Source organism: Albidovulum sediminicola (assembly GCF_025751575.1).
Taxonomy (GTDB): Bacteria; Pseudomonadota; Alphaproteobacteria; order Rhodobacterales; family Rhodobacteraceae; genus Albidovulum; species Albidovulum sediminicola.
The window spans coordinates 166212-222997 of the sequence record NZ_JAOWLA010000004.1 but is presented as its reverse complement, the minus strand read 5'-3'; the positions used below and the strand labels follow the sequence as shown (position 1 = coordinate 222997).

Sequence of the window (56786 nt, the reverse complement as noted above, 5' to 3'; positions counted from 1 at the left end):
ACCGCGCGGCTGAAAGGCGTGTCCTTCCGCAACGTCGTCGTGAAGCACGCACTCCGAAATGCGCTGATCGCCCCCTTCACGGTGATCATGTTGCAGTTTCCCTGGCTCCTGAACGGGGTCGTGATCACCGAGACGCTCTTCAACTACAAGGGCTTTGGCTGGACGCTCGTCTCAGCCGCAGGAAACAACGACATCCAGCTTCTTCTGGGCTGCTCTGTCGTCGCCGTGTTCGTGGTTCTGGTGACGCAGCTGATTTCTGACATCGGCTATGTCTTCCTCAACCCGCGCATCCGCATTTCGTAAGGAGGAACAGGCATGGAACCCTTGAGCTGGACCGGCTCCCTGTCCGTCCTCAACCCGGTCGTGACAGGCGTCGCGGCGCTTCTGGCGCTGGCCGTGGTCGCGCAAATGGTGCTGTCGCTCTTTGCCCCCGAACAATCCGTCAAGGCCAATCCCGACGGCACGCTGGTGGCGCGCGGCGGCCTTTTCGGAGGATCGGAGAAGGCCGTCAAATGGCTGTTCCTGGCGCTTGTCTTGCTGGGGCTGGCCTATGTCGTCGCGGGTGTCCTGACGCCCATGGGGACGGCAGGGATCATCGGCGCGGTGTGCAAGAAGCTGACGCCCGTCTGGGGCTCGATCATCGTGCTCTTTGTCCTGTCGTTCCGCTTCAAGCGGCGGCTTGGCCTTTACGGCAAGCTTTTCGACTCCTCGATCGGGATGATCGGCTTCGGCATCGTCATGTTCTGGGTCTTCACCGCGATCTTCTCGGACATCGTGGCGACGCATGACGTGCTCAGCCAGATCAGCGGGATGAAGAACAAGGTCCCCGGCACGCCCACGCCGGATGGCGCGGGCTGGTATCTGCTGGGCGGCGACCACCTGGGCCGTGACGTGTTTTCCCGCGTGATCGCGGGCAGCCGCATCGTGATCGTGATCGCGCCCTTCGCGACCGTCTTCGCCTTCATGGTCGGGATCACGCTGGGCCTGCCCGCGGGCTACTACGGCGGCAAGCTCGACACCGGGCTGTCGTTTCTGGCGAACCTGATCCTCGCCTTTCCGGTCATCCTGTTCTTCTACCTGTTGGTCACGCCGGAGATCGTCCAGACCGGGATGCCGCAGTACCTTGGCGTGGTGCTGTTCCTGTTCCCGATCGTCTTCCTGATGGTGCTCGTGAATTCCCGCTTCTACGTGGTGCCCACGCGTCGCAACGTGATGGTGGGCCTGATCGCGGTCGTCGGCGGCTACTTCTACCTGTCCTTCGTGGGCGAGGCCGGAACCCGCGTCGCGGTCCTTCCGCAGTCGCTCGACCTGATCCACATGCCGGGCAACATGCTGATCGTCTTCGTGTCGGTCGTCTTCGTGAACTCGCCCACCGTCTTCCGTATCGTCCGCGGGATCGTGCTCGACATCAAGACGCGCGATTACGTCGCGGCCGGTCAGACCCGGGGCGAGCGTCCCTGGTACATCATGATCTGGGAGATCCTGCCCAACGCGCGCGGGCCGCTGATTGTCGATTTCTGCCTTCGGATCGGCTACACCACGATCCTTCTTGGCACCTTGGGCTTCTTCGGCCTTGGCCTGAGCCCCGAAAGCCCGGACTGGGGATCGACCATCAACGCGGGCCGCAAGCTGATGACCATCGCGCAGCATCCCGCGATCGTGCCCGCACTCGCGCTGATGAGCCTCGTGCTGGGTCTGAACCTGCTGGCCGACGGTCTGCGGGAAGAAAGCCTGAAGGATTAAGGGGAACGCCATGACCAAGTGGGATTACGACGGCCCGATCCTCGAGATCGAGAACCTCTCGATCAGCTTCTTCACCCGGCTGCGGGAAATCCCGGCGGTGATGGACTTTTCCTGCGTGGTGCAACCCGGCGAGGCGATGGGCCTGGTGGGCGAATCCGGTTGCGGCAAGTCCACCGTGGCGCTGGCGGTCATGCGCGACCTGGGCAAGAACGGCCGCATCGTCGGTGGCTCGATCAAGTTCAAGGGCCGCGACCTGACCACCATGACCGAGGAGGAACTGCGCGACATCCGTGGTTCCGAGATCGCCATGATCTACCAGGAACCGATGGCCTCGCTGAACCCCGCCATGCGGATCGGCCAGCAGTTGATGGAAGTGCCGATGATCCATGAGGGCGTGAGCAAGGAAGAAGCCTATGCCCGCGCGCTCGAGGTCGTGAGCGACGTGCGCCTGCCCGACCCGGAGCGCATCCTGAAGTCCTTCCCGCACCAGCTTTCGGGCGGCCAGCAGCAGCGCATCGTCATCGCCATGGCGTTGATGTCGAAACCGGCGCTCCTGATCCTCGATGAACCGACCACCGCGCTCGACGTGACGGTGGAGGCCGCGGTGGTGGACCTGGTCAAGGACCTGGGCAAGAAATACGGCACCTCGATGCTGTTCATCAGCCACAACCTCGGCCTCGTGCTTGAGGTCTGCGACCGGCTCTGCGTGATGTATTCCGGCGAGGCAGTCGAAACCGGCGCCATCGCGGATGTCTTCAACAAGATGCAACATCCCTATACGCAGGCGCTGTTCCGGTCGATCCCGCTTCCGGGCGCGGACAAGAACGCCCGCCCGCTGATCGCGATTCCGGGGAACTTCCCCCTGCCCCATGAACGGCCCAAGGGCTGCAACTTCGGCCCGCGCTGCAACTATTTCGCCGATGGCCGCTGCAACGCGGGCGATATCTCCATGGTCCCGGTCGAGGGCCACGATCGCCACGACACGCGCTGCATCCGGGTGGATGAGATCGACTGGAACGCCAAGCCCGTCGCCGCCAAGCAGCATGACAAGACCGAGCCCGGCCGCGTCGTCCTCAAGATGGAAGACCTGCGCAAGTATTACGAGATTTCCGCCTCCAGCCTGTTCGGCGGCGGCGACAAGCGCGTGGTGAAGGCCAACGAAACACTGAGCTTCGAGGCCCGCGAGGGTGAGACGCTGGCCATCGTCGGCGAATCCGGCTGCGGCAAATCGACCTTCGCGAAGGTGCTGATGGGGCTGGAAACGGCCACCTCCGGCAAGATCATGCTTTACGACAACGAGATTCAGGACAAGCCGATCGAAACCCGGTCCACCGAGACGGTGTCGGGCGTGCAGATGGTGTTCCAGAACCCGTTCGACACACTCAACCCCTCCATGACCGTGGGCCGGCAGATCATCCGCGCGCTGGAGATCTTTGGCGTGGGCGACAGCGACGCGGCGCGTCGCGACCGCATGCTGGAGCTTCTGGACCTCGTGAAGCTGCCGCGGGCCTTCGCGGAGCGGATGCCCCGCCAGTTGTCGGGCGGGCAGAAGCAGCGTGTGGGGATCGCGCGGGCCTTTGCGGGCGGTGCGAAGATCGTCGTGGCGGACGAACCCGTTTCGGCGCTCGACGTGTCGGTCCAGGCGGCTGTCACGGATCTGCTGATGGAGATCCAGCGCGAAAACCGCACGACACTGCTGTTCATCAGCCATGACCTGTCGATCGTGCGCTACCTCTCGGACCGGGTGATGGTCATGTATCTTGGCCATGTGGTGGAGCTCGGCTCCACCGACCAGGTCTTCTCTCCGCCCTACCACCCCTATACCGAGGCTCTTCTGTCGGCGGTTCCCATCGCCGACACCCATGTGGAGAAGAAGCACATCGTGCTGGAGGGGGAGATCCCATCGGCCGTGAACCCGCCGCCGGGCTGCCCGTTCCAGACGCGCTGCCGCTGGAAGTCGAAGGTCCCGGGCGGGCTTTGCGATCGCGAGGTGCCGCCGGTTCAGGTCCTTGCGGGCGGGCACCAGATCAAGTGCCACCTGTCTGCGGAAGAGTTCGCCTCGATGGAGCCGGTGATCAAGATCGCCGCCGAGTAAGTCTCTCTGGCGGCGCCCCGACGTGGGCGCCGCAGTGTCCCCCGCTCAGCGCGACACCCCCGCCAGCAGACCACGGACCAGATAGCGTTGCAGGGCAAAGAACACGCAAAGCGGTGCGGCGATCGACACGAAGGCGCCGGCCGCCAACAGTTGCCAGTCCCCGCCGTGCGATCCCAGCAGGTTGAGGAGCCGCCCGGTCAGGACCAGCGTGTCGTCCTGTGGACCAAGAAAGACCAGCGCCACCAGAAGGTCGTTCCAGGTCCAGATGAACTGGAATACCGCGAACCCCGCGAGCGCCGGAAGCGTAAGCGGAAGCACGACCCGGCTGAAGATCACGAAATCGCCCGCGCCATCCATGCGGGCGGCCTCGATCATTGCCCCCGGCAGGGCACTCATGGCGTTGCGCAGGATGAAGATCGCCAGTGGCAGGCCGAAGCCAGTATGTGCAAGCCAAAGGCCGACGTAGCTTTTTGCTTCAAAACCAAATGCCTGTCCCGCAGAGTTGTAAAGCGTCAGCAGCGGGATGAGTGCCATTTGCAGGGGCACCGCCATCAGCACCACCACCGCCGAGACCAGCAGAGCGCGGCCCGGAAAGCGCATCCACGCCAGTGCATAGGCGGCGAAGCAGGCGATCACAGCGGGGATGACGGTCGAGGGGATCGCGACGGCGGCGGAGTTCAGAAACGACCGGCCCAGCCCCTCGGCGCCAAGCACGGTGACGTAGTTCCCAAGCGTGAGGCGCGGGCTAAGGCGGGCGCCGTAATAGATGCGCCGCCCACCCGCGTGCCCGCTTCTGTCTGAAACTGAGAATGCGCCATCCGCCGACACCGTCACTGTCCCCCCGCCGGAGAAACGGGCGACCTCCCCCGGAGCGAAGGCGACAGGGGCGCGGGGGGTGATGCCGAACCCGGTCACCCGCCCATCACCCGCAAGGACGCTACCGGTCAGTGTTGCGCCCAACAGCACGCCGGTCTCCTCCCCCCTGTCGGGCAGCCGGAAAGCGCGGGTTTCCTCAACGGGGGAAAATGCCGTCCACCAGCCCGACGCCGCGATCTGGTCCTTGTCGCGGAACGATGTCACGAAAAGGCCGACGACGGGCAGCGTACAGATCAGGACGAAAAGGGCAACGGCCAGATCTACCGCCCGACCGCGCATCTAACGCCCCTGGCCTTGTCCTCGCGCCCGGCAGAGCGTCCAGAAGACGACCGGCGCGACCAGCCCGATGAGCACCAGCGCTATCACGGCACCCTGCCCCAGGTGCCCGCCGCCCCGGAACATTCGGTCGAACATCAAATTTGCCAGAACCCCCGTATTCCATTGGCCGTTCGTCATGGCCAGAACGATGTCGAAGACCTTGAGCACCGCGAGCGTGATCGCGATCCAGACAACCGCGATCGTCCCCCGGATCTGCGGCACAACGATCCAGGCGAAGATCTGGAGGCCATTCGCACCGTCGAGCCGGGCGGCCTCCACCGTGTCCTTCCCGATCCCCCGCAGGGCCGCCGCGAGGATCACCATGGCGAAACCCGTTTGGACCCAGATCACGATCGCCATCAGGAAGAAGCTGTTCCAGAACGGCAAGGCGATCCAGGCCCTCGGTGTGCCCCCGAACGCGACGACCAGCGCGTTCAGGAGACCGGTCTGCGCAGCACCCTCGGGCCGGAAGTCGTAGACGAACCGCCAGACCACCGCGGCGCCGACGAAGGAAATCGCAACCGGCATCAGGATCAGGGTTCGCGCCGCCCCGCCCCAGCGCAGGCGCTCCGTCAGCGCGGCGGCCAGGAGCCCGAGCGCGGTCGAGGTCGCAGGCACGACGAGCAGCCACAGCAGGTTGTTCGCAAGCGCCCGCCGAACCCCGGGGTCGTGGAAGGCCCACGCGAAATTCGCGGCGCCGACGAAATCCTGGCCCGCGCGGTCGTGGAGCGCGAACCAGAGCGTGGCGAGGGCCGGATAGACCAGATAAAGCGCGAGCAGACCGAGCGCCGGCGCCAGAAACAGCCAAGGCGATAGCGCCGTCATGCGAACGCCAACCGCAACACGGTGCGTGCCGCCCGCGATTGGCGCCGCCCGGGCCTGCGTCAGGCCGACCCTTTGGCTATTCGCCATTGTCCCATTCCGCCTGTATGGCCCGGGCGACCTCGGCCGCGGGTTTGCCGCCGACATAATCGATCATCCCGGTCCAGAAGGCGCCGGTCCCAATCCACCCCGGCATCAGGTCGGAACCGTCGAAGCGGAAGGTGGTGGCGTTCAGCAGGATCTCGCCCTGCCGGCGGAGCGTCTCATTGGCATAGGCGCCGGGATTGGCGCCCTTGAACCCCGTCAGGAACCCCGTTTGCGCCATCCAGAGCTCATGTGCGATCGGGGTCTTTAACCAGTCGATGAAGGCGCGCGCGGCGCGCCCGTCCCGTGTGATCGTGGCCAGTGTCCCCGAACCCAGAACCGGCCTGCCAAGATCCGTGTCGGCATAGGGCGGAAAGTAAAAGAAATCGGCGTCCCGGCCCAGTTCGACCCCCTCCGGAAAGAACGAGGCGATGAAGGAGGCTTGGTGCATCAGGTAACACTTGGGCGGCACCGCAAATAGGCCCGCCGCACTGTCACGGAAATCGGTCGTTGCCACAGCGGTGGCGCCGCCATCGACGAAGGCGTGGTCACGGGCAAACCATCCGAAGTCCTCAATCGCCGCAACGATCGCGGGATCGTCGAAGCGCAGGGCGTTGGTGACCCAGCGGTCGTAAACCTCGACCGGCTGCGTGCGCAGCACCATCTCCTCGACCCAATCGGTCGCGGGCCAGCCTGTCGCGCCGCCCGATCCGAGGCCGATGCACCAGGGGGAAGCGCCCTCTGCCGCGATGCGCTCGGTGAGCGACTTGAGGTCCTCCATCGTTTCGGGCACCACATAGCCCGCATCGGCGAAGTTGTCGGGCACATACCAGACCAGCGACTTCAGATCACTGCGATAGGGGAGCGCGTAAAGCGCCGTGATCCCGTCCGGCCCCGTGGCAGAGCCAAGCCCGACCCAGCTTTCGCCCGCCGCGTAGTTTTCGCGCAGCCAGCCCGCGGTCTCCGCGCCAAGCGGCGAGAGGAAGCCCCGCGCGGCAAGTTCCCGGATAAGACCGGGCTGCGGCAGGATGGCGATATCGGGGGGCGATCCTGCCTGGGTGTCGATGACGATCTGCTGCTCATAGTTCTCGGAAGAGGCGTAGACTGCCTCCACTCCGGTCGCCGCGCGAAAGTAGGCCAGAACATTCTCGAAAAGCGCGCGGTCCTGCCCCCGCCACGGGCCGAAGATGGAAAGGCGTTCACCCTCAAGCCTGTGGCTTGCGGCGAACGCCTCATATCCCGCCCAATCGAAGCGCGCGTCCTCGTCCGGCGCGAAAATCAGGTTCTCCGCCACTGCTGGCGCGCTCATGGCCGCCATAAGCGCCACGGCGCAGGTCAGTCGTGTCATCATGCTTGGTCCCGGGCCCCTTGTCGCCACCGCGCCAAGACTTGCGCCGCGATTGGTGAACAAAGCGTTAACCACGCAGGCCTGCGCCCTGCGGCCGGGGTCCGGCAGCGGATCGGGTCAAGAAAGGCGCGCAGCGTCCTGGCAGAGCGGCATGAGCGCTTGCGGCCCACCCCGAAGGCGTCCTATCACGCTTGCAGATGCGTTGGACCGGGACCCCCGATGACGATTGCCCCCTTGATCCTCGCCGATGTCGGCGGCACCAATACGCGCGTAGCGCTGGCCCACGGTGGGCAGGTCGATCACGGCTCGATCCGGCGCTATCCGAATGCCGGGCGCCCGGGGCTGGAGCCGATCCTGAAGGAATATCTGGCGGAGATGGGCGTCGCGCACTGTGCCGGGGCCTGCGTCGCGGCCGCGGGGCCGGTCGAGGGCGGGCGCGCCGAGATGACAAACCTGTCCTGGATCATCGAGGGCGCCGGTGTTGCCGCAGCAACCGGTGCCGGGACGGTCGCGATCCTGAACGACCTTCAGGCGCAGGGCCATGCGCTGGGGCATCTCGCGCCCGGCGCGCTCCGATCCGTGCTTCGGGGGGAAGAGGCACCGGGGCAGACGCAGCTGGTCATCGGCGTCGGCACCGGTTTCAACGCGGCCCCTGTCTATGACACAGCCATCGGACGGCTGGTCGCGGCCTCTGAAAGCGGTCATGTGGGCCTGCCTGTGACGACGGCCGCCGACCTGCGGCTGGCGGGCCACGTCGGGCGCAAGCACGGCTTCGCGGGCATCGAGGAGGTGCTTTCGGGTCGCGGCCTGGAGCAGACCTTCGCCTGGGTGGCGGAGGAAGCGGGCAGCCCCCAGACCCGCAGCGCGTCCGAAATCATGGCCGGGATCGCGGCGGGCGACCCGCTGACCGAGGCCGCTGGGCGCGCCTTCGTGCGCATGCTGGGGATGGTCGCTGGAAACCTCGCGCTGACCTTCCTTCCTTTCGGCGGCATCTACCTGATTGGCGGCGTGGCGCGCGCCTTCGCCCCCTACCTCGCCCCCTTCGGGTTCGAAGCCGCCTTCCACGACAAGGGCCGGTTCTCAGGCTTCATGAGCCGTTTTCCGGTCAGCGTCGTCGAGGACGACTACGCCGCGCTGACCGGCTGCGCCGAGCATCTGGCGCATCTGATGGGGACGAGGGCCTAGCCCTCTCCGCGCAGGCGGCGGACGAGCCGCAGGGTCGATCCGTCCTTGCCCGCGCCGTCGCTTTCGCCCTTCAGCACAGGCTCCAGCGCCAGAGCAAGCTCCTTGCCCAGTTCCACGCCCCACTGGTCGAAGGAATTGATGCCAAGGATCACCCCCTCCACGAACACCCGGTGTTCATAAAGCGCGATGATCTGTCCCAGCACGAAGGGCGTCAGCTTCGGATAGACCAGCATGGTCGAGGGACGGTCGCCCGGGAAGACGCGGTGGCGCGCCTGACGTTCCAGTTCATCGCCGCTCAGACCCTTGGCCGCCATGATCGCGCGCGCCTGATCCAGCGAGCGCCCGCGCAAGAGCGCCTCGGCCTGGGCAAGGCAGTTCGCGGCCAGAAGCCGGTGTTGATGGGCGAGATCCGGTTCATGTCCCTGGGCGCCCAGAAGGAACTCACACGGGATTACCCGCGTGCCCTGGTGGATCAGCTGGTAGAACGCATGCTGGCCGTTCGTCCCCGGTTCGCCCCAGACGACGGGGCCGGAATTTTCGACCAGATCCGTGCCATCCATCGCGACCCGCTTGCCATTGCTCTCCATCTCCAACTGCTGAAGATAGGCGGGCAGCCGCGACAGGCGCTGTTCGTAGGGCAGGACGGCGCGGGACGCATGCCCGCAGATCTGGTTGTGCCAGATCCCGACCAGCGCCAGCATCACCGGCATGTTCTGCCCAAAAGGCGCGCTGCGGAAATGCGCGTCCATCGCCGCTCCGCCCTTCAGGAACTCCCTGAACCGTTCCGGCCCGATCGCGATCATCAGCGCAAGGCCCACCGGCCCCCACATCGAATAGCGCCCGCCGACCCAGTCCTCGAACCCGAAGACCCGACCGCCGTCGATACCGAAGGCGCTGGTACGGTCCAGCGCCGAGGAGACCGCCGCGAACTGCCGCCCCGTGTCGCTGACCTTCGAGGCCATCCAGCGCCGTGCGGCTTCCGCGTTGGTCATCGTCTCGATCGTCGTGAAGGTCTTGGAGGCGATGATGATCATCGTCGTTTCGGGGTCGAGCGGCGCCAGCACGTCATGCACATGCGCCCCGTCCACGTTCGACACGAAGTGAAGCCGGGGCCCGTCGCAATAGGGCGCGAGCGCCAGACAGGCCATCGCGGGGCCAAGGTCCGATCCTCCGATGCCGATGTTGACGACGTCGGTGATCCGCCCCCCCTGGCCACGCGCGCGGCCCGTGCGCAGGTCGCGGGCGAAAGCCTCCATCCGCCCCAAGGTCTCCCGCACGGGGGGCATGACATCCTGCCCGTCCACGATGACCGAGGCGTCCAGATTGCGCAGCGCGGTGTGCAGAACCGCCCGGCCCTCGGTCTCGTTGATCCGCGCACCGGAAAACATCGCCTCGCGCCGCGCGGCGACGTCGGCCCCTTCGGCCAACGCGATCAGAAGCGCGCGCCCGGACACGTCAATGTTCGTCTTGGAGTAATCGAAGAGGAGACCATCCGCATCCACCGAGAACGCCCCTGCGCGGGCGGGATCGTCGAACAGGGTCAGGATCGCGCGGTCGCGAACCTCGGCATGGTGGTGGCGCAGAGTGTCCCATCGATTCATGAGTGTTCCTTTCAGGGGGCCCAATGGACGGTCGCGGCATCGAGGACCGCGCGTACCGGCGCCTCTTCCGGCGGCAGGCTTTGTGCGCGCAAGAGCGCCTCGCGCTTCTCGGCGCCGGTGATCAGGATATGGGTGCACATCGCATCCGCCAGCACACGCGCCGAGAGCGTCACCCGAGGCTCCGCCGCGCCCGGCGCGCGCATCGGCACGAGGATCGGCGCGTCATCGGCCAGCGCGTCCTCCAGCCGGTCCGCACCGGGGAAGAGCGAGGCCGTGTGCATGTCCGCCCCCATGCCCAGAAGCAGGACCGAGATCGGCAGGCTGGGCTCGATCTCGGCCGCCAGCGTCTCGACCACATGCTCGGGCGAAGGCGCGTCGGCATAGAGCGGCAGCAAACGCGCCGCGGCGGCGCGGCCGGTCAGCAGCCGCTGCCGCAGAAGCCGGGCGTTTGACCGCTCACTTGTTTCGGGAACCCAGCGTTCATCGCTGGGAAAGACGGTGACCCGGTCCCAATCGAGCTTCACCGCGGAAAGAATATCGAAGACGGGCCCCGGCGTCGTGCCGCCAGCCGCGCAGAAGGAGGCCCAGTCGTTCTGTCGCAGCGCCGCCGAAAGCTCGCTTGCCAGAAGGTCGGCGACATCGAACATCATCAGTTCGCTGTCGGGATATTCGACGAGCTTCATTCGCGTATCTCCCGCCATCTTCGACCGTCGCGATGCAGAAGCATTAGCGCATCCTCCGGCCCCGAGGAACCCGGATCGTAGCCCCGGGGCTTGTCACCGCGCGCCTCCCATCCGGCAATGATCGGGTCGGTCCAGGCCCAGGCGGCCTCGACCTCATCCCCCCGCATGAAGAGCGTCTGATTGCCGCGGATCACATCCATGATCAGCCGCTCGTATGCATCCGGAATGTCGGTCCCGTCCTCGCCAAGCGCCTCGGCGAAGGACATGTCGAGCGGCACTTCGGTCAGGCGCATCCCGCCCGGCCCCGGCTCCTTGATCATGACCGACAGCGTCATGCCCTCATTCGGCTGCAACCGGATCGAGAGCACGTTTTCGCGCCAGCCCTCCTCCTCGCCGAAGATCGAATGGGGCACCTCCTTGAAGACGATGGCGATCTCAGAGGCCCGTGCGCGCAGCTTCTTGCCCGTGCGCAGGTAGAAGGGTGTCCCCTTCCAGCGCCAGTTGGCGATGTCCACCTTCAGCGCGATGTAGCTTTCGGTCCGGCTGTCCGGGTTTTCCGCATCCTCGCAATAAGACCCCGCCGTACCCTTGCCCGTGCCCCGATACTGGCCACGCACGATATCGTCGGGGCGCACGGGCTCAAGCGCGTGAATGACTTTCAGCTTCTCGTCCCGCACGGCGTCGGGATCGAAGCGGTAGGGTGCCTCCATCGCGATCAGGCAGAGCAGCTGCATCAGGTGGTTCTGGACCATGTCCCGCATGGCGCCGGACTTGTCGTAATAGGCGCCCCGCCCGCCCACACCCACGGTCTCGGCTACGGTGATCTGAACGTGGTCGATGTGACGGGCATTCCAGAGCGGCTCGAACAGGATATTGGCGAAGCGTACCGCCATCAGGTTCTGCACCGTTTCCTTACCCAGGTAGTGGTCGATGCGGTAGATCTGATGCTCTGTGAAATGCAGCGCCAGTGTCGCGTTGAGCTTCTGGGCGCTTTCAAGGTCGCGTCCGAAGGGTTTCTCGACCACGATGCGGCTTTCTGGCGAGGCAATCCCATGCTGGTGCAGCCGTTCGGCAAGCGCGCCGAAAAGCGCGGGCGCAACCGAGAAGTAGAAGGCCCGCACGACATCGTCCCGCATGAGCCCGGCCAGCGCAGCCCAGCCAACCTCGCCCTTGGCGTCGATCGCGACATAGTGCAGCCGCTCAAGGAACTGCGCGACCGCCTCCGTCTGCTTGGCGGCCTTGCCGCCGAATTCCATGATCGCGTCCTTCACGAAGGCGCGAAAACCCGTATCGTCGATCTCGGCCCGCGCGGCGCCGATAATGCGCGCGTCCTCGGGGATCTGACCCGCAAGGAAGCGGCGAAACAGGCCCGGCAATATCTTGCGCCGCGCCAGATCGCCGGTTCCGCCAAACACCACGAGATCGAAGCAATCGACCGGAATAACGCGCGAGACCATGACTTGCCTCCTCTCGACCGTTAGCGCTAACGGCCGGTTGAATACCCGCAACGCCGTACAAAGTCTAGCATTCCCTTGGGCGGTCGCAAACAGCGCTGACGGAAAGGTTCCGCTGTTGCGCGGCGCGCGCATTCAAAGACCGCCGGCCGGCAGGACAAAGCTTTGCCCGCTTGACGAAGCCGCGCGGCTGACATACCTGTCAACACGTTGCGGGTGTAGCTCAATGGTAGAGCAGAAGCTTCCCAAGCTTACGACGAGGGTTCGATTCCCTTCACCCGCTCCACGCCTGTGAAGTCCAGTTCAACTGCAACGACCACGGGGAGAGACCACCATGAAGAAAACCATTTTGACCGCCACCTTCCTGGCTGCGATGGCTGCGCCTGCGTTTGCGTCGCAATGCCCCGCGCTCATGGCTGAAATCGACGCCGCGATGGCGACGACGACGGCCGATGACGCGACCAAGGCCCAGGTGATGGAGCTTTACGAGAAGGGCAAGGCCGAGCACGAGAGCGGCGATCATGCCGCCTCGGAGGCGACGCTGGCCGAAGCGAAAGCGCTGCTCGGGCTCTGATCGCCCGCACCACGACGCCTGCCCACCGCGGGAGCTTTCCTTCCGCGACGAGAGTGCTTAGTCATGCCGAGAATCCCACGCAAAGGAGCAAGGCATGGCCGGGACCATCGAACGGATTGAAACCGAAACGCGGATGTCGAGCGCTGTCGTTCACGACGGCATCGTTTATCTTGCAGGCGTCGTCGGCGAAAACGGCGGCGACGTAACCCAGCAGACGAAGGACGCGCTGGCCGAGGTCGAGCGCCTTCTGGCGCTGGCAGGGTCCGACAAGACCCGCATCCTGCGTGCGCAGATCTGGATGGCCGACATGGCCGACTTCCCGGCCATGAACGCGGTCTGGGACGCTTGGGTCGCGCCCGGTCATGCCCCGGCGCGCGCCACCGGCGAATCGAAGCTCGCCACGCCCGACTACGGGGTCGAGATCATCATCACCGCCGCGCAGGGCTGATCCCCGCGCGGCGCAGGCCTCAGAGCGCCTCGGCCATCAGGCAGAGGATCTCGAACATCAGCGAGGCGCCGAGCCAGGCCGTGTTGCCCGATGGATCGAAGGGCGGCGAGACCTCTACCAGGTCCGCCCCCACGATCTTCAGCCCGCGCGCCTGGCGCAAGACCTCGATCGCCTCGAAGGCGCTCGGCCCGCCCCATTCGGGCGTGCCGGTGCCCGGCGCGATCGAAGGATCGACGAAGTCGATATCGTAGGACAGATAGGCGGGCTCAGTCCCCACGATCTCCCGCGCCTCTGCCATCACGTCGGCGACGCCACGGGCGTGGAACTCCTCGATCCGGACGATGCGGATGCCGTTCGCCTTGGCGAAATCGGTATCGACATTGTCATAGGTCGTGCCCCGGATGCCGATCTGGATCATCCGCTTGGGGTCCAGAAGCCCCTCCTCCACGCCGTTGCGGAACGGATTGCCGTGGGTCAGGGTCTTGCCCCCGAAATAGGCAGGGTAGAGGTCGGTATGGCTGTCGAAATGCAGAAGGCCCAGCGGCGCGTCGCGCGCGATGCCGCGCAGGACCGGCAGCGTGCAAAGGTGATCGCCCCCGCCAGACAGCGGCCGGATGCCCCGCGCCTTCAGCCCGGCAAAGAACGTCTCGAACCGCTGGAGCGTGTCGGGCCCGTCCACCGGGTTCGGACCCACATCCCCCAGGTCGGCGCAGCGCGCCAGTTCGAAGGGCCGCACCCCCGTCGCGCCGTTCTGCGCCCGAATCATGGTCGAGGCATCGCGCAGCGCCCGGGGCCCGTGGCGCGCGCCCGGACGGTTGGACACGCTCCCGTCCCAGGGCAGGCCAACAAGCCCGATCTGCACGTCGCCCGCGCGCGGATGGTCGAGCGGAACATTGGGAAGCCGCATGAAGGTCGGTATGCCGGCAAAGCGCGGCAGGTCCATACCGGAAACGGGTCTGAAGAACGTGTCGGACATCTGATACTCCCTTATCGAGGTGGGAGCTTAGACGGTTACGATGAAAGGTAAAGCCACGCTCAGGCGTCGAGCTCGGCGTCCCAATAGAGGAAGTCCATCCAGCTTTGGTGGAGATGGTTGGGCGGGAAGCGGCGGCCGACCTGCTGCATCTCCTCGGCGGTGGGCTGGCGCGGCGGGCGGCACAGCGACAGGCCCGATTGCCGCAAAAGCTTGTTGGCTTTCCTCAGGTTGCAGGGCGAACAGGCCGCCACGACATTCTCCCAACTGGTGATGCCGCCGCGCGATCGGGGCAAGACATGGTCGAATGTCAGCTCCCCCTTCGCGCCGCAGTACTGGCAACAGAACTCGTCCCGGAGAAAAAGATTGAAGCGCGTGAAGGCCACGCGCTTCTGGGGTCGGACGTATTCCTTCAGGACCACAACCGACGGTATTCGGAACGCCGCGCGCTGAGAGCGCACGACCTCCTCATATTCCGCGAGGATGATGACGCGATCCAGGAAGACCGCCTTGATCGCCTCCTGCCAGGGCCAGAGCGACAGCGGGTAGTAAGACAAGGGGCGGTAATCCGCGTTCAGGACCAGCGCCGGGTGGTGCCTGAGTACCGCAGGCTCACGGACGAAGCTCGTCCTGAAATCTTCCTGATGCGACTTGTCGAGCATTCCGGACTCCGTCTCGGCCCTGCCTGCCGTTCGGCCAACCGGGGCGGGAGCGCCCGCCCCTGCTTATCCACAACTATATATGGCGTCAAAAGCCATGCAAGCCCCGTCATCTGCGTCGCTTGCACGGAAAGTCATATCGGAGAAGAATGACAGCGCAATGACAGCGCCAAGCCCCATCGGAACCCTCGAATCCGCGCTATATGCTGAAGATCTCGGCGCGGCCGAAACCTTCTATGCCGAAATCCTGGGCTTGCGCGTCATCGCGCGGCAGCCGGATCGGCATGTCTTCTTCGCCGTGGGTGAGTCGCTCTTGCTCGTCTTCGACCCGCGCGCCACCGCCGCAGGGGCACCACCGGGCGCACGGCTTCCGGTTCCGGGCCACGGCGCAAGCGGCCCTGGCCACTATTGTTTCAAGGTAGATGCGGCCGCCTTGGACCGTTGGCGCGACCACCTTGAGGCGCATGACATCGCGATCGAGGCGGATTTCGCCTGGCCCAATGGTGCGCGGTCGATCTATGTCAGGGATCCGGCCGGAAACTCGGTCGAGTTCGCGCCAGCGTCTCTCTGGTTCTGATCCGTCAGCGGCGGGCGCGGGCCTTCACGCGGACAGGCTCGGGACGGCCTGCGGGGATCGCGAGCGCGGCGAGGAAAAGCGTGGCGGCGATCAGCGCGACAAGGGCCATCAAGGCAACTCCCATGACTTCGTTACCATCAAGTTAAGCGATCTACCGGCGGCTTCAAGCCCCCGGCAACCGATCCTTGAGAAAGGCGAGCGCGACCGACAACCCGTCAGGCGCGATGCCATGGCCCGTGCCCTTCATGACGTGACCGTAGGTTTCGAAACCCGCATCGGTCAGCGCACGTCCGGCGATGCCCATGTCCTCGAACGGGACCATCGGGTCCTGGTCGCCATGAACCAGAAGGACCGGCGGCTTTGAGAGCGCCTCGGCCGCGATCCGCTCCGGCTCCAGAAGCCGGCCGGAGAAGGCGACGATCCCGGCCACGGGTTCGGCCCGGCGCGGCAGGACGTGCAGCGCCATCATCGTCCCTTGCGAAAAACCGACGACCGCCAGTTGGTCGGGGCGCATCCCCTCCTCCGCGAGGCGCGCGTCTAGGAAGGCGTTGAGGTCATCGATGGACTGCGCGCGCCCGGCCAGCGCCTCGGCCTCGGACGAACCGTCGAGCCAGGGGATCGGGAACCATTGGCGCCCGAAGGGATTATTGCGGCACGGCTCCGGCGCGTCCGGCGCGATGAAGACCGTGTTGGGCATGTGGGGCGCAAGCGGGTCGGCCAGCCCCAGAAGGTCGCTGCCATCCGCCCCGTAGCCATGCAGGAAGACCACGAGCGCTCTCGGCTGTCCCGACTTCGCCCCCTTGCGACCGAACTTCATTTCGCGCGTCACCTCGTGCCCTCCCGGCTTTTGACATGCCGGTAGTAGGCCCAGAGCGCGCGCGCTGCAACCGCCCGCCAGGGCGACCAGGCCTCGGCCATGGCCCGCAACGCCTTTTCGCTTGGCCGCTCGGGCAGGTTGAACAGGTGGCGCGCGGCTTCCTGAAGCGCCAGGTCGCCGGGCGCGAAGACATCTGCGCGCCCGAGCGAGAACATCGCATAGATCTCCGCCGTCCAGCGCCCGATACCGGGCAAGGCCACGAGGGCAGAGATGACCTCGTCCGCCGGAAGCGCGCGCAGGGCGTCGTAGTCGATCCCGGCCCGCGACAGGACCCCTGCATAGCGAACCTTCTGCCGGGACAACCCACAGGCGCGCAAGGCATCGTCATCCGCCCTCGCCATCGCGGCTTCCTCGGTCAGGCCCGCGGCTTCCAGCCGCGCCCAGATCGCATTGGCCGAGGCGACCGAGACCTGCTGCGACACGATCGCGTCGAGGAGCGAGGCGAAACCGTCCGGCCTGAGCCTCAGCGGCAGCGGACCCGTGACCGAAAGGGCCGGTCCGAAAGCCGGCTCGCGCGCCGCCAGCCAGGCCGCGCCCTCGGCCAGACACTGCGGCCCGATGATGATCCGTTCGTTCATGCACAGCCCCTTTCGCCCGCCAAGGGAAGCGAATCCGCTTGCGGGACGCAAGGCCCCACACTACGCATTCGCCATGACCGATATGACCATCCCCCTGGCACCGGACGGCCGCACCCGCCGGAATATGCTGGTTCTGATCCTGGCACAGGCGATCCTTGGCGCCCAGATGCCGATGATCTTCACCATCGCGGGCCTTGCGGGGCAGTCGCTGAGCCCGAACCCCTGCTGGGCGACGCTTCCGATCACGATGATCGTGATGGGCTCGATGCTGAGCTCGACGCCGGTGTCGGCGCTGATGCAACGGCACGGGCGTCGCGCCGGCTTCTGGCTGGGCACGGCGGGCGGAATGGCGGGGGCGATCGTCGCCGGCGCGGGGCTTTACACCTCTTCGTTCCTGCTGTTCCTGGCCGGGTCGCTTCTGACCGGGCTCTATATGTCGGCGCAGGGCTTCTACCGCTTCGCGGCCGCCGACACGGCGAGCGAGGACTTTCGGCCCAAGGCCATTTCCTGGGTGATGGCGGGCGGGCTCGCCTCTGCCCTCGTCGGGCCGCAGCTGGTCAAGTTGACAGCAGATGCGCTGGTTGTGGGCTACCTTGGGACCTATGTCGCCGTGGTGGGCCTGAACCTTTTCGGGATGCTGCTGTTCCTCGCCCTCGATATCCCCACACCGCCACAGCCCCGGGGCCAGGGGCAAGTCGGGCGTTCGCGTCGGCAGATGCTGCGCGACCCCGTGATCCTGGTTGCCATCATCTGCGCGATGGTCAGCTATGCCCTGATGAACCTTGTGATGACCTCCACCCCCCTCGCGGTGGTGGGGTGCGGATTTGGAACCAACAGCGCCGCCGATGTGGTCAGCGCCCATGTTCTGGCGATGTATATCCCCGCGTTCTTCACCGGCCACCTGATCGCGCGCTTCGGTGTGAAACCGATCATCGGCATCGGGTTGTTCATCCTGGCCATGGCAGGTGCCGTGGCGCTTTCGGGGCTTGAGCTTTCGCACTTCTTCCTGGCGCTCGTGCTCTTGGGGGTCGGCTGGAACTTCGGCTTCATCGGGGCGACCACGCTGCTGACGACCACGCATTCGACCCAGGAAAAGGGCCGCCTGCAGGGGTTGAACGACCTGATGGTATTCGGCGGCGTCACCATGGCGTCGCTCTCATCGGGGGCGCTGATGAACTGTTCAGGTTCGGGGGTGGCGGCGGGCTGGCAGGCCGTCAACATCGCCATGGTGCCGTTCCTGGTGCTGGCGGGGGGATCGCTGATCTGGCTCGCGCTGCGGCCCCGCGATCTGTAACGGCCAAGGCCGGGGGTTTCACACCCCCGGACCCCCGTGGAGTATTTCCGCCAGACTGAAGAGGCGGAGATTACCAGCGCCCGCTGAGGGCCCTGAGCGCCAGGGTCGCGCGACGGCGGGCTTCAGACGTGGCCAAGCGGCCTTCGCCCACCGAAGCAGGATCGCGGGCCGCGCGCGCCAGAAGCGCATCGGCCTGCCAGCCCGTCAGCAGCGCCGGGACCGCCCGGGGCGGAACCAGGGCGCGGCGGGCGCGCGCTTTCGCGATGCCCTCACGCCCCATTTGCGCGAGATCGGCAACGGCGCGGGCGCGCCCATCGGGCAAGGGCCGGCGTCCGGCAGCCTCAAGCGCGGGGATGGCGCGCAGCCAGTTGGCCAGCCCCGCGCCCCAGGCGAAATCGCGCACCACCGCCTCGGCCGATGCGGGGGCGCCCAGAAGCCGGGCGGCCGCCCACATGACGTTGCCAGAGGTCGCGTCCAGATAGGCCGCGAGGTCCTCCGGCCCAGCGAAGGGATCGGGCCAGGCGTCGCGCCGCCGGGCTTCGGCGCCGCCCAGGATCAGGGACCGCAGAGCGGGATCGTCGCGCAGGACGGGGGCGATCGCAGCCAGGGCGGGCAGAGCCTCGCTCCCCGCCTCGATCGCGTCGATCCACCATTGCAGCCGCATCTCTGCCACCATCGGCTCGGCCGAGGCCCAGGGCGCGCGGGCGATCTCAAGGTTCAGCGCGTAAAGCGGCCAGAGGCGCGCGCGCGCGGCGGGTGGTGCGGCCATCGTCGCCGCAAAGCGATCCGGGTCGCCCTGTTCCACGGCGGCGGCAAGGGCCCCAAGGTTCATTCCGGCGCCACCACGCACAGCAGATAGGCGATGTGATCGGGTGCGGCGCGCCAGCGGGCGAATTCGGCCTCCGCCGCGTCCAGGACCGCTGCCAGATCCGGGCCCGCGCCGATCCTGAGTCGGGCCGCCCGCGCCATCAGCGGAAGATAGTAGTTCAGCCAGGCCCGACCGGTGATCACCCGTGTCGCGCGGGTCGCGAATCCGGCCCCCGCAATGCGGCGGCGCAGTTCCGCTTCGGTGCCCACCCCAGGATAGTCCGCCCAGAAGGCCGCGACCTCCGCCGAGGGCGGCGAGGAGAGGAAAACCGGCTCGGAGAAGACAATGGCGCCGCCCGGGGCCAGCGCCCCCCGCCAAAGCGGCAGCGCGGTCTCAAGCCCCAGGAAATAAAGCGAGCCCGCGCACCAGATCAGGTCGGCCGGACCCGTGATATCGCGCATATCGCCTTCGCGCGTGTTCACGCGCGGGCCGAAACACTCAAGGCGCGCGCGCGCCTCCTCGATGAAATGGGTGGTCAGGTCCACCGCCTCGATCTGTGCAAGCGGCAGCGCCTCCGCCAGGGTTTCGGTGTCGGCGCCCGGCCCGCAGCCCGCGTCGATGACGCGCGCGGGTTCGCCTACGACAGACAGGGCCCAAAGCACGTCCGACGCATCGCCCGGCCCCTGACGGGGAATGGCGCGGTGCAGTTCGAAGAACGCCTCGTCGGTCATGACGCCGCCGCGCCGTCGCGCACCAGCTTCCAGGTGATCGCGTCCAGCAGCGCCTCGAAGCTCGCGTCCACGATGTTCGGACTGACGCCGACGGTCGACCAGCGCCGCCCGGCGCTGTCCTCGCTGTCGATGATGACGCGGGTGACCGCCTCGGTCCCGCCTTGGGTGATGCGGACCTTGAAATCGACCAGCCGCAGGTCGTCAATACAGGCCTGATAGGGTCCCAGGTCCTTGGCCAGCGCCTTCGAGAGCGCGTTGACCGGGCCGCGATCGCTGCCCGTCTCATCCATGCTTTCGCTGACGGAAAGCATTTTTTCGCCGCCGATCTTCACGACCACCACGGCCTCGGACAGGGTGATCATGCGGTCGTACTTGTTCTTGCGGCGCTCGACAGTCACGCGGTAGCGCTTGACCTCGAAGAAGCGGGGCAGGATGCCAAGTTCCCGCCGCGCCAGAAGCTCGAACGAGGCCTGCGCGCCGTCGTAGGAATAACCCTGATCCTCGCGCGTCTTGACGGCATCCAGGATCCGGGCGAGCGCCGGGTCCTTCGGCCCGACCTCGATCCCCGCCGCGGCAAGACGCGCACGCAGGTTCGACTGCCCGGCCTGGTTCGACATCGGGATCACCCGCTCGTTGCCCACAGCGGCGGGGTCGATATGTTCATAGGTCGAGGGGTCCTTGAGGATCGCGCTCGCATGCAGACCGGCCTTGTGCGCGAAGGCCGACGCCCCGACATAGGGGGCGGAGCGCAGCGGCACCCGGTTCAGGATGTCGTCTAGAAGACGGGAGGCCTTGGTCAGCCCACGCAGCGCGCCCTCGCCCACGCCGATGTCATAGCGGCTACGGTAAGGGTCCTTGAGCAGAAGCGTCGGAATCAACGTGGTCAGGTTCGCGTTCCCGCAGCGTTCGCCGAGGCCGTTCAGCGTGCCCTGGATCTGGCGCGCACCCGCATCGACCGCCGCGAGGCTCGCGGCCACCGCGTTCCCGGTGTCGTCGTGGCAATGGATGCCCAGCCGGTCGCCGGGGACGCCCGCCGCGATGACCTCGCCGGTGATGCGCCCGACCTCGGCGGGCAGCGTGCCGCCATTGGTGTCGCACAGGACGATCCAGCGCGCCCCGGCCTCCGCCGCCGCGCGCAGGCAGTCGAGCGCATAGGCCGGGTTGGCCTTGTAGCCGTCAAAGAAATGCTCGGCGTCGAAAAGCGCCTCGCGGCCGCTCGCGACACAATGCGCGATCGAGGCGCCGATGCTTTCGAGGTTCTCCTCAAGCGTGATGCCAAGCGCGGTGGTGACGTGGAAGTCATGAGCCTTGCCGACCAGGCAGACCGCCGGGGTGCCCGCGTTCAGAACCGCGGCCAGAACGTCGTCGTTTTCCGCCGAACGCCCCGCGCGCTTGGTCATCCCGAAGGCCGTGAAGGCCGCGCGGGTCTGCGGGCGGCTCTCGAAGAAGTCGCTGTCGGTGGGGTTGGCGCCGGGCCAGCCGCCCTCAATGTAATCGACCCCCATGGCGTCGAGCGCCTGCGCGATCTGCCGCTTCTCCGCGACCGAGAACTGCACGCCCTGCGTCTGCTGCCCGTCCCGCAGTGTCGTGTCGTAGAGGTAGAGGCGCTCACGGGTCATTTGAGCGCCTCTAGCTTGGCGGGGTCTGCATGCTCCGTGGGCGTAATCTCTACCCCGGCTTTACTAATCTTCACCTCGTATCCGGCAGCAATCACTGCATCGCGAATACGGTCAGAGGTTGCATAATCCTTCGCTTCCCGCGCCTGCACGATCTTTGCGGCGATCGGGTCCAGAACCTTGTTGTAAATTGTAAGAGGCACGAACATGACGTGTTGTTTCTTGTAGTCCCAGGCAACCTCAGGCGTCAGCAATCCAACGAGTTCTGCCGAGGCTTTCAACGCCCCATGATCCCCTTGTCTGAAAAGCCGCCTCAACTCCGTGAGTACGCCATGTGTGTTGAGGTCGTTGCTCAAAGCCAAGAGCGTGTCCACGGTAACCTCTGAGGCGTCGACGGTGTCGGTAACAGTCCGCCATTGCGCAAGCTCTGTCTCCGCCTGCCGAGCCTTCTCCTCTGTCCAATCCATCGGCTTCGAATAATGGGTGGAGAGGAACACGAAGCGGATCACCTCGCCGGGGATGCCCTTGTCCAGAAGGTCCCGCACGGTGAAGAAGTTGCCGAGGGATTTCGACATCTTCTTGCCCTCGACCTGGAGCATCTCGTTATGCATCCAGACGCGGGCGAAAGACCCCTCGGGGTGGGCGCAGGCGGATTGGGCGATCTCGTTCTCGTGGTGGGGGAATTGCAGGTCGATGCCGCCGCCGTGGATGTCGAAGCTGTCGCCCAAGAGTTCGTGGCTCATGGCCGAGCATTCGATGTGCCAGCCCGGCCGCCCCCGGCCATTGTTGGGGCCCCAGGGGCTGTCCCAGCCCGGCAGGTCGTCGGTGGAGGGCTTCCACAGCACGAAGTCCATCGGGTCTTCCTTGAAGGGCGCGACCTCGACCCGCGCGCCCGCGATCATGTCGTCAACCGACCGGCCGGAGAGCTTGCCGTAGTCCTTGTAGGATCGCACGCGGAAGAGAACATGCCCTTCCTTCTCATAGGCATGGCCGCTCGCGATCAGGTCCTGGATCATCGCGATCATGGCGCCGATCCACTCGGTCGCGCGCGGCTCCATCGTTGGGCGCATCGCGCCGAGCGCGTCCATGTCCTCGTGATACCAGCGGATCGTCTCCTCGGTCCGCTCGCGGATCAGTTCCTCCAGCGTGCGGGGATCGCCCAGCGACTTGCGCCGCTGCGCCTCGGCGTTGATCTTGTCGTCCACGTCGGTGAAGTTGCGCACATAGGTCACTTGGTCGGCGCCGTAGACATGGCGCAAGAGCCGGAAGAGCACGTCGAACACGATCACGGGACGGGCATTGCCCAGGTGCGCCCGGTCATAGACGGTAGGCCCGCAGACATACATCCGCACATCTCGCGGGTCGATCGGGACGAAGTCCTCTTTGGTGCGGGTCTTCGTATTGGTGAGCCTGATGGTCGTCATGCCAGTTCCTTCACGCGCAGGGCGTCCCGCGGCGGGCATAACGTGTTCTCTTTGAGTTGAAAACAGGGAACCGCCCGCCTGACGATGTCAGCCGGTAATGCAAATCGTGCAGCAGGTTGCGGTCCGTCTCATGCGCCCTGCCTATCGCATTCCGCCCGGCCTGCCAAGCGCCGATCTGCCGCCAGCCCTTGCGCTCGGCCAGCTTCCATGATCGGCTGCGCGCCGATTGACGGAGGCCTGTATGAAGTTAGCAGAACGTGTTTCGCATATGTCCGGCGGCGGGTCCGACGGGTGGGAGATCTATTACCGCGCCCGCGCGCTCAGGGCGCAGGGTGAGGCGGTCGTCAACCTGACGATCGGCGAACATGACGTGCGCACCGATCCCGCCATCCTGGACGCGATGCATGCCAGCGCCCGGGCGGGCAACACGGGCTATACGATCGGCGCGGGCAAGCCCGAACTGCGCCGCGCCATCGCCGAGCGGGTGGCGGCGCGCACCGGCGTTCCGACCGGGCCCGAAAACGTGGTCGTCACCCCCGGCGGGCAGGCGGCGCTTTTCGCGGCCCATATGGTCACGCTCGACGCGGGCGCGCGCGGGCTTTACTGCGACCCATATTATGCCACCTACCCCGCCACGATCCGCGCCACCGGCGCAATCGACGTGGCCGTGCCAACCCGGCCCGAGGTTGGGTTCCAACCCAAACCCGCCGCCATCGACGCGCGCGCCGAGGGTGCACGAACCCTGCTTATCAACACGCCCAACAACCCGACCGGGGCGGTCTATTCGCGCGCCACGCTCGACGGGATTGCCGAAGTGGTGCGGGACCGCGACCTGTGGCTGATCTCGGACGAGGTCTATGACACGCAGATCTGGGCGGGAGACCACATCACCCCGCGCGCACTTCCGGGAATGGCGGAACGCACGCTGGTCGTGGGGTCGCTGTCGAAAAGCCACGCGATGACCGGCTCCCGCATCGGCTGGCTCGTCGCACCGGAGGAGGTCGTGACCGCCGTCTCGGACCTTGCAACGAACACGACATACGGCATTCCAGGTTTCATCATGGATGCGGGCCTGAACGCATTGTCCCTGGGTGCTGGGTTCGAAGCTGATATCGGCCAGCCCTTCCGGCGCCGGCGCCAGATCGCGCTGGATACCTTCGCGCGGTCGAACAAGTTCCGACTGGTACCCTCCGGCGGGGGGATGTTCGTGATGCTGGATGTCCGGGCAACGGGCCTGTCCGGGATCGGCTTTGCCGAAAGGCTGATCGAGGCCGAACGGATCGCCGTCATGCCGGGCGAAAGCTTCGGGACCGCTGCGGCCGGTCATATCCGCATCGCAATGACCGTTGCCGATGAAGCCTTCGCGGAGGCGCTGGCGCGGCTTCTGGCCTTCGCCGAAGCCCAGACCGTCGCCGCGTGACCCCGAAACGCAGACCGCCCAACGAAAAGGCCCGGCCAAAAGGCTGGGCCTTTCAACATGTGCTTGCGGCTCAGCCGCCCAGGCGCTGAAACTCATCCCGCGGGTCGGGGCCGATGCCGAACCAGCCGCGGAAGGTGTCCACCAGATGCGCCGTGATCTGCGATCGCTGCGTCTCTCCACGCGCGCGGGCTTGCTTCATCTCTTCCCCGGCGTAAGCGGGAAGCGCCGCCTCGATGAACTTCGGACCGTAAAGGACTGCGCCGGAGCGTGCGTCAACGACCTGGGCGGTAAATTCGATGTTGTGAACACCGGCGTTCGACAGGCGCGTCTCCGCCTCGAAGGTCAGGGCGTGGAAGCGCGCCAGCGTGATGTCGAGGATCACCGGCTGGCCTCCCTTCAGCCCGCGCCCGGCGACCTGCGCCGCGTTGCGGATGATCGCGGCCACCTGCGCCTTGCGGTCGCCTTCGGGGTCTTCGCGCCAGACGATGTCGGCGTGGGGGAAAAGCGACTTCGCCTCCGACACCACCAGCTCGTCGGGCACGCTCACCCGCACATCGGCCAAGCGCCAGGACTGCGCCAGATCCGCGGAGACCGGAGCATCATAACGGGTGTAGAACGAAGAGGCGCAGCCGCCGACAAACAGGGCCGCAGCGACCATCACGCCACGCATCATATTACGCTTAAAGCTCACTTTACGCTCCAAAATTGAACCAACGCTCAGAATTGCTAACATGAAAACATCGGCAAAAGTTCGACTGCGCGGACAAAAACCCTGGGCTTTGATCAGAATGCAACAATCGGCGACACCTTGACGCGACCGGATGCCGTGCGATGCTTCTGTTGCCCCCAGCGGAGTTTCCCATGTCCCGCCTCATTATCCTGCTGACCCTTTGCCTCGCTTTCGCGGCCGGACCGTCCGCAAGCCAGACCTATCCCGAATATACTGACCTTTTCGTAAACGACCTTGCCGAGGTGCTGGCCCCAGATACCGAGGACCGTCTGCGCACCACGCTTTCACATCTGAAGGAGGAAACGGGGGTCGAGGCGACGGTTCTGACGCTCGCCTCGCGCGAACCCTATGCACCGGGCACGACGCTTGAGGACTTCGCAACGGGCCTCTTCAATGCCTGGGGGATCGGGCTAGCCGAGCGCAACGACGGGATCCTGGTCATGGTCCTCACTGACGACCGGGAAATGCGGGTGGAGCTTGGCGCCGCCTACAGCCAGGATTTCGACACGATCGCGCAGGACATCGTGACACGGTCCTTCCTGCCCTCTTTCCGCGATGGCGACTATGGGACCGGGATCGAGCAGGGCGTCGCCGAGCTCGACACGCGGATCGCACGGCGCCGGGCGGCCGGCCTCGCGCCGTTGCCGTTGCCGGCGGCACCCTTTGACTTTGCCGCTCTCATCCCGATCGCGGCGGTCGCGGCCTTCGGCTTTGCGTTGTTCCGCAACCGTCTTGGTGACTGGTCGCAGCGCTGGCGGACCTGCCCGGGCTGCGGGCGCCGCGGCCTAAGACGCGCGCGCCGCACGCTCTTTCCCGCCACGATCAACAGTCGGGGCAAGGAACGCGTGGAAACCGATTGCCCGAATTGCGGCTGGCACGATGAACGCGACAGGTCGATTTCCCGGCTGTCGCGCGGCCGCAAGGGCTCGGGCGGCTCCTTCGGCGGCGGGCGGTCTTCCGGCGGGGGCGCCAGCGGGCGGTGGTAGTAGGTGCATGGCGGGCGGGGACAAAACCCCCGCCCGGTTTGATCGATGCCTTAGAACCTGAGACCCAGGTTCACGCTGGCCGTCGTCGCGCGCAGGTCCGAGCCGGTCCCGTCGAAATCGTCAAAGCGGTTGGTCAGCAACTCACCCCCGACCGTCATCCGGTCGGTCAGCGCGTAGTCGAGGCCGATGCCTGCGTACCAGCCGCTGTCGCTCAGATCGGCACCGCCGATGGTCGCGTCGGCGCGCGCGGCGCCCGCGGTCGCGTAGACGAGCGTACTGCCCAGGTCACGCCCCGCCCGAACGCCCAGCCGCGCGATGGAATCGAGCGAGTCTCCGGCAGTGTCGAGGTCGATATTCGCCCCGTCATAGTTACCGGCCACACCGACGACCCAGTCACCAAGGTCCCAGTCGTAGCCGCCGCCGATGCCATAGGTCAGGCCGTCGCCGCCGGTGGGATCGGTCACATCGCCATACCCGAGGCGCCCCGTGACATAGCCGCCGGTCCAGTCGGCGCCGGTGGCGAGCGGAACGACAGGCTGGATGACCGGCTCCGGGACCAGCTCCGACAGGCCGCCCGCGAAGGCGGGCGCCGCGCCTGCGATGGCGGCGATCAGGGCGAGGTAGGTGAGCTTTCTCATGTGAGTCTCCTGTCTGCTCATGCGGCGCGGCGCCGGGCAGTCCCCGCCCGCCGCGTCCGATGCCCCTTCAGTTAGTCGCACTCCCGCGATTGCCAACGGGTGGGCCCGGTCACGCCCGATCACAGGCCGGCGACCGCCCGGCATCAGCCGGAACGCGCCGATCAAGATTTCGTGTCGGCGAGATCGGGCCTGTCTGGACAGGGCGCATCGGCGGGACTAGTCTCGCTATTTGAACATTCGTTCATTTAGCGGAGGCAGGGATGCAGCTAGACGGAAAATCGGCAATCGTGACCGGCGGGGCATCCGGCCTTGGCGCCGCGACCGCCCGGGCCTTCGCGGCGGCGGGTGCCCGCGTGACCCTCTTCGACCGCGACGCCGAACGCGGCGAGGCGCTGGCCGCCGAAATCGGCGGCGCCTTCGCGGGGGTGGATGTGACCGACGAGGCCTCTGTCGCAGACGGCATCAACACGGCGAAGGCGTTCGGCGGCGGCGCGGTTCATGTGCTGGTCAACTGCGCGGGCATCGCCACGGGCGAGCGGATCGTCGGGCGCGAGGGGCCACACGCGCTGGCCGCCTTCCGCCGCACCATCGACATTAACCTGACGGGCAGCTTCAACACCCTGCGCCTGGCCGCCGCCGAGATGGCCAGCAATGGCGGTGGAGAACGCGGAGTGATCGTCAACACCGCCTCCATCGCGGCCTACGACGGGCAGAAGGGCCAGGCGGCCTATGCGGCCTCCAAGGGTGGGATCGTCGGCCTCACGCTCCCCGCCGCGCGCGATCTTGCGACGCTGGGCATCCGCGTCTGCGCCATCGCCCCGGGCATCTTCGCGACGCCGATGATGAAGGGCCTGCCGCAGGAGGTACAGGACAGCCTCGCGGCCGAAGTGACCTTCCCCAAGCGTCTGGGCGACCCGGCCGAATACGCCGCGCTCGCCCGCTTCATCGTCGAATGCGGTTACCTGAACGGCGAGGTCATCCGCCTTGATGGCGCGCTGCGCATGCGCTGATGGCCCGACAGAACCGCGTCACCCCCGAAGGCCGGATCGTCGCGGAGGCGGCGCGCGGCCTTTTCATGGGCAACCGCGGCATCCTGCATGACGAGGACGGGCGGATTGTCGCCCCCTTCCGGCACCGCGCCTGGATCTGCCGCCTGACCGCCTTCAAGGGGCGTCGGCGCGCGCCGATGTCTCCGGGCCACTACACGGAACTGTTCTTCCTGGACGAGGCGACGGCGCTGGCGGCGGGCCACCGGCCCTGCGCGGAGTGCCGCAGGGCGGACTACAACCGTTTCCGCGCGGCCTGGGCTGCGGCGGGGCTAGGCGCCACCCCCCGGGCCGCAGAGATCGACAGCCGCCTTCAGGCCAGCCGCGTTCGCCCGCGCACGCGCGAAAAGATCACCTTCATGGCCCCCTGGCCGGATCTGCCGGGCGGCAGCTTCGTGCGGCTGCCCTCTGGCCCGGCGCTGGTGCGGGGCGCGGAGCTGCTGCCCTGGTCGCCGGGTGGCTACAGCCCCGCCCTGCCCCGGCCCGACACTGGTATGGCCTTGGTCCTGACGCCGGCCCCCTTGGTCGCGGTGCTTGCGGCGGGCTACCAGCCGGTTCTGCACCCTTCCGCCGGAACCATGTCGCAATCGCGCTAGAATCCGGCCCGGGGAGCGCCAACACTCGCTGAAGATGGGACTTGGAATGACACAGACCGATTACACCACCCTGATCGACGAGGAGACCTGGGCCTTCATCCGCAAGACGGGCGAGGCCTATCCCGAAGACATGGACGGAATGACCTTCGAGGATATGCGGCGCTGTTACGACGCAATGTGCGATGCGTTCTCGGCGCCCTATCCCCCCGGCGTGACGGTCGCGGACAAGGCGATGGGCGGCGTTCACTGTCGTGTCTACGAAGCTGGCCCCAGCGACGTGACGGTAATGTATTACCACGGCGGCGGCTGGATTCTGGGCGGGCTCGAAAGCCACGACCATATCTGCGCCGAGATCTGCGGATCGACGGACTACCGCGTCGTCTCGGTCGATTATCGGCTCGCGCCGGAACACCGCCATCCCGCCGCCTTTGACGATTGCCTGGCCGCGACCCAGGCGACCTTTGCGCGCCATGGCGGCAGACTGGTGCTCTGTGGCGACAGCGCCGGCGCAAATCTGGGCGCCGCGGTCGCGCACCGGCTGCGCGGCACCCCGGTCATGCCGTCCGGTCAGGTCCTGATCTACGGCTCCTTTTCTACCAAGATCGGAAGTGAGGGCAGCTACGCGACGCATGCCGAGGCGCCAATGCTCAAGCGGTCCGAGCTTCTGGTCTACCGCGTCTTCCGATACGCCGAGGGCTACGACCCCGCCGACGACCCGACCGCCGCGCCCCTGGCCGATACAGACTTCAGCGGCCTTCCGCCAACCTTCCTGATCGCGGCCGAATGCGATCCGCTGGCCGATGACAGCGCGATCTACGCCGCCCGTATCTCAGAGGCGGGCGGGCGCGCACATTCGGAGGTTGCCCCGGGCCTCGTCCACGGCTTCCTGCGCGCCCGGCACATGTCGCACCGCGCCGCCGAGGCCTTTGCCCGGATCACCGATGCCATCGCCGCCCTCGGTCGTGGCGAATTTCCATGGCCTGAAACCCGATGAGCGACACGCCCACCCCGCGCACGCATTGGACCGACATCCCGATGGTCGGCATCGCGGCGGTAGGGCTTTCGACAATCTTCTTCGGCTGCGTCCCCTTCTTCGCCCGCAGCCTGACCGAGGCCGGGATCGCCCCGCCGGCCATCGCGTTCTGCCGCTACCTGTTCCCGGCCATCGCCTTCCTGCCGTTCCTCAAGGTTCGCGGCGAGCAGGGACGGGCGAGCCTTTGGGGCTACTTCTCCGGCCTGACGGTGGGGCTGGGCTGGGTGGGTTACGTGAAGTCGCTGACGCTGATGCCGGTGTCGGCGGCGGGTGTCCTTTACATGACCTATCCGCTTTTCACGCTGGTCGTGGGCTGGCTCCTCTTCGCTGACCGGCCGAGCCTTCGGGCCGCGATCGGCGGCGGGCTGATCCTGCTGGCGGCGGCGCTCGCGGCGGGGGGCGTCAAGGCTGGCGCCTCTGCGGGGCAGACGATCGCGCCCGTCGCGATTCTTTTCGCGCTCGCCGCGCCCGTGGCCTTCGGCCTGTCGATCAATGTGCTGGCGCGCAAGCTGCATGTGCTGCCGCCGGTATCGCGGATGGGGATCTTTGCCATCGGCGCGGCCACTGGGCTTGTGCCGCTGATCCTGACCTACCCGCGCGCGGCCGTCGTGCCCTCGACCCCGGATCAATGGGCGCTGGCGCTGGCGCTCGGTACGTTTTCCGCGCTGATCCCGCAGCTTCTTTACAGTGTCTTCGTGCCGAAGATCGGTGGTGCCAAGGCCGCCGCGCTGGGCAGCATCGAACTGCCCACAATGTTCGCCGTCGGCTGGTTCGCCTTCGGCGAGTTGATCGGCCCACGAGAATTCCTGGCCGGGGCGCTGGTTCTGACGGCGATCCTGATCACGCCGTCACGCCGGCGCCTGCCCTCGGTCACCGCGACGCTGGCCGCGCCGGCGCCGCGCAAGCGAAGCTGGTTTCGCGGCTGGCGCTAGCGCAGGAAGGGCGCGGCCTTCATAGTCTCGGGGACCGGGACACCGAGGCGGCCCAAGATCGTCGGCGCCAGTGCGAGCTGATCCAGGACCACGTCCGGCGCGGGACCTTCGGCTGGACCGAAGTAGTATAGCGCGAAGTCACGCTGATCAGGCCCCGTGCCGCCATGATGACCGCGCGCGTCCTGGCCATGGTCGGCGGTCACGATCACCTCATACCCTGCGGCGCGCCAGCGGTGGAGGAATGGCGCCAGCGTCGCGTCCATCTTGGCGCAGGCATTATCCATCTCCTCGCAATCGTGGTAGAAACGGTGCCCCATGCTGTCTAGCGTGCAGGTGTGCAGGATGCCGTAGTCGATCCCCTTGACCTCGCAAAGCCGCGTGAGGGTTCCGAACAGGTCGTAATCGGCGGGCGTCATCTGGTTGATATGCCCGTAGCCGTGCATCGTGTGAAAGCGGCCGTGGGTGATCGGCCCATCGGGCTCGTCATACTCGATGTCGCGCACCACATCGAAGGGGGCGCGGTTGAAGAACTCCGACCAGTAGCTGTGGGTCACCGCCCCGGTCTTGAGCCCCGCCTTCGACGCCTCGGAAAAGATGTCGGGAAACTCAAGCCGGCGGGTATCTGCGTTGTCCCAGATCCGGTGAGCCTGCGGTGTCACCCCGGTGTGGATCGAGGCATAGCAGGAGGCCGAGGTGGACGGCAGGACCGAACGCATCCGCCAGACGCGCGCCTCGCCTTCCTCCACCCAGCCCTCAAGATTGCCGAACAGCCGTCGCCAGTTGGCGTAGGGAACCCCATCCAGGATGATGAGGAGCAGTTTGTTGTGGCTCAATTCCCGGCACTCTCCATCTTGCGGTGGGCAAGGACATGTTCCAGCCAACCAAGCTTCATCTCCGGTACCGACGACAACAGCAGGTCGGTGTAATCGTCAAAGGGCGGTGTCAGCACGTCGGTCTTGCCGCCGTAGCGCTGGACGGCGCCCTGGTACATGACCGCGATCGAATCCGCGATCGACTTCACCGTCGCGAGGTCATGCGTGATGAACAGATAGGCCACGCCCTCGATCTGCTGAAGGTTCAGGAGCAGCCGCAGGATGCCGGCCGCCACCAGCGGGTCGAGGGCCGAGGTCACCTCGTCACAGATGATCAGCTTGGGCTTCGCGGCCAGCGCGCGGGCGATGCAGACGCGCTGCTTCTGCCCGCCCGAAAGCTCGGCCGGGTAACGGTCGATGAAGCCCGTGCCCATCTCGATCTCGTCCAGAAGCTCCTGCACGCGCTTGCGCTTCGCCTCGCCCTTCAGGCCGAAGTAGAACTCCAGCGGGCGGCCGATGATCGTGCCCACCGTGTGGCGCGGGTTCATGGCCACGTCGGCCATCTGGTAGATCATCTGCAACTCGCGCAGGTCGTCCAGCTTGCGGTCCTTGAGCTCCTTGGACAGCTCGCGCCCCGCAAAGGTGATCCGCCCCTTCGTCGGCGGCAGCAACCCCGTGATCGCCCGCGCGAGCGTAGATTTCCCCGAACCGCTTTCCCCCACGACAGCCAGCGTCTGGCCGGGATAAAGCTCCACGCTCACGTTCTTGAGGACGTCGAAATTCGTACCCTTGTAACGGGCAGTCACGTTTTCGACCTTCAGCACCGGTTCGCCCGTGGGCTTCTTTTCCTCATGCTCGATCGCATGGACCGAGACGAGCGCGCGGGTATACTCCTCCTTGGGGGTCTCGATGATCTCGCTCACCGTGCCGTATTCCACGGTCTTGCCGTTGCGCAGAACCATGATGTCGTCCGACACCTGCGCCACCACGGCAAGGTCGTGGGTGATGTAAAGTGCGGCGACGCCGGTCGCGTGGATCGCCTCCTTGATCGCGGCCAGAACGTCGATCTGCGTCGTCACGTCCAGCGCGGTCGTCGGTTCGTCGAAAACAACCAGATCGGGCTCCGGACAGAGCGCCATCGCGGTCATCGCCCGCTGCAACTGCCCGCCGGAGACCTGGTGCGGATAGCGCTCGCCGAACGTATCCGGGTTCGGCAGGCCGAGCTTGCGGAACAGCCCGACCGCGCGCGCCTCTGCCTCGGCCCGGGTGGCAAGGCCATGCATCAGCGTGGTTTCGATTACCTGGTCGATGATCTTCTTCGCCGGGTTGAAGGCCGCCGCCGCCGATTGCGCGACATATGTCACCTCCCGGCCGCGCAGCGCGCGAAGGCCGCCGGGCCGCTCCTTCAGGATATCACGCCCGCTGACGAAGACCTCACCCCCGGTGATACGGACCCCGCCCCGCCCGTAGGCCATCGAGGACAGGCCGATGGTCGATTTGCCCGCGCCCGATTCCCCGATCAGGCCCAGCACCTTGCCCTTTTCGAGCGTGAAGGACACGCCATGCACGATCTCGATATCCTGCGGCGCTTCGCCGGGCGGATAGACCGTGGCGCCGATCTTCAGATTGCGAACGTCCAGAAGAATGTCAGGCACCGCGGCCTCCTTTCAGCGAGGTGGTGCGGTTCAGGACCCAGTCCGCCACCAGGTTGACCGAGATCGCCAGCGCCGCGATCGCCATGGCCGGAACAAGCGCGGCAGAGATTCCGTAGACCAGACCTTCCTTGTTCTCCTTCACCATCCCGCCCCAGTCGGCGAGCGGCGGCTGAACCCCCAGCCCCAGGAACGACAGCGTGGAGATGAAGAGCACTGCGAAGATGAAGCGCAGGCCTAGTTCCGCGACCAGCGGCGAGAGCGCATTCGGCAGGATCTCCCGCAGGACGATCCAGCGCGTGCCTTCGCCGCGCAGGCGGGCGGCCTCCACATAGTCCATGACCACGATATCGACCGCCACGGCACGGGCCAGGCGATAGACGCGGGTCGAATCCAGAAGCCCGATGACGATCACCAGGACCGGCAGCGTCACCTGCATCACCGACAGGATCACCAGCGCTAGGATCAGCGAGGGCAGCGACATGAACAGATCGACGATGCGCGACATCACCTGATCGACCCAACCGCCCAGCACCGCCGCCGTGAAGCCCAGGATTGAGCCGGTGGTAAAGCTGACGATCGTCGCGGCGGTGGCCAGGAAGATGGTGATCTGGCAGCCGTAGATCATCCGGCTGAGCAGGTCGCGCCCAATGTTGTCGGTGCCGAGCAGGTACTGCGAGGGCTCCGCCGACCAGAACGGGTTTTCCCAGACATCGCCCACCGTCTGGTTCAGCCCGTAGGGCGCAAGCACATTGGCGAAGATCGCCGTGAGGAAGAAGGCCGAGGTCAGGATCAGACCGATCAGGGCCGAAACGGGAATGCGGCTCATTTCGGGTGCCTCAGTCGCGGGTTGGCAAGGATGGAGATCACATCGGCCATGATGTTAAGGCCGATATAGACCGCCGCGAAGATCAGCCCGCAGGCCTGCACAACCGGAAGGTCGCGCTTGGTGACGTGATCGACCAGGTACTGCCCCATGCCGGGATAGACGAAGACGACCTCCACCACGACGACGCCGACGACCAGATAGGCCAGGTTCAGCATCACCACGTTGACGACGGGCGCGATCGCGTTGGGGAAGGCGTGGCGCGCGATGATCACGAAGGGGCGCAGGCCCTTGAGTTCGGCTGTCTCAACGTAGGCCGACTGCATGACGTTCAGGATCGCGGCCCGGGTCATCCGCATCATATGCGCCAGGACCACCAGCACCAGCACCATGACCGGCAGTGCGATTGCCGACAGCTTTTCCCCCAGGCTCATCCCGGAATAGATGGTGGAGATGGGCGAGAAGATGCGGAACTGCACTGTGAAGAGGTACATCAGCAGGTAGCCCGCCACGAACTCCGGCAGAGAAATCGTGGACAGCGTCACCGCCGAGATCAGCTTGTCCGGCCAGCGGTTGCGGTAGCGCACCGCAATAAGGCCGAGGATGATCGCCAGCGGAACCGAGATGATCGCGGCCCAGAAGGCAAGGAACAGGGTGTTGCCCAGACGTTCGCCCACGGCCTTTGAGATGCTCTGCCCATTGGTCAGCGCCGTCCCCAGGTCCCCTTGTATCGCCGCGAAAAGCCAGTTGAAATAGCGGGTCAGCGCGGGCTCGTTCAGCCCCAGTTCCTCGCGCAGGTTGCGCAGCGCGGTTTCGGTGGCCGACTGCCCCAGGATCGATTGCGCCACGTCGCCGGGCAGCAGCTCCACCCCGATGAAAATCAGCGCCGACGCGGCCAGAAGCAGAAGCAGACCCAGCGACAACCGCTGGGCCAGAAGTTTTATAATGGGATGCATACCGTCCGCCTCAGGCCAGCCAGCACTTGACGTGCGCGCGGCCGTTCATCAGTTCGCCGTTCGGATCGGATGTCCAACCCGCGATGGCGTCGCTTACACCCTCGACGAAATCGTTGAACATCGGACAGATCAGCCCGCCTTCATCGCGCAGGATATGCGCCATCTCCGAATACATGCCCTTGCGCTTTTCGTTGTCGAGTTCGGCGCGCGCCGCGATCAGCAGGCTGTCGAACTTGTCGTTGTAGAACTTGGTGTCGTTCCACTCGGCGCTCGACAGGTAGGCCGTCGAATACATCTGGTCCTGGACCGGGCGCCCGCCCCAATAAGAGGCGCAGAAGGGCTGCACGTTCCAGACGTCCGACCAGTAGCCGTCGTCCGGCTCCCGCTTGATCTCCAGCGGAATGCCGGCAGCCGCGGCGGACTGCTGGTAAAGCTGCGCCGCCTCGACCGCGCCGGGGAAGGCGCCCGACGCGGTGCGCAGGATGATCGGGCTGCCGTCATGGCCGGACTTCTTGTAGTAGAAGGCCGCCTGCTCCGGATCGTATTCGCGCTGCGGGATCGTGTTGTCAAAGAGCGGATAGGCAGAGTTGATCGGGAAGTCGTTACCGACCGAGCCCAGCCCGCCCAGGACCTTGTCCACCATCTCATGCCGGTTGATGGCGAGCTTAAGCGCCATGCGCAGGTCGTTGTTGTCGAAGGGCGCCGCGGTGCAGTGCATGATGAAGACATAATGGCCCCGACCCGGCGTCGCGTGGACCAGGATGCCTGGCGCCTTCTTGAGCAAACCGTAGACCTTGGGGTCCACGCGGTTGATCATGTGGACCTGCCCCGCCTGAAGGGCTGCCACACGCGCGGTGGTGTCGTTGATGACCAGGATCTCGGTCTGGTCGGCGTGGCCGATACGGTCGTCCCAGTAGTTCACATGCTTCTCGAAGCCATGGCGCACGCCCGGCTCGTTCACCACGACCTTGTAGGGGCCCGCGCCGATTCCCGCCGCCGGGTCATCGCGACCGCCATCCGGCTGGATGATCAGGTGATAGTCCCCCATCAGATAGGGAAGGTCGGCATTCGGCGAGGCGAGCGTCACCGTGAACATGTCGCCCTCGGCCGACATCGACTCGATCCCCTGGACGATGCCAAGGGCACCCGACTGGGAGTTCTCGTCGGAATGGCGCTGCATCGTGGCCAGCACGTCCTCGGCCGTCACGGTCTTGCCGTTGTGGAACTCCACGCCCTGGCGGATCTTGAATTTCCAGGTCTTCGCGTCGGGGCTGGAGGACACCTCCTCGGCGATCCGCATGTCGAGATTGCCGTTCGGGTCCACGTCCGTCAGCATCTCCCCCCAGGTCATGTTGACCGCGAACGGCACCTCGGAGGCTGCGAGCGCCGGGTCAAGCGTGTTGGTGCTTTCGCCGCCCTGCATCCCCATGCGGATCAGCCCGCCCTTCTTCGGCTCCTGCGCACGCGCCGCCGAAGCGAGCATGGTGTTGGCCATGGCGGCCGACATGCCAAGGGCGCCCGCGCGGCCCAGGAATGCCCGGCGGCTCTGCCGACCCGCGACGGTGCGCTCAAGAAGATACTTCAGTTCGTCGTTCACGAGGACCTCCCCTAGTTTTTCTTATTGGGTTGAACTGTAAGAAGCGCGGCCCGGAAGCGTCCGGACAGTTTCCCCGTCAAGGCGAGCCAGGACCGCGCTGGTCGCCCGCCGTCCGGCCCCGAAAGGCTGGGCGGCGGGCGCCTTGGATCAGGCGAACCAGGTCTTGTGAGAGGCCCAGCCCCCCATCATCTCGTAGTTCGGGTCCTCGTACCAACCGGCAATCGCATCGCCGTGCGCGTCGATGAAGTCGTTGAACATCGGGCAGATCAGACCGCCCTCTTCCCAGAGGATATGCGCCATCTTGGAGTAGATCTCCTTGCGTTTGGCGGTATCCGTCTCGGCGCGCGCCTCAAGCAGCAGCGCGTCGAATTCCGGGTTGTTGAACTTGGTGTCGTTCCAGTCCGCCGTCGACAGATAGGCCGTCGAATACATCTGGTCCTGCACCGGCCGCCCGCCCCAGTAGGAGGCGCAGAAGGGCTTCACGTTCCACACGTCCGACCAGTAGCCATCGTCGGGCACGCGCTTGACCTCAAGCGGGATGCCCGCCGCCTGCGCCGACTGCTGGAAGAGCTGCGCCGCATCGACCGCGCCCGGGAAGGCGCCATCGGCCACCAGAAGCTCGATCGGGCTGCCGTCGTGGCCCGAGGCCTTGTAAAGCTCCGCCGCCTTCTCGGCGTTGTACTCGCGCTGCTCAAGGCTGTTGTCGAACAGCGGATAGGCGGCGTTGATCGGGACGTCATTGCCGACCCCCCCGAACCCGTCGAGGATCTTGTCGACCAGCTCCTGACGGTTGATCGCCCATTTCAGCGCGTTGCGCAGGTCCTTGTTGTCGAAGGGCGCGGTGTTGGTGTGCATGATGAACACATAATGACCGCGGCCCGAGACGTTCGTGACCTGGACGCCCGGCGCCCGTGCCAGAAGCTTCGCGACCTTCGGGTCGATCCGGTTGATCATGTGGACCTGACCGGACTGCAATGCTGCGGTCCGCGCGGTCGCATCGTTGATCACGATGACCTCGACCCCGTCGTAGTAGCCGCGATCCTGGTTCCAGTCGTCGGCATTCTTTTCGAACACATAGCGCACGCCCGGTTCCGCCGACACCAGCTTGTAGGCCCCCGTGCCAACGGCCGCGGTCGGGTTGTCCACGCCGCCGCCCGGCTGGATCAGCAGGTGATAGTCGGAAAGCAGGTAAGGAAGGTCGGCATTGCCCGTCTCCATCGTCAGAACGACGTTCTGGCCATCGACTTCGATGCTGACGATGCCCTTCATGATGCCGAGCGCGCCGGATTTGGAGTTCTCGTCAGAGTGACGGCGGAACGTGGCCGCGACATCCTCGGCCGTCATGTCGGAGCCGTCGTGGAACTTGACGCCCTGACGGATCGCAAAGGTCCAGACCTTGCCGTCCTCGCTGACGGAGTAGCTTTCGGCCAGCGACGGTTCGATCTGCCCGTCGGCGGTCACGTTCACGACCGTGTCACCCCACTGACGGTTGATGGAGAACGGCACCGGGCTGTCGGCCAGACCCGGATCGAGCGTGTCGGTGGTCTCACCGCCGCCAAGGCCCATCTTCAGGATGCCGCCGCGCTTGGGTTCCTGCGCGCGCGCCGCGCTGCCCATCACCGTGGTGCCCAGTGCGGTCGCCGCGCCGAAGGCAGCCGCCCGCCCCATGAAGCCGCGGCGGGTGATCCCCATCGCGTCCAGGCGGTCGAGCAGGATGGCGAGTTCGTCTTTCATTATCTTCTCCCTAGAAGTTTTGTTGATTGTTGAGTCAATAATGTCGGCTCAGGCGCTGGGGTCAAACAAAAAATGCGGCACCTTCGCTTTGACATGCGTTCAGACATGGACGCGGGGGATATCGCGCGCGAATTCGCGGCTAAACACCTCCTCGGATCCTTCCAGCGCGCGCAGGGTCGCGCGCAGATGGAATACGTCGCGCCCGGCCGTCATCCGGGCGCTTACCTGAGTGCGCGCGGACCAGTCATCCCGTGCAAGACGTTGTTCCCATTCGATCTCCAGGCAAGCTGACAGTGGATCTCCGGGATCGATTCCCCAGCGTTCGCGCACGGTGTCGCCGAAGGTCCAGCCGTGATCGAGGTTTTCGCTGTCGCCCGCGTCGGCCTCCATCACAAGGGTGCGGCGGCCAGTGATGATGTCATGTTCGACGCGGCGCACATAGGCTTCGGGGCGGATGACGCGGTGGTTCCAGCCCCGCGCGGCCTCCGGTTCGGGGAAAGTCCATTCGTTGCCCGTACCGCCCTGATGGATCGGAAGATCAAGCGTCCCGCCCGCTAGGGTCAGAGTCGCGGCCTCGGCGCTGGGCCAGACGAAGGGCCAGTAGGTGGTCGAGAGCGCAAGCCGCAGCCGGTGTCCCTCGGCCAGACGGTAGCCCATCTGGTCGAGGGTCAGCGTGACCTCCACCTCCTGCCCCAGGGGCATGTCGGTCGGCCATTCCCGGCTGTCACGGTGGCAAAGGTTCAGCATCCCGTGGCTGATGCGCACAGAACTGCCATCCGGCGCCACGTCGCAGAGCCGCGCGACGACGAAGGCGCGCGGCTTGTCGGACCGGAGCCTAAGCGTCAGCGTCGCAGCCCCCAGCAGATCGAGCGGCGCGCCCAGCGGCGCGGTATCGAAGCAGACCGACAGCGCGTCCTCTGGCGCCTGGTCGCCCGGCATCTCTCCGTTCCCGCCCATGGGGAAATACTCGCCTGCGTGAAGGCCCAAATGCTGCGGCGTGGAGACAGCGACCGACAGCGCACCGCCCTGCCCGCCCAAGACCCCGCCCGACGAAAGCGCAATCTCCCTGCGCGAGACACGGGCCGTGGGCCAGTCCTTTTCGGCCACCCAGTGCCCGGGACGGAAGGCGGAGTTGGCATCGGGCGGCGCGGAGTGAAGCATGTAGGCCCGGTAGGCGGGATCATCTTCCGCCCCGTTCGGCACGTCCTTCAGCCAGCGGTCCCACCAGCGCAGCGCCTCCTGCAGGAAGCCGATCGCGGGTCCGGGAAGCGCGGTGTGGGGATACTGGTGGACCCAGGGCCCCACGATCCCCTTCACCGGCGCCGTCAGGTTCTCGACCAGATGAGAGACGGTGTTCATGTAGTTGTCGGCCCAACCCCCGAAGGACAGGACCGCCGCGGTGATGGACCCGTAGTCCTCGCAAAGCGAGCCGTGCTTCCAGTAGTCGTCGCGGGCCTGATGGCTGAACCAACGCTCGGCAAGAAAGGGCTGCGCCTCTAGCCGCTGAAGCCAGATGTCGCGCCAGGAATTGCCCGCCAGCATCGGATCGGGCGGGCGCGAAGCATAGGACATCATCTGCGCCGTCCAGCCGAAGTTTTCCCCCAGCAGGCAACCACCCTTGTAGTGGATGTCGTCGGCGAACCGGTCCACCGTCGAACAGACCGTGACGACGGCCTTCAGCGCGGGCGGACGCCGCATCGCGGTTTGCAGGCAGTTGAACCCGCCCCAGCTCTTCCCCATCATGCCCACGGTGCCGCTGCACCAGGGCTGGGCCGCGAGCCAGGCGATCACCTCGCAGGCGTCGGACAGTTCCTGCTCGGTATATTCGTCCTCCATCAGCCCTTCGCTGTCGCCGCAGCCGCGCATGTCAACGCGCACGGCGGCATAGCCGTGCCCCGCGAAATAGGGATGCATCAGCTCATCGCGCGGCAGCGTCATGTCACGCTTGCGGTAGGGAATGTATTCCATCACCGCCGGCACCGGCTTTTCCAGCGCATCCACCGGCATCCAGACCCGCGCCGAAAGCCGGCACCCGTCGGCCAGGACGATCCCCAGATCCGGGGTTTCGACCACCTCGCGCGGGAAATCCGTCACCGTTCTCACCATCTTGCGCCTCCGCGCTGGAAGTTATCGTTGCCAAACCGTCGTTTTGGAGCGAGTGATTTTCGCCGCCCCGCTGTCTGCTGTGCCGCAAACGAACAAGGAGAGCCCCGATGTCCCAGAAGCCGAACATCCTGATCCTGATGGTGGACCAGTTGAACGGAACCCTGTTTCCCGACGGCCCGGCGGACTGGCTGCACGCGCCGACGCTGAAGGCGCTGGCGGCACGCTCGGTGCGCTTCGCCAACACCTACACCGGCTCGCCCCTTTGCGCACCGGGTCGCGCGTCCTTCATGTCGGGCCAGCTTCCCTCGCGCACACGGGTTTACGACAACGCGGCCGAATTCGCCTCTGACATCCCGACCTTCGCCCATCACCTGCGCCGCGCGGGCTACCAGACCTGCCTGTCGGGCAAGATGCATTTCGTCGGTCCCGACCAGCTTCACGGCTTCGAGGAGCGGCTGACCACCGACATCTACCCCGCCGACTTCGGCTGGACCCCCGATTACCGCAAGCCGGGTGAGCGCATCGACTGGTGGTATCACAACATGGGCTCCGTCACCGGCGCGGGCGTGGCCGAGATCACCAACCAGATGGAATACGACGATGAGGTCGCCTACAACGCCACCCGCAAGGTTTACGACCTGGCGCGCGGCGGCGACGAACGTCCCTGGTGCCTGACCGTCAGCTTCACCCACCCGCACGACCCCTACGTCGCGCGCAAGAAGTACTGGGACCTGTACGAGGACTGCGAGCACCTGCTGCCCGAGGTTCCGGCGATGCCCTATGAGGCGCATGACGCCCATTCCAAGCGTATCTTCGACGCCAACGATTGGAAGAACTTCACCATCACCGAGGACGACATCCGCCGGTCGCGCCGCGCCTATTTCGCCAACATCTCCTACCTCGACGACAAGATTGCGGGGATTCTGGAGGCGCTGGAAACCACCCGGCAGGAGGCGGTGATCCTCTTCGTGTCCGATCATGGCGACATGCTGGGCGAACGCGGGCTGTGGTTCAAGATGAACTTCTTCGAAGGCTCCGCCCGCGTGCCGCTGATGATCGCGGGAAGCTCGGCCGAGGCGCGCCGCATCGACACGCCGGTTTCGACCATCGACGTGACCCCCACGCTGTGCGACCTGGCCGGCGTCAGCATGGACGAAGTCATGCCCTGGACCGACGGCGAAAGCCTTCTGCCGCTGATGGGCGGTCAGGCGCGCACCGCGCCGGTGATGATCGAATACGCGGCTGAGGCTTCCTACGCGCCGCTCGTCTCGCTGCGCGACGGGCGCTGGAAGTACAACCGCTGCGCGCTGGACCCCGACCAGCTCTTCGACCTTGAGGCCGATCCGCACGAGTTGACGAACCTTGCCGATGTCCCGGCCCATGCCGACACGCTGGCCGCGCTGAAGGCGAAGTCCGAGGCACGTTGGGACCTCGCCCGCTTCGATGCCGAGGTGCGGCAAAGCCAGGCCCGCCGCTGGGTCGTCTACGAGGCGCTGCGCAACGGCAACTACTTCCCCTGGGATTACCAGCCGCTTCAGAAAGCCTCCGAACGCTATATGCGCAACCACATGGACCTCAACATCCTCGAGGACTCCAAGCGCTTCCCCCGCGGGGAATAAGGCGTCTCCCCCGCCGGGCCGGGATGGTCTGGCGGGGGCTGCATTCATACTTTCGGGTCCGGGTTGATGGTGAAGCCGTCGACCGTCATCACCTGCCCGGACACCATCCGCGCGCCCTCGGAGGCCAGGAAAACCGCCATATTGGCAATGTCCTCGGCGTCCGAAAGCAATCCGAGCGCCGTGCCAGCCGCATAACCCGCGCGCACCGCGTCGGGCGTCATGTCCTTGGCCGCCGCCTCCGCCTCGAACACCCGGTCGATGCGCGGGCCGTTGACGGAGCCCGGACAGATCGCGTTGGCGCGGATGCCGAAGGGGCCAAGCTCCATCGCCACCGTCTTCATCAGCCCGATCACCGCCCATTTCGCTGCCGCATAGGGCGCGCGATAGGGAAAGCCGTAAAGCCCGGCGGTCGAGGAGGTGAAGGTCATCACGCCGGACCGCTGGGCCTTCATCAGGGGTGTGGCGTGTTTCGCCGCCAGCATCGCCCCGTCAAGATTGACCGCCAGGCAGTCACGCCACTGGGCGAGGTCCATGTCCTCGATCGCCGCGGTCGGTCCCTTGATCCCGGCATTGGCGCACAGAACATCAAGACCGCCCCACAGGGCACTGACTTCCTTGAAGAAGCCTCCCATCTGCGCGTCGTCCGAGGCATCGACGCGCGCCGCCACAATCCCGTCCGGGACCGCGGCCAAAGCCGCTTCATCGACATCGGTGACCCAGACGCGGTCGCCCCGCGCCTGGAACGCCCGCGCCATGGCCAGCCCGATGCCAGAGGCTCCGGCGGTGATGACGACCCGCGCACTCACTTCCGCTGGCCGACGTAGCGTCCGGCGGCCTCGGGGCGCGGGAGCGCCTCATGCGCCTTGGCGATGGGTCGCAGCTTCTCCAGAACCTCAGGCGCGGCCGCGCAGGCCTTGCCCGCCTTCATGTCGACGTGCAGGAACATCTGCTCAAGCGAGGCGACGACCTCATCGCCGCGCAGGACGCGGATCATGGCGTGCAGGCGCTTCTCATCCATGGACAGGACCTGAAGCGTCCCGGTCAGCCGGTCACCCAGCTTCGCCTCGCCCAGATGCATGATATGGGTTTCAGCGGTGTAGTAGCTGTGGCCCGCCGAGACATAGTCCATTCCCGCCCCAATCAACGCGAGGAAAGCGTTCGAAACATCTGACGCGATGTAGAGATATCGGCTTTCGGTCATGTGACCGTTATAGTCGATATATCCCGGCAGAACCTGCGTGTTGACCAGCGCCAGCGGGGCGCCAGCGGGTGTCGCCGCATCGGCATGGAAGGCTGCCTGACGGCGCGCGTCATGTTCCAGCAGAACCTTGCCCGCGCCCCAGTTGCGCTCCTTCAGCGCACGCATGAAGCCGATCAGGTTCTGGTCGCGGATGCGCTCCAGTTCGCGGATGGAATGCTTACCCGACTGCGCGTCCGACTGCCCTGCGATCAGGTCCACGAGCTCGTCGTTGAACTCCGGCACATCCATGAGCTTGGTCCAGGGCCAGGTCAAGCAGGGACCGAACTGCGCCAGGAAGTGCTTCATCCCGGCCTCGCCGCCCGCGATGCGATAGGTTTCGAAAAGACCCATCTGCCCCCAGCGCAGACCGAAGCCCATGCGGATCGCCTCGTCGATTTCCTCGGTCGTGGCGATGCCGTCCTTGACGAGCCACAGAGCCTCGCGCCAGACGGCCTCCAGGAAGCGGTCGGCGATATGGGCGTCGATCTCCTTGCGGACATGGAGCGGGAACATCCCGATCTCACGCAGGATTTCCTTTGCGTTTTCAATCACCTTTGCATCTGACTTCGCGCTCGGCACGACCTCGGCCAGGGGCAGCAGGTAGACCGGGTTGAACGGGTGTGCAACGAAGATGACCGAGGGGTCGGCCGCATTCTCCTGAAGCTCCGACGGCTTGAAGCCCGAGGTCGAGGAGCCGATGGGCGCCCCGTGGCTCGCCTGCTGGATCTGCGCGAAGACACGGTGCTTCAACTCCAACCGTTCAGAGACAGATTCCTGAATGTACTCAGCGCCTTCCACGGCTTCCGTGATGGTGTCGGCGAAGCTCAGCCGCCCCTCGGCCGGCATCGGCACATCCGAAAGCGCGGGCAGCGCGTTGCGTGCGTTCGCCAAGACCTCGCCAATCTTGCGCTCGGCCTCGGGATCGGGGTCAAAGACCGCCACGTCCCAGCCGTTCAGAAGGAAGCGGGCAGCCCAGCCGCCGCCGATGACCCCGCCCCCGATAATCGCTGCCTTGCGCGCCATTTGCGCTGTCCTTTCCGTTGGTTGGCCCGATGTCCGGGCGTCTGATTGTTACCAGCGCGGGCCCTTCGGGCCGGAGCGCCGGTCAGTTACCTTCGGACTTGGCCAAGGCGCGCACCTGCGCCGCAATCGCCTCGCCCAGAATTCCATGCGCCGCGGCGTTCAGGTGAACCCCGTCCAGCGGATCGACCGCGATGAGCGTCCCGGCATCCAGGAAGCTGACGCCCAGCTCGGCCGCAAACTGCCGCGACCAGTCCGCGACCGACCGCCCCCGCGCCTCGGCGCCCTGGAACATCTCCGCCAGGCAGCCCGTTTCGACCACCGGCGACGGGCAGACCCAAAGGACCTGCCGGACGTGGCCGGAGGCCAGCATGACCTCGACCAGCCGCCCCGCACCACGCGCGATGTCGAAGCCCGTCAGGCTGAAGCGCTGCTTGAGGTCGTTGGTCCCCAGCATCAGCACCGCGACGTCGATGGGCCGATGGCTTTCCACGATGGCGGGAAGGACCGTCAAGCCGTTGCGGTGGGCGCCCTCGATCGGGTCGTCATGCACGGTCGTGCGGCCGGGCAACCCCTCGGCGATTACGTCCCAGTCGGGCCCCAGCGCCGCCGCCAAGACACCGGGCCAGCGCGTGGCCCGGTCAAAGCGGCGGTCCTCGTTCAGGGACGCCATGGGGGGCGTCCCGAACGTGTTGCTGTCGCCGTAGCAAAGGACAGTCGGCACGAAGCTTACTTCGCCTGAGGCGCGCGCTTGGTCAGGCCAAGCTTGGCACGAACCTCGTCCGGACCGATCACGCGGGCGCCCATGTTCTCGACGATGGTCGCCGCGCGCTCGACGAGCTGCGCGTTCGTCGCAAGCTGCCCCTTGCCGAGCCAGAGGTTGTCCTCAAGCCCCACCCGCACGTTGCCGCCAGCCAGCACCGCCGCCGCGGCATAGGCCATCTGGTCGCGCCCGAGGGAGAAGGCCGACCACTGCCAGTCCGACGGCACGTTGTTGACCATCGCCATGAAGGTGTTGAGGTCATTCGGCGCCCCCCAGGGCACGCCCATGCAGAGCTGCACCAGCGCGGGGCTGTCGAGGATCCCGTCCGCGACAAGCTGCTTGGCGTACCACAGGTGGCCGGTGTCGAAGGCCTCGATCTCGGGCTTGACGCCCAGGTGGGTCATCATCCGGCCCATCGCCTGGAGCATGCCGGGCGTGTTGGTCATGACATAGTCGGCCTCGGCGAAGTTCATCGTGCCGCAGTCGAGCGTGCAGATTTCCGGCAGGCATTCGGCCACATGCGCGACCCGCTCTGAGGCGCCGATCATGTCGGTTCCTTGCGTGTTCAGCTGCATCGGATTTTCGGTCGGGCCGAAGACGATGTCGCCGCCCATCCCCGCCGTCAGGTTCAGGACCACGTCCACATCGGCCTCGCGGATGCGTTCGGTCACCTCGCGGTAGAGATCGACCCGGCGCGAGGGTTTGCCGGTTTCGGGGTCGCGCACATGGCAATGGACGATGGCGGCACCGGCCTTCGCCGCGTCGATGGCCGAGTTGGCGATCTGTTCGGGGCTGCGCGGGACATGCGGGCTGCGGTCCTGAGTCGCACCGGAGCCGGTCACGGCACAGGTGATGAAAACCTCGCGGTTCATGGAAAGCGGCATGGGAATCCTCCGTATCTGCGAAAACTATACCCGCGCGGGGATCGATGATTTTGCGCATAGCGAAGATGATTTGCCGTTTTGCGAAATACCTCGTTGCGCGTGCGGCGCCTTGCGGGGCGCGGGCGGGCGCCCTATATTCGCAGCGTTCGGGTTCGCCCGGGCTATGGACATAAACGCGCTCGTAATAAGCGGATCGGACCCGGGGGCGGTACCCGGCGGCTCCACCAGATACCCTTGTTGGGGGAGGAAGGGGCCGAAATAGGATCGACGAACGTCTAAAGGGGTTTGCTTTGTCTCGGTGAGGTACCACCGTTATCGGTCCACAATGTACAGTTGCCAACAACAACCGTGCTCCGGCAATGGCTCTGGCTGCGTAAGCAGTTCGGGTCGCCGAAACTAAGTCCTTGCGCTTAGCCGCGTAAGGCGGGGTCCGCAGGCACCTGGCAACAGAAGCCTGCACTTCACCTCCTGTAAATCTTCTCGTCTTACGGTCGTGCCAGGCGCGGCGTGAGGGCCAGACGATGATGACCAAGGTCGAATTCCTCCAGAACTGGTACCGGCAGGTCTGGATCGAGGCCGATCCCGACGCGGTCGACCGCTATTTCGATCCGCGCACCGGGGCCGACGGGCTGATGCCGGACGGCCAGGTCACGCCGGAGGATTTCAAGGCGCTCGTGCCCGCGCTGCTGACCCTCGTGCGCAACCTCGACATCACCATCGACCGCTCGATGGAGGTGGGCGACTGGCTCTGGGCCCAGATCTCGGTCCATGCCCTGGCGGCGGGGGGAACCCAGCCCATCTGCGCGGCGGGCCAGGTGATGATGCGGATCGAGGGGGACAAGATCACCGAGGCCTATAACTGCTTCGATTTTCTCACCTTCTTCGCGCAGGCAGGACTTTTGCCACAGGACGCGCTTCTCCTCCTCCTCTCGGGGGAACGGATGGGCTGACCACGCTTGCCGAATTCCAGCGGCGGGGCGATGATCGGGCATGTCGGCCCTTCGCGCGTTCTGCCTTTCGCTGTGCTTCCTGACCGCACCCGCTGCGCGCGCCTGCGATGTCGCACTTCTGCTGGCGATCGATGTGTCGGGCTCCATCGACGCGGGCGAATACCGCATCCAGATGGAGGGCACGGCTGACGCCCTCTCCGAGCCGGCGGTGGCGGAGGCTTTGGTGCAGGCGCGCGCGCGGATCGCGCTGGTGCAATGGTCGGCCGGCGGAATGCAGGCGCTGTCGGTCGGTTGGCAGCCTATCGAAACCACGGACGACGCCCATGCCCTTGCGGCACGCGTGCGCGCCCTTCCCCGGGCCTTCGTGGGCGCTGATACCGCGGTGGGCGAGGCGATCGGCTTCGCCGCCGACCAGTTCACCCCGGTCGCCGATTGCCGCCGCCGGGTCATCGACATCTCTGGCGACGGTGCGCAGAACGCGGGCGCGCCCCTGGCGCCGCTTCGGTCGCGGGCACTGGCCGCGGGCATCGAGATCAACGCCATCGCCATCGAAAGCATCGGCCTGTCGATCACCGTCTATTACCGCAGTTTCGTGATCAGCCGCGGCGGCTTTGTCATGACAGCGCGGGGGCACACCGAATACCCCCAGGCCATCCGGATGAAGCTGCTGAGGGAGATCGGCCAGCCACTCGGCTGACGCCCTGCGACCGGCTTTTTGCCCAAGGCCCTAGCCTTTGGCCCGGATTTCCTCTATCGGGGCGCCAACTCAGGATCAAGGCAGACCCATGGACCTCCGCAATATCGCGATCATCGCGCACGTTGACCACGGCAAGACGACCCTTGTCGACGAACTCCTCAAGCAGTCCGGCGCGTTCCGGGAAAACCAGGCCGTGGCCGAACGCGCCATGGACAGCAACGACATCGAACGCGAACGCGGCATCACGATTCTGGCCAAGTGCACCTCGGTCGAGTGGAAGGGCACGCGCATCAACATCGTCGACACGCCGGGCCACGCCGATTTCGGCGGCGAGGTCGAGCGCATCCTGAACATGGTGGACGGCGTGGTCCTGCTGGTCGATGCCGCCGAAGGGCCGATGCCGCAGACGAAATTCGTGACCTCCAAGGCGCTGGCGCTGGGGCTCCGGCCCATCGTCGTTCTGAACAAGGTCGACAAGCCCGATGCCGAACCCGACCGCGCGCTGAACGAGGTCTTCGACCTTTTTGCCAACCTCGGCGCGGACGATCAGCAGCTGGACTTTCCCCACCTCTACGCCTCGGGCCGCGCAGGCTGGGCCGACGACAGCCTTGAAGGGCCGCGCAAGGACCTTTCGGCGCTGTTCGACATGGTGGTGCGCCACGTGCCCGCCCCCGCCCAGATCGCGCGGGCGAACGAACCCTTCCGCATGCTGGCAACGACCCTTTCGGCCGACCCGTTCATCGGCCGCATCCTGACGGGCCGCGTCGAAAGCGGCACGCTCAAGGTCGGCGAGACGCTGAAGGCGCTGTCGCGCACCGGCGAGCGGATCGAGCAGTTCCGCGTGACCAAGATCCTCGCGTTCCGGGGCCTTGCCCAGCAGGCCGTGGACGAGGCGCAGGCCGGTGACATCGTGACGCTGGCCGGCATGACCAAGGCGACCGTGGCCGACACGCTCTGCGCGACCGAGGTTGACGCGGCGCTTCCCGCCCAGCCGATTGATCCGCCGACGATCTCCGTTACCTTCGGGATCAACGACAGCCCGCTGGCCGGCAAGGACGGCAACAAGGTGCAGTCGCGCGTCATCCGCGAACGGCTGATGAAGGAAGCCGAAATGAACGTCGCCATCCGCGTCGAGGACACGCCGGGCGGCGAGGCCTTCATCGTCTCGGGCCGCGGCGAGCTTCAGATGGGCGTCCTGATCGAGAACATGCGCCGCGAGGGATTCGAACTGTCGATCTCCCGCCCGCGCGTGATCATGCGCGAGGAGAACGGCGAACGGCTGGAGCCGATCGAGGAAGCCATCATCGACGTCGATGACGAATACACCGGCGCCGTGATCGACAAGCTGACCGGCGAGCGCAAGGGCGACCTGGTTGAGATGCGCCCGGCTGGCGCGGGCAAGACCCGGATCGTCGCCCATGTGCCCTCTCGCGGGCTGATCGGCTATCACGGCCAGTTCCTGACCGACACACGTGGCACCGGCGTCCTGAACCGCATCTTCCACGGCTGGGCCCCTTACAAGGGCGCGATCCAGGGCCGGCGCGAAGGCGTCCTGATCTCGATGGAAAACGGGGTTTCGGTCGCCTATGCGCTGTGGAACCTCGAAGAGCGCGGGCGGCTCTTCATCGGCGCGCAGGAACAGATCTACGAGGGCATGATCATCGGCGAGCATTCGCGTGACAACGACCTTGAGGTCAACCCGCTGAAGGGCAAGAAGCTGACCAACGTCCGCGCCTCGGGGACGGACGAGGCGGTGCGCCTGACGCCCCCGGTGCGGCTGAGCCTGGAACAGGCGATCGCCTATGTCCAGGACGACGAGCTGGTGGAGGTCACGCCGAAGATCGTGCGCCTTCGCAAGCGCTTCCTCGATCCGCATGAGCGCAAGCGCCAGGCCAAAGTGGCATAAGACCGGAACGGGGGCCCCAGCGGCCCCCGTTTTCTATGGTGAACCGCTCAGTCTAGGACCGGCGTGAAGTCGAAGGTTTCGACTGTCTCGCCGTCGAAGACGCAGAAGCTGCCCGGTGCGACCGCGTCCCAGCATTCACCGAGTTCCAGCGGCTCAGAAACGACCGCACGGCCCCCAAACCTGTCGGACCAGCGGTGATAAAGCGTCGGCGCATGGTCGTCGGTCGCGTAGCGGCAGGCATAAAGCGCCCTGCCATCGCTGAAGGCGGCCGAAAGCCGGATATGGGGCGCGGCGCCCCGCGCGCGTGACAAACGCTCTAGCCGACCCACCGCCCGTTCAAACGCGCCTTTGGGATCGTCCTCCAACCCCTCGCTCAGCGCAACGAGGAACAGCGCCTCGCTGTCGGTCGCGCCCTTGCGTTGGGGGTAAAGCGCGTCGGGGATCATCATGTCGACCTCACGCCGGAGCTGCTCGAAGCCGCCGATCTGGCCGTTGTGCATGAAGGTCCAGCGCCCCACCGCGAAAGGATGGCAATTGTTGCGGCTGGTCGCGGTACCGGTCGAGGCGCGGACATGCGCCAAGAACAGACGGGAGCGGACCTGCGCGGTGATCGAGCGCAGGTTGGGGTCCGACCAGGCCGGAAGGATATCGCGAAACAACCCCGGCTCTGGCCGCTCGCCATACCAGGCGATGCCGAAACCGTCGGCATTGATGGCGGTCTTGCTCTGCGTGGCGCCGTGGCTCTGTTCGATCAGCGAATGGCCGGGGCGGCAGACCACCTCCTCCAGCAGGATCGGCGCGCCCGTATAGGCTGCCCAGCGGCACATCGCGCTAGTCCCTCGCCCCGTGTCTGGCTGTCATGCCCTATGCCTCGGCCTTGTCTCGCTCAGCCTCTACGCCAAAAGTTTCGAAACCCTTTCAGGCCTCTTCGACCACCATCAGATCCCGCTCGGAGGCACCTTTCGCATGCGACAGCGCCTCCTGGTATTCCGGGCTATGGTAGCAGGCGACCGCCGCGTCGAGCGAGGGGAACCGCGCCACCACGTTGCGCGGGCGGTCGTTGCCCTCAAGCTGTACATAGCGCCCACCGCGCGCAAGGAAGGTCCCGCCGTGCTTGGCGATCGCCGGACCGGCGAGGGCCGCGTACTTGCCGTAGCGCTCCTCGTCCAGCACCTTCACATGCGCGATCCAGAAAGCACCCTTGGTCTCGCTCATTTCATTCCTCCGATCACGGTTTCGGCGGCCTTCACCGCGTCGTCGGCCTTCGAGGCATCCGCGCCCCCGGCCTGCGCCATGTCGGGACGACCGCCCCCGCCCTTGCCGCCAAGCGCCTCGGCCGCGGCCTTGACGATCTCCACCGCCGAGAGCCGCGCGGTCAGGTCCTGCGTCACGCCGGCAGCGACGGCGGCCTTGCCGCCGGTGTCGGCCACAACCAGCACCGCACCCGATCCGACGCGCGCCTTCAACTCATCGACCAGCGCCGGAAGATCCTTTCCGGACACCCCGGAAACCACCTGAGCAACAAACTTTACCCCGTTGATTTCTTTGACCTCTGGCCCACCGGAGGCGCCGCCGCCCATGGCCAGTTCTCGACGCAGTTGCGCCACCTCGTTCTGAAGTGACTTGCGCTCGTCCAGCAGCGCCTTCACGCGCACCGGCACGTCATCGCGCCCGCATTTGAGCGCAACCGACGCCTCGGCAAGCCTGCGATCCCGATCCAGAAGGAAGTTCAGCGCCGCCTGCCCCGTCAACCCCTCGATCCGCCGGACCCCCGCACTGGACGCGGAATCGCTGACCAGAACGAAGGCGCCGATGTCGCCGGTACGCGTCACATGGGTGCCGCCGCAAAGCTCCAGCGAATAGGTCGCGCCGTCCGTCCCCTTGCCCGATCCGCCAAGGCGGCCCATCGAGACCACGCGCACCTCATCGCCGTATTTCTCGCCGAAGAGCGCCTGCGCGCCAAGCCCACGCGCGTCGTCCGGCGTCATGATCCGGGTCTCAACCGGCATGTTCTGGCGGACGTATTCGTTGACCTCAGCCTCGACCGCGGTCTGCTCCGCCTCGCTGAGCGCCTTGGAGTGGCTGAAGTCGAAACGCAGCCGGTCCTCGGCGTTCAGAGAGCCGCGCTGAGCCACATGCTCGCCAAGCGCGCGCCGCAGCGCCTCGTGCAGAAGGTGCGTCGCGGAGTGGTTGGCACGAATCGCGGTCCGGCGGCCATGGCTGACCTCCAGCTTCGCGGGCTGGCCGCGCGCGATCTCGCCCTCGCTGACTTCGGCGATGTGGATGAAAACGCCGGCCGACTTCTTGGTGTCGGTGACGGTCGCCAGGCCGGTATCGGTCCGGATCAGGCCGGTGTCCCCGACCTGGCCGCCGCTTTCGGCATAGAACGGTGTCTGGTTGACGACGATCTGCACCTTGGCGCCCGTCGCGGCAGCGCCGGTTTCCCTGCCGTCGGCCACCAGGGCAACGATCTGACCCTCGGCGGTCTCGGTGTCGTATCCCAGAAACTCGGTCGGACCGTGCTCTTCGGCCAGGTCGAACCAGATCTGTGCGTCCTTGGTCTCGCCCGATCCCGCCCAGGCGGCGCGCGCCTTGGCTTTCTGCTCTGCCATCGCGTGGTCGAAACCCGCGACATCGACCGTGCGCCCCATTTCGCGCAGCGCGTCCTGCGTCAGGTCCAGCGGGAAGCCGTAGGTGTCGTAAAGCCGGAAGGCCGCGGCACCGGGCAGCGGCGCGCCCTCACCCAGCTTCGAAAGCTCATCATCCAGAAGCCTCAGCCCCCGGTCCAGCGTCTGCTTGAAGCGCGTCTCTTCCAGCTTCAGCGTTTCCTCGATCAGCGCCTGCGCGCGCTGAAGCTCAGGATAGGCCGCGCCCATCTGCCGGACCAGCGCCGAGACCAGACGGTGCATCAGCGGGTCCTGCGCGCCCAGAAGATGCGCGTGGCGCATCGCGCGGCGCATGATCCGGCGCAGAACGTAGCCGCGCCCCTCGTTCGAGGGCATGACCCCGTCCGCGATCAGGAAAGAGGTCGAGCGCAGGTGGTCGGCGATCACCCGGTGGTGGATCTTGCCCTTGCCGTCCGGGTCGCTTGAGGTCGCATGCGCCGAAGCCTCGATCAGGCTGCGCATCAGGTCGGTATCGTAGTTGTCGTGCTTGCCCTGAAGCAGCGCGCCGATCCGCTCCAAACCCATGCCGGTGTCAATCGACTGGTTCGCAAGGTCGCGGCGGGTGCCGTCCTCGAACTGCTCGAACTGCATGAAGACGAGGTTCCAGATCTCGATGAAGCGGTCGCCATCCTCCTCGGCCGAGCCCGGAGGGCCGCCCCAGATATGGTCGCCGTGGTCATAGAAGATCTCGGTGCAGGGGCCGCACGGGCCGGTCGGGCCCATCATCCAGAAGTTGTCGTTGGTCGGAATGCGGATGATCCGGTCGTCCGTCAGCCCCGCGACCTTCTTCCAGATGTTCGCCGCCTCATCGTCGGTATGGTAGACGGTGACCAGGAGCCGGTCCTTGTTCAGGCCGAAGTCCTTGGTCAGCAGGTCCCAGGCATAGGGGATCGCCTGTTCCTTGAAATAATCGCCGAAGGAGAAGTTCCCTAGCATCTCGAAGAACGTGTGGTGGCGCGCGGTGTAGCCCACGTTGTCGAGGTCGTTATGCTTGCCACCGGCACGCACGCATTTCTGCGCCGTGGAGGCGCGGTTGTAGTCGCGCGTCTCGACCCCGGTGAAAAGGTTCTTGAACTGCACCATGCCGGAGTTCGTGAACATCAGCGTCGGATCGTTGCGCGGAACAAGCGGGGAGCTCTCCACGATCCGGTGGTCGTTGCGCCGGAAGAAATCGAGGAAGGTCGAGCGGATATCGTTCAGGCTGGCCATGGGGCTATTTGTCCGGAAAACAATGGGCTTGGACCCGTTTAGCCCCATCCGAAACGACTGTCCACACGGGACCGCGCCGCCCCGGCGTGCCCTCAGCTCACATCAAAGGCGTTGAATGCGATCTGCCAGCGCCCGGCAGACCGCAGGAGCGTCAGGATCTCGCGGAATGTCCCGCCCTTGCAGGGGCTTTCGATCCGAACCACGACCGTATCGCCCGCGACGACCTGATCGTGCAGCACCTAGTCCGGACCCGCACCTTCGCTCGGCGCCTCGAGCGGCGCGGCGAGCGCCAAGACGTCCTGGCGCGACGGCCAAGTTTCGCGGCCGTCATACCAACCCGCTGCGCGAAACTCCGGATGCAAGGCGTGATCGAGCAAGTCGGCACCTTCGCCGGAAGCCCCGCGCAGGTAAGACTGCACGATCGTCAAAACGGCGTGGCGATCCATCCCGCCCTCCTGCCGCCGCTCAACCGTAAATCAAAGGGGCCGCGAATGCGGCCCCTCAAGTCGGTTTGCACGGCGGGCGCTCAGGCCTCCATCACATCCTCGCCGCCATCTTCAGAGGCGCCGAAATCAAGCCCATGGCTCGCCCGGATCTTGTCCTCGATCGAGACGGCGACCTCGGGATGATCCCTCAGGAATTGCTTGGCATTCTCGCGACCCTGGCCGATGCGCTCGTCGCCGTAGGAGTACCATGCACCCGACTTCTCGACCACGCCTGCCTTGACGCCAAGGTCGATCAGTTCACCGGTCTTGGAGATCCCCTCGCCATACATGATGTCGAATTCGACCTGCTTGAACGGCGGCGCGACCTTGTTTTTCACGACCTTAACGCGGGTGGAGTTGCCCACGACCTCGTCCCGGTCCTTGATCGCACCGATGCGGCGGATGTCGAGACGCACGGAGGCGTAGAACTTCAGCGCGTTGCCGCCGGTGGTGGTTTCGGGGTTACCGAACATGACGCCGATCTTCATGCGGATCTGGTTGATGAAGATCACCATGCAGTTCGAGCGACTGATCGACGCCGTCAGCTTGCGCATCGCCTGGCTCATCAGACGGGCCTGCGCGCCCACGGTCGCATCGCCCATGTCGCCCTCGATCTCCGCCTTCGGCGTCAGCGCCGCGACGGAGTCGACCACGACAAGGCTGACCGCCCCGGACCGCACCAAGGTATCCACGATCTCCAACGCTTGTTCGCCGGTATCGGGCTGCGAGATCAGAAGCTCGTCCAGATTGACGCCGAGCTTCTTGGCATATTGCGGATCGAGCGCGTGTTCAGCGTCGACAAAGGCGCAAACGCCGCCCTTCTTCTGCTCCTCCGCCACCACATGCAACGTCAACGTCGTCTTGCCCGAGCTTTCGGGCCCGTAGATCTCGATGACCCGACCCTTGGGCAGACCGCCGATGCCGAGCGCGATATCAAGCCCCAGCGAGCCGGTCGAGGTCGCCTCGATCTCCATCACCGGATTGTCGGCACCGAGCTTCATGATCGAGCCCTTGCCGAACTGCCGTTCGATCTGCGCGAGCGCCGAATCGAGCGCCTTCTGCTTGTCCGCACTACGTTTGTCGTTCATGTCGAAAAGGGTCGCTGCTGCCACGGGTTGCTTCCTTATTCCATAGCCCGCATCTCGGGGCAATGCTACCGTTTGTTCTTGTCTTGTTCACAAATCTATGCGCACAAAACAGGAACATTTCAATCCAATTCTTCATAAACCCGACTTTTTCTTTCCACGGTTAAAGTTTAGTTAAGGGCGGCCGGGCAACACCGCCGAAGACACAAAAAGAGGCCTGCATGCTAGTATTCTGGAAGGAGCGGCTGGTGTTCCTTGCCACGCCCAAGACCGGCACCACCGCGATCGAGGCCGCGTTGCAACCACTGGCCAACGTCTGCATCCAGAATCCGCCCGCGCTCAAGCACACACCCGTCCGGCGCTATCAGCGATTCCTCGCGCCCTACCTCCGCTCTGCCGCGGGTGAGGACTTCACCGTCGTCGCCCTGATGCGTGAACCGGTGTCGTGGCTTGGCAGCTGGTATCGCTACCGCCAGCGCGACGCGATCCCGATCAAGGAACGTTCGACATCTGGCATCGACTTCGACACTTTCGTCAACGCTTACCTGTCGGACCCGCGCCCCGCTTTCGCGGATGTCGGCAGCCAGGCGCGCTTCCTCGAGGCCGGCAACGGGCCGGGCATCGACCGGATCTTCCGTTACGAGAACATCCGCGCCTTCATCGACTTCCTCGAGGACCGGCTGGACTTTGAGATCACGCTGCCGCGACTCAACGTCTCGCCCGAAGGGTCGACCAGCCTTTCGCCCGAGATCGAGGATCGGCTGCGGCGCGAAAGGGCCGAGGATTTCGCTCTTTACGCCGCGCTCGACTGATCGCCCGGGGGCGCCGGTTTTTCGACCGCCCCCGCCGCTTCAGGCACAATCGCGCCGCCGCCGTCTCTGGCCGACTGGGCCTGTCCCAACTGCTCTTGCACGGTACGCACAAGATCGTTGAGCGAGAAGGGCTTGGGCAGGAAGGTTGAGTTGGGCACCCGATCCCGGGTTTCCGCAATGCTTTCCTCGGCGTAACCGGAAACGAACACCACCCGGGTGTCCGGACGATCGGCCAAGGCCTTGCGCACCCAGGTCGGACCGTCGAGCCCGGGCATGATCACGTCGGTCACGAAGATGTCGATCGAGAGTGACTTGTCCTCCAGCATCGACAGGGCGGCCTCGGCACAATCGGCCTCGAAAACGGCGAAGCCGCGCATCTTCAGCGCGCGGGCGGCGAAGGCGCGCACAGGGGCCTCATCCTCCACCAAGAGAACGGTCGCTCCGCCCCGGCGAAGCGGCGGTGGCGCCGGCGGGGCTGCCTCCGCAGGCTCTGGCTCGGCGAGCGACTTTGCCGTGTAGGCTGGGAAGTAGAGCCGGAAGGTTGTGCCCGTCCCGAGGCTGCTCTGACAGAAGATGAACCCGCCGGTCTGCTTGACGATCCCATAGGCCATCGACAGGCCTAGGCCCGTCCCCTCCCCCTGCCGTTTGGTGGTGAAGAAGGGCTCGAAGATCTTGCTCATCTTGTCGGGGGCGATCCCTGTGCCTTCATCCGCGACGGAGACCAGCACATAGTCTCCCGCCGGCACGGTCGCCCGCTCGCGCCGCATTTCCTCCTGAAGATGGATGTTCTCCGTCGTGATGCGGATCGTGCCGCCGCGCGCCATTGCATCGCGCGCGTTTACCACGAGATTCATGATGACCTGTTCCAGCTGCCGACGGTCGGCCCGGATCGGGTGCAGATCGGGCTCGTTCCGCAGCACAAGCCGGATATTCTCCCCGACGAGCCGGTTCAGCAGATGGGCGAGGTCCGCGAGGGTCTCCCTCAGGTCGAGCACGCGCGACTTGAGCGTCTGCTTGCGCGAGAACGCCAGAAGCTGGCCGACAAGGCTCGCCGCCCGATTGGCGTTCTGGTTTATCTGAATGAGATCGGCATAGTCCGGGTCGCTTTGCCGGTGCCGTAGCAGAAGCAGGTCGCAATGCCCGGTAATCGCTGTCAGCAGGTTGTTGAAATCATGCGCGATTCCGCCCGCGAGCTGACCGATCGCCTGCATCTTCTGGCTTTGCACGAACTGCGCCTCCAGCGTCTTCAACTGGGTGGCATCGGACAGGATCGCGATCAAAGCTGTCCCCTCGGGCGTCAGCGTGCGCGACAGCGTCACCTGAAGATAGGCATCAGCCTCGGGATTGCGCAGGCGCAGCACCTCGGGCCGGCCTTCCGCCCGGCCGGTCAGCGCATCGGCGATCCAGTCGTTCACCGGCTGGCCGAGACCTTCGAGGATCTCGTTCAGGGGCGTGCCCTCCGGCACTTCACCGATCAGCATCCGCGCGGCCGGGTTCGCCTCGATCAACGCGCCGGCACGCGACAGCAGGACAAGCGCCACGGGCAAGGTTGCCGCGCCGCCCAGCCCCCGATCGTCCTTGCCTCCGATCTCGGAAGGGACCGGCACCAGGTAAAGCT

At 66.0% G+C, this 56786-nt stretch carries 53 protein-coding genes, 1 tRNA gene and 1 other RNA gene (2 of these 55 cut by a window edge); 21 read left to right on the top strand and 34 right to left on the bottom strand.

Annotated features, from left to right (window positions below; translation table 11 throughout):
• The 3 genes in view from OE647_RS06360 to OE647_RS06350 are tightly spaced (at most 12 nt apart) and all read left to right on the top strand, a layout consistent with a single transcriptional unit that may run on beyond the window.
• Positions 1-303, top strand: partial view of an ABC transporter permease gene (locus OE647_RS06360; protein ID WP_263720880.1) — the end only. Its footprint begins 738 nt before the window's first position; only the last 303 of its 1041 coding nucleotides appear in the window; the start codon falls outside the window, past its left edge; it ends in the stop codon at positions 301-303.
• 12 nt (positions 304-315) lie between these two features.
• Positions 316-1743 (top strand): ABC transporter permease, encoded by a 1428-nt coding sequence (locus OE647_RS06355; protein WP_263720879.1) that lies wholly within the window; start codon positions 316-318, stop codon positions 1741-1743.
• Positions 1744-1753: 10 nt separating this feature from the next.
• Positions 1754-3838, top strand: coding sequence for a dipeptide ABC transporter ATP-binding protein (locus OE647_RS06350; protein WP_263720878.1), 2085 nt, complete (start codon positions 1754-1756; stop codon positions 3836-3838).
• A gap of 45 nt (positions 3839-3883) precedes the next feature.
• Here OE647_RS06350 and OE647_RS06345 read toward each other — a convergent pair whose 3' ends face one another.
• The 3 genes from OE647_RS06345 to OE647_RS06335 are packed head-to-tail and all read right to left on the bottom strand — an operon-like array spanning position 3884 to position 7289.
• The gene (locus OE647_RS06345; protein ID WP_263720877.1) at positions 3884-4993 is read right to left on the bottom strand and encodes a carbohydrate ABC transporter permease; all 1110 of its coding nucleotides are present in this window, start codon (positions 4991-4993) and stop codon (positions 3884-3886) included.
• Positions 4994-5944 (bottom strand): carbohydrate ABC transporter permease, encoded by a 951-nt coding sequence (locus OE647_RS06340; protein WP_263720875.1) that lies wholly within the window; start codon positions 5942-5944, stop codon positions 4994-4996.
• Positions 5934-7289, bottom strand: a complete 1356-nt coding sequence (locus tag OE647_RS06335; protein ID WP_263720874.1) for an ABC transporter substrate-binding protein — start codon at positions 7287-7289, stop codon at positions 5934-5936. Before OE647_RS06335 ends, OE647_RS06340 begins: the two co-directional genes overlap by 11 nt.
• Positions 7290-7505: 216 nt before the next feature.
• Here OE647_RS06335 and OE647_RS06330 point away from each other — a divergent pair, with 216 nt between their 5' ends.
• Positions 7506-8471: a glucokinase gene (locus OE647_RS06330; protein WP_263720873.1), complete on the top strand. Its 966-nt coding sequence runs from the start codon at positions 7506-7508 to the stop codon at positions 8469-8471.
• Here OE647_RS06330 and pgi read toward each other — a convergent pair.
• From pgi to zwf, 3 genes are read right to left on the bottom strand one after another with little or no spacing between them, the layout of a single operon-like run.
• Positions 8468-10072 carry a glucose-6-phosphate isomerase gene (pgi, locus tag OE647_RS06325; RefSeq protein ID WP_263720871.1) on the bottom strand — a complete coding sequence of 535 codons (1605 nt, stop codon included), beginning with the start codon at positions 10070-10072 and terminating at the stop codon, positions 8468-8470. The genes OE647_RS06330 and pgi overlap by 4 nt on opposite strands.
• Positions 10073-10083: 11 nt before the next feature.
• On the bottom strand, positions 10084-10755 hold the full coding sequence (gene pgl / locus OE647_RS06320) for a 6-phosphogluconolactonase (protein ID WP_263720869.1): 672 nt from the start codon (positions 10753-10755) through the stop codon (positions 10084-10086).
• On the bottom strand, positions 10752-12212 hold the full coding sequence (gene zwf / locus OE647_RS06315; RefSeq protein WP_263720867.1) for a glucose-6-phosphate dehydrogenase: 1461 nt from the start codon (positions 12210-12212) through the stop codon (positions 10752-10754). Before zwf ends, pgl begins: the two co-directional genes overlap by 4 nt.
• A 209-nt stretch (positions 12213-12421) precedes the next feature.
• Here zwf and OE647_RS06310 point away from each other — a divergent pair.
• From OE647_RS06310 to OE647_RS06300, 3 genes are all read left to right on the top strand, one after another.
• A tRNA-Gly gene (locus tag OE647_RS06310) sits at positions 12422-12495 on the top strand.
• 48 nt (positions 12496-12543) lie between these two features.
• Complete coding sequence (locus tag OE647_RS06305) at positions 12544-12783, top strand: hypothetical protein (protein ID WP_263720865.1); 240 nt, start codon at positions 12544-12546, stop codon at positions 12781-12783.
• A 94-nt stretch (positions 12784-12877) separates the two neighbouring features.
• Entirely contained in the window at positions 12878-13231 is a 354-nt protein-coding gene (locus tag OE647_RS06300) for a RidA family protein (RefSeq protein WP_263720863.1), read from the top strand.
• Between the two features lie 19 nt (positions 13232-13250).
• Here the strand turns inward: OE647_RS06300 and OE647_RS06295 are convergent, their stop codons facing one another.
• Entirely contained in the window at positions 13251-14207 is a 957-nt protein-coding gene (locus OE647_RS06295; RefSeq protein ID WP_263720862.1) for an agmatinase, read from the bottom strand.
• A gap of 59 nt (positions 14208-14266) precedes the next feature.
• Positions 14267-14866 (bottom strand): HNH endonuclease, encoded by a 600-nt coding sequence (locus tag OE647_RS06290; protein ID WP_263720860.1) that lies wholly within the window; start codon positions 14864-14866, stop codon positions 14267-14269.
• Between the two features lie 157 nt (positions 14867-15023).
• Between OE647_RS06290 and OE647_RS06285 the strand changes: the two genes are divergently transcribed.
• Complete coding sequence (locus OE647_RS06285) at positions 15024-15440, top strand: VOC family protein (protein WP_263720858.1); 417 nt, start codon at positions 15024-15026, stop codon at positions 15438-15440.
• Positions 15441-15603: 163 nt separating this feature from the next.
• Here the strand turns inward: OE647_RS06285 and OE647_RS06280 are convergent, their stop codons facing one another.
• Both OE647_RS06280 and OE647_RS06275 read right to left on the bottom strand, forming a co-directional pair.
• Positions 15604-16269, bottom strand: a complete 666-nt coding sequence (locus OE647_RS06280; RefSeq protein ID WP_263720856.1) for an alpha/beta hydrolase — start codon at positions 16267-16269, stop codon at positions 15604-15606.
• Positions 16266-16895, bottom strand: coding sequence for a DNA-3-methyladenine glycosylase family protein (locus OE647_RS06275; RefSeq protein ID WP_263720854.1), 630 nt, complete (start codon positions 16893-16895; stop codon positions 16266-16268). The genes OE647_RS06280 and OE647_RS06275 overlap by 4 nt, the downstream gene beginning before the upstream one ends.
• Before the next feature lie 73 nt (positions 16896-16968).
• Here OE647_RS06275 and OE647_RS06270 point away from each other — a divergent pair, with 73 nt between their 5' ends.
• Entirely contained in the window at positions 16969-18189 is a 1221-nt protein-coding gene (locus tag OE647_RS06270) for an MFS transporter (RefSeq protein WP_263720852.1), read from the top strand.
• A 70-nt stretch (positions 18190-18259) separates the two neighbouring features.
• Here the strand turns inward: OE647_RS06270 and OE647_RS06265 are convergent, their stop codons facing one another.
• The 4 genes from OE647_RS06265 to cysS are packed head-to-tail and all read right to left on the bottom strand — an operon-like array spanning position 18260 to position 22768.
• Positions 18260-19021, bottom strand: coding sequence for a squalene/phytoene synthase family protein (locus tag OE647_RS06265; RefSeq protein WP_263720850.1), 762 nt, complete (start codon positions 19019-19021; stop codon positions 18260-18262).
• Complete coding sequence (locus tag OE647_RS06260; RefSeq protein WP_263720848.1) at positions 19018-19728, bottom strand: class I SAM-dependent methyltransferase; 711 nt, start codon at positions 19726-19728, stop codon at positions 19018-19020. The genes OE647_RS06265 and OE647_RS06260 overlap by 4 nt, the downstream gene beginning before the upstream one ends.
• Positions 19725-21347, bottom strand: coding sequence for a citramalate synthase (gene cimA, locus OE647_RS06255; RefSeq protein WP_263720847.1), 1623 nt, complete (start codon positions 21345-21347; stop codon positions 19725-19727). Before cimA ends, OE647_RS06260 begins: the two co-directional genes overlap by 4 nt.
• Positions 21344-22768, bottom strand: a complete 1425-nt coding sequence (cysS, locus tag OE647_RS06250) for a cysteine--tRNA ligase (protein ID WP_263720846.1) — start codon at positions 22766-22768, stop codon at positions 21344-21346. Before cysS ends, cimA begins: the two co-directional genes overlap by 4 nt.
• Before the next feature lie 241 nt (positions 22769-23009).
• On the opposite strand from cysS, the gene OE647_RS06245 reads away from it, so the two are divergent.
• Complete coding sequence (locus tag OE647_RS06245; RefSeq protein WP_263720845.1) at positions 23010-24188, top strand: pyridoxal phosphate-dependent aminotransferase; 1179 nt, start codon at positions 23010-23012, stop codon at positions 24186-24188.
• Positions 24189-24258: 70 nt separating this feature from the next.
• Here the strand turns inward: OE647_RS06245 and OE647_RS06240 are convergent, their stop codons facing one another.
• Positions 24259-24879, bottom strand: a complete 621-nt coding sequence (locus OE647_RS06240) for a DUF6778 family protein (protein WP_263720844.1) — start codon at positions 24877-24879, stop codon at positions 24259-24261.
• A 170-nt stretch (positions 24880-25049) separates the two neighbouring features.
• Between OE647_RS06240 and OE647_RS06235 the strand changes: the two genes are divergently transcribed.
• Entirely contained in the window at positions 25050-25904 is an 855-nt protein-coding gene (locus OE647_RS06235) for a TPM domain-containing protein (protein WP_263720843.1), read from the top strand.
• A 50-nt stretch (positions 25905-25954) separates the two neighbouring features.
• Here the strand turns inward: OE647_RS06235 and OE647_RS06230 are convergent, their stop codons facing one another.
• A complete protein-coding gene (locus tag OE647_RS06230; RefSeq protein WP_263720842.1) occupies positions 25955-26542 on the bottom strand; it encodes an outer membrane protein in 588 nt (195 codons plus the stop codon).
• A gap of 260 nt (positions 26543-26802) precedes the next feature.
• Here OE647_RS06230 and OE647_RS06225 point away from each other — a divergent pair, with 260 nt between their 5' ends.
• The 4 genes from OE647_RS06225 to OE647_RS06210 are packed head-to-tail and all read left to right on the top strand — an operon-like array spanning position 26803 to position 30149.
• Positions 26803-27552 (top strand): SDR family NAD(P)-dependent oxidoreductase, encoded by a 750-nt coding sequence (locus OE647_RS06225; protein ID WP_263720841.1) that lies wholly within the window; start codon positions 26803-26805, stop codon positions 27550-27552.
• Positions 27552-28184, top strand: a complete 633-nt coding sequence (locus tag OE647_RS06220; RefSeq protein WP_263720840.1) for a hypothetical protein — start codon at positions 27552-27554, stop codon at positions 28182-28184. Before OE647_RS06225 ends, OE647_RS06220 begins: the two co-directional genes overlap by 1 nt.
• A gap of 46 nt (positions 28185-28230) precedes the next feature.
• Positions 28231-29178, top strand: a complete 948-nt coding sequence (locus OE647_RS06215; RefSeq protein WP_263720839.1) for an alpha/beta hydrolase — start codon at positions 28231-28233, stop codon at positions 29176-29178.
• Positions 29175-30149, top strand: coding sequence for a DMT family transporter (locus OE647_RS06210; protein WP_263720838.1), 975 nt, complete (start codon positions 29175-29177; stop codon positions 30147-30149). The genes OE647_RS06215 and OE647_RS06210 overlap by 4 nt, the downstream gene beginning before the upstream one ends.
• Here the strand turns inward: OE647_RS06210 and OE647_RS06205 are convergent.
• The 7 genes from OE647_RS06205 to OE647_RS06175 all read right to left on the bottom strand — a co-directional run bounded on the left by OE647_RS06205 (position 30146) and on the right by OE647_RS06175 (position 39832).
• On the bottom strand, positions 30146-30982 hold the full coding sequence (locus tag OE647_RS06205; protein ID WP_263720837.1) for an alkaline phosphatase family protein: 837 nt from the start codon (positions 30980-30982) through the stop codon (positions 30146-30148). The genes OE647_RS06210 and OE647_RS06205 overlap by 4 nt on opposite strands.
• Positions 30979-32616 (bottom strand): ABC transporter ATP-binding protein, encoded by a 1638-nt coding sequence (locus OE647_RS06200; RefSeq protein ID WP_263720836.1) that lies wholly within the window; start codon positions 32614-32616, stop codon positions 30979-30981. Before OE647_RS06200 ends, OE647_RS06205 begins: the two co-directional genes overlap by 4 nt.
• Positions 32609-33442, bottom strand: coding sequence for an ABC transporter permease (locus OE647_RS06195; RefSeq protein ID WP_263720835.1), 834 nt, complete (start codon positions 33440-33442; stop codon positions 32609-32611). Before OE647_RS06195 ends, OE647_RS06200 begins: the two co-directional genes overlap by 8 nt.
• Positions 33439-34395 (bottom strand): ABC transporter permease, encoded by a 957-nt coding sequence (locus OE647_RS06190; protein WP_263720834.1) that lies wholly within the window; start codon positions 34393-34395, stop codon positions 33439-33441. Before OE647_RS06190 ends, OE647_RS06195 begins: the two co-directional genes overlap by 4 nt.
• Before the next feature lie 10 nt (positions 34396-34405).
• Positions 34406-35992, bottom strand: a complete 1587-nt coding sequence (locus OE647_RS06185; RefSeq protein WP_263720833.1) for an ABC transporter substrate-binding protein — start codon at positions 35990-35992, stop codon at positions 34406-34408.
• A 147-nt stretch (positions 35993-36139) separates the two neighbouring features.
• The gene (locus OE647_RS06180) at positions 36140-37726 is read right to left on the bottom strand and encodes an ABC transporter substrate-binding protein (RefSeq protein ID WP_263720832.1); all 1587 of its coding nucleotides are present in this window, start codon (positions 37724-37726) and stop codon (positions 36140-36142) included.
• Positions 37727-37825: 99 nt separating this feature from the next.
• Entirely contained in the window at positions 37826-39832 is a 2007-nt protein-coding gene (locus OE647_RS06175; RefSeq protein ID WP_263720831.1) for a CocE/NonD family hydrolase, read from the bottom strand.
• Between the two features lie 107 nt (positions 39833-39939).
• On the opposite strand from OE647_RS06175, the gene betC reads away from it, so the two are divergent.
• Positions 39940-41451, top strand: a complete 1512-nt coding sequence (gene betC / locus OE647_RS06170) for a choline-sulfatase (RefSeq protein WP_263720830.1) — start codon at positions 39940-39942, stop codon at positions 41449-41451.
• A gap of 44 nt (positions 41452-41495) precedes the next feature.
• On the opposite strand, the gene OE647_RS06165 is transcribed toward betC, so the two are convergent.
• The 4 genes from OE647_RS06165 to OE647_RS06150 form a co-directional block, all read right to left on the bottom strand.
• The gene (locus OE647_RS06165; protein WP_263720829.1) at positions 41496-42257 is read right to left on the bottom strand and encodes an SDR family oxidoreductase; all 762 of its coding nucleotides are present in this window, start codon (positions 42255-42257) and stop codon (positions 41496-41498) included.
• Positions 42254-43714 (bottom strand): carnitine 3-dehydrogenase, encoded by a 1461-nt coding sequence (locus OE647_RS06160; protein ID WP_263720828.1) that lies wholly within the window; start codon positions 43712-43714, stop codon positions 42254-42256. The genes OE647_RS06165 and OE647_RS06160 overlap by 4 nt, the downstream gene beginning before the upstream one ends.
• Positions 43715-43796: 82 nt before the next feature.
• Positions 43797-44435 carry an SGNH/GDSL hydrolase family protein gene (locus OE647_RS06155; RefSeq protein ID WP_263720827.1) on the bottom strand — a complete coding sequence of 213 codons (639 nt, stop codon included), beginning with the start codon at positions 44433-44435 and terminating at the stop codon, positions 43797-43799.
• Positions 44436-44440: 5 nt separating this feature from the next.
• Positions 44441-45358 carry a beta-keto acid cleavage family enzyme gene (locus OE647_RS06150; RefSeq protein WP_263720826.1) on the bottom strand — a complete coding sequence of 306 codons (918 nt, stop codon included), beginning with the start codon at positions 45356-45358 and terminating at the stop codon, positions 44441-44443.
• Between the two features lie 105 nt (positions 45359-45463).
• Between OE647_RS06150 and ssrA the strand changes: the two genes are divergently transcribed.
• The 4 genes from ssrA (at position 45464) to typA (ending at position 48911) form a co-directional block, all read left to right on the top strand.
• Positions 45464-45819, top strand: a transfer-messenger RNA (tmRNA) gene (gene ssrA, locus OE647_RS06145).
• 60 nt (positions 45820-45879) lie between these two features.
• Positions 45880-46308: an ester cyclase gene (locus OE647_RS06140; RefSeq protein WP_263720825.1), complete on the top strand. Its 429-nt coding sequence runs from the start codon at positions 45880-45882 to the stop codon at positions 46306-46308.
• A gap of 40 nt (positions 46309-46348) precedes the next feature.
• The gene (locus OE647_RS06135; protein WP_263720824.1) at positions 46349-47005 is read left to right on the top strand and encodes a DUF1194 domain-containing protein; all 657 of its coding nucleotides are present in this window, start codon (positions 46349-46351) and stop codon (positions 47003-47005) included.
• An 88-nt stretch (positions 47006-47093) separates the two neighbouring features.
• Positions 47094-48911 (top strand): translational GTPase TypA, encoded by a 1818-nt coding sequence (typA, locus tag OE647_RS06130; protein ID WP_263720822.1) that lies wholly within the window; start codon positions 47094-47096, stop codon positions 48909-48911.
• Positions 48912-48958: 47 nt separating this feature from the next.
• Here the strand turns inward: typA and OE647_RS06125 are convergent, their stop codons facing one another.
• The 6 genes from OE647_RS06125 to recA form a co-directional block, all read right to left on the bottom strand.
• Positions 48959-49738 carry a class II glutamine amidotransferase gene (locus tag OE647_RS06125; protein ID WP_263720820.1) on the bottom strand — a complete coding sequence of 260 codons (780 nt, stop codon included), beginning with the start codon at positions 49736-49738 and terminating at the stop codon, positions 48959-48961.
• 91 nt (positions 49739-49829) lie between these two features.
• Positions 49830-50126, bottom strand: coding sequence for a DUF1330 domain-containing protein (locus OE647_RS06120; RefSeq protein WP_263720818.1), 297 nt, complete (start codon positions 50124-50126; stop codon positions 49830-49832).
• Positions 50123-52786, bottom strand: coding sequence for an alanine--tRNA ligase (alaS, locus tag OE647_RS06115; protein ID WP_263720817.1), 2664 nt, complete (start codon positions 52784-52786; stop codon positions 50123-50125). Before alaS ends, OE647_RS06120 begins: the two co-directional genes overlap by 4 nt.
• Before the next feature lie 92 nt (positions 52787-52878).
• Complete coding sequence (locus tag OE647_RS06110) at positions 52879-53025, bottom strand: nuclear transport factor 2 family protein (RefSeq protein WP_263720816.1); 147 nt, start codon at positions 53023-53025, stop codon at positions 52879-52881.
• Complete coding sequence (locus OE647_RS06105) at positions 53026-53232, bottom strand: hypothetical protein (protein WP_263720815.1); 207 nt, start codon at positions 53230-53232, stop codon at positions 53026-53028. It abuts the gene before it with no gap.
• 80 nt (positions 53233-53312) lie between these two features.
• Entirely contained in the window at positions 53313-54383 is a 1071-nt protein-coding gene (recA, locus tag OE647_RS06100; protein WP_318527935.1) for a recombinase RecA, read from the bottom strand.
• Positions 54384-54577: 194 nt separating this feature from the next.
• Here recA and OE647_RS06095 point away from each other — a divergent pair, with 194 nt between their 5' ends.
• On the top strand, positions 54578-55168 hold the full coding sequence (locus OE647_RS06095) for a hypothetical protein (RefSeq protein ID WP_263720814.1): 591 nt from the start codon (positions 54578-54580) through the stop codon (positions 55166-55168).
• Here the strand turns inward: OE647_RS06095 and OE647_RS06090 are convergent.
• Positions 55150-56786, bottom strand: partial view of a hybrid sensor histidine kinase/response regulator gene (locus OE647_RS06090; protein ID WP_263720813.1) — the 3' portion only. It continues 775 nt past the right edge of the window; the window shows 1637 of its 2412 coding nt (coding positions 776-2412); its start codon lies beyond the right edge, outside the window; the stop codon is at positions 55150-55152. The two genes, OE647_RS06095 and OE647_RS06090, sit on opposite strands and share 19 nt — an antisense overlap.

Coding starts and splice junctions, on each gene's coding strand:
- OE647_RS06355 (WP_263720879.1), top strand. CDS start 316: ATGGAACCCTTGAGCTGGACCGGCTCCCTGTCCGTCCTCAACCCGGTC.
- OE647_RS06350 (WP_263720878.1), top strand. CDS start 1,754: ATGACCAAGTGGGATTACGACGGCCCGATCCTCGAGATCGAGAACCTC.
- OE647_RS06345 (WP_263720877.1), bottom strand. CDS start 4,993: ATGCGCGGTCGGGCGGTAGATCTGGCCGTTGCCCTTTTCGTCCTGATC.
- OE647_RS06340 (WP_263720875.1), bottom strand. CDS start 5,944: ATGGCGAATAGCCAAAGGGTCGGCCTGACGCAGGCCCGGGCGGCGCCA.
- OE647_RS06335 (WP_263720874.1), bottom strand. CDS start 7,289: ATGATGACACGACTGACCTGCGCCGTGGCGCTTATGGCGGCCATGAGC.
- OE647_RS06330 (WP_263720873.1), top strand. CDS start 7,506: ATGACGATTGCCCCCTTGATCCTCGCCGATGTCGGCGGCACCAATACG.
- pgi (WP_263720871.1), bottom strand. CDS start 10,072: ATGAATCGATGGGACACTCTGCGCCACCACCATGCCGAGGTTCGCGAC.
- pgl (WP_263720869.1), bottom strand. CDS start 10,755: ATGAAGCTCGTCGAATATCCCGACAGCGAACTGATGATGTTCGATGTC.
- zwf (WP_263720867.1), bottom strand. CDS start 12,212: ATGGTCTCGCGCGTTATTCCGGTCGATTGCTTCGATCTCGTGGTGTTT.
- OE647_RS06305 (WP_263720865.1), top strand. CDS start 12,544: ATGAAGAAAACCATTTTGACCGCCACCTTCCTGGCTGCGATGGCTGCG.
- OE647_RS06300 (WP_263720863.1), top strand. CDS start 12,878: ATGGCCGGGACCATCGAACGGATTGAAACCGAAACGCGGATGTCGAGC.
- OE647_RS06295 (WP_263720862.1), bottom strand. CDS start 14,207: ATGTCCGACACGTTCTTCAGACCCGTTTCCGGTATGGACCTGCCGCGC.
- OE647_RS06290 (WP_263720860.1), bottom strand. CDS start 14,866: ATGCTCGACAAGTCGCATCAGGAAGATTTCAGGACGAGCTTCGTCCGT.
- OE647_RS06285 (WP_263720858.1), top strand. CDS start 15,024: ATGACAGCGCCAAGCCCCATCGGAACCCTCGAATCCGCGCTATATGCT.
- OE647_RS06275 (WP_263720854.1), bottom strand. CDS start 16,895: ATGAACGAACGGATCATCATCGGGCCGCAGTGTCTGGCCGAGGGCGCG.
- OE647_RS06270 (WP_263720852.1), top strand. CDS start 16,969: ATGACCGATATGACCATCCCCCTGGCACCGGACGGCCGCACCCGCCGG.
- OE647_RS06265 (WP_263720850.1), bottom strand. CDS start 19,021: ATGAACCTTGGGGCCCTTGCCGCCGCCGTGGAACAGGGCGACCCGGAT.
- OE647_RS06260 (WP_263720848.1), bottom strand. CDS start 19,728: ATGACCGACGAGGCGTTCTTCGAACTGCACCGCGCCATTCCCCGTCAG.
- cimA (WP_263720847.1), bottom strand. CDS start 21,347: ATGACCCGTGAGCGCCTCTACCTCTACGACACGACACTGCGGGACGGG.
- cysS (WP_263720846.1), bottom strand. CDS start 22,768: ATGACGACCATCAGGCTCACCAATACGAAGACCCGCACCAAAGAGGAC.
- OE647_RS06245 (WP_263720845.1), top strand. CDS start 23,010: ATGAAGTTAGCAGAACGTGTTTCGCATATGTCCGGCGGCGGGTCCGAC.
- OE647_RS06235 (WP_263720843.1), top strand. CDS start 25,050: ATGTCCCGCCTCATTATCCTGCTGACCCTTTGCCTCGCTTTCGCGGCC.
- OE647_RS06230 (WP_263720842.1), bottom strand. CDS start 26,542: ATGAGAAAGCTCACCTACCTCGCCCTGATCGCCGCCATCGCAGGCGCG.
- OE647_RS06225 (WP_263720841.1), top strand. CDS start 26,803: ATGCAGCTAGACGGAAAATCGGCAATCGTGACCGGCGGGGCATCCGGC.
- OE647_RS06220 (WP_263720840.1), top strand. CDS start 27,552: ATGGCCCGACAGAACCGCGTCACCCCCGAAGGCCGGATCGTCGCGGAG.
- OE647_RS06215 (WP_263720839.1), top strand. CDS start 28,231: ATGACACAGACCGATTACACCACCCTGATCGACGAGGAGACCTGGGCC.
- OE647_RS06210 (WP_263720838.1), top strand. CDS start 29,175: ATGAGCGACACGCCCACCCCGCGCACGCATTGGACCGACATCCCGATG.
- OE647_RS06195 (WP_263720835.1), bottom strand. CDS start 33,442: ATGAGCCGCATTCCCGTTTCGGCCCTGATCGGTCTGATCCTGACCTCG.
- OE647_RS06190 (WP_263720834.1), bottom strand. CDS start 34,395: ATGCATCCCATTATAAAACTTCTGGCCCAGCGGTTGTCGCTGGGTCTG.
- OE647_RS06180 (WP_263720832.1), bottom strand. CDS start 37,726: ATGAAAGACGAACTCGCCATCCTGCTCGACCGCCTGGACGCGATGGGG.
- OE647_RS06175 (WP_263720831.1), bottom strand. CDS start 39,832: ATGGTGAGAACGGTGACGGATTTCCCGCGCGAGGTGGTCGAAACCCCG.
- betC (WP_263720830.1), top strand. CDS start 39,940: ATGTCCCAGAAGCCGAACATCCTGATCCTGATGGTGGACCAGTTGAAC.
- OE647_RS06160 (WP_263720828.1), bottom strand. CDS start 43,714: ATGGCGCGCAAGGCAGCGATTATCGGGGGCGGGGTCATCGGCGGCGGC.
- OE647_RS06150 (WP_263720826.1), bottom strand. CDS start 45,358: ATGCCGCTTTCCATGAACCGCGAGGTTTTCATCACCTGTGCCGTGACC.
- OE647_RS06140 (WP_263720825.1), top strand. CDS start 45,880: ATGATGACCAAGGTCGAATTCCTCCAGAACTGGTACCGGCAGGTCTGG.
- OE647_RS06135 (WP_263720824.1), top strand. CDS start 46,349: ATGTCGGCCCTTCGCGCGTTCTGCCTTTCGCTGTGCTTCCTGACCGCA.
- typA (WP_263720822.1), top strand. CDS start 47,094: ATGGACCTCCGCAATATCGCGATCATCGCGCACGTTGACCACGGCAAG.
- OE647_RS06125 (WP_263720820.1), bottom strand. CDS start 49,738: ATGTGCCGCTGGGCAGCCTATACGGGCGCGCCGATCCTGCTGGAGGAG.
- OE647_RS06120 (WP_263720818.1), bottom strand. CDS start 50,126: ATGAGCGAGACCAAGGGTGCTTTCTGGATCGCGCATGTGAAGGTGCTG.
- alaS (WP_263720817.1), bottom strand. CDS start 52,786: ATGGCCAGCCTGAACGATATCCGCTCGACCTTCCTCGATTTCTTCCGG.
- OE647_RS06105 (WP_263720815.1), bottom strand. CDS start 53,232: ATGGATCGCCACGCCGTTTTGACGATCGTGCAGTCTTACCTGCGCGGG.
- OE647_RS06095 (WP_263720814.1), top strand. CDS start 54,578: ATGCTAGTATTCTGGAAGGAGCGGCTGGTGTTCCTTGCCACGCCCAAG.